The organism is Mycobacterium sp. pR1184, assembly GCF_041287235.1.
In the GTDB taxonomy this organism is placed as follows: Bacteria; Actinomycetota; Actinomycetes; order Mycobacteriales; family Mycobacteriaceae; genus Mycobacterium.
In genome coordinates, this window is record NZ_JBGGKR010000022.1 from 1 (window position 1) to 57671 (window position 57671).

General features: G+C 66.7%; 47 protein-coding genes (1 of these 47 running past the window's edge). 29 read left to right on the forward strand and 18 right to left on the reverse strand.

Annotated features, from left to right (window positions below):
* Window positions 1–116, forward strand: a 116-nt coding sequence (locus tag ACAG21_RS27200) for a hypothetical protein (RefSeq protein ID WP_370499416.1), incomplete at its 5' end; no start/stop codon positions are given.
* A gap of 32 nt (window positions 117–148) precedes the next feature.
* Window positions 149–625: a histidine phosphatase family protein gene (locus ACAG21_RS27205; protein ID WP_370499417.1), complete on the forward strand. Its 477-nt coding sequence runs from the start codon at window positions 149–151 to the stop codon at window positions 623–625.
* 4 nt (window positions 626–629) lie between these two features.
* On the opposite strand, the gene ACAG21_RS27210 is transcribed toward ACAG21_RS27205, so the two are convergent.
* Together ACAG21_RS27210 and ACAG21_RS27215 are read right to left on the reverse strand one after the other, a co-directional pair.
* Window positions 630–1175 (reverse strand): DUF3558 domain-containing protein, encoded by a 546-nt coding sequence (locus tag ACAG21_RS27210; protein ID WP_370499360.1) that lies wholly within the window; start codon window positions 1173–1175, stop codon window positions 630–632.
* Complete coding sequence (locus tag ACAG21_RS27215) at window positions 1175–1726, reverse strand: DUF3558 domain-containing protein (RefSeq protein WP_370499361.1); 552 nt, start codon at window positions 1724–1726, stop codon at window positions 1175–1177. The genes ACAG21_RS27210 and ACAG21_RS27215 overlap by 1 nt, the downstream gene beginning before the upstream one ends.
* Before the next feature lie 185 nt (window positions 1727–1911).
* Here ACAG21_RS27215 and ACAG21_RS27220 point away from each other — a divergent pair, with 185 nt between their 5' ends.
* From ACAG21_RS27220 to ACAG21_RS27270, 11 genes are all read left to right on the forward strand, one after another.
* Window positions 1912–3657 (forward strand): ABC transporter ATP-binding protein, encoded by a 1746-nt coding sequence (locus ACAG21_RS27220; protein ID WP_370499362.1) that lies wholly within the window; start codon window positions 1912–1914, stop codon window positions 3655–3657.
* Window positions 3654–5549 (forward strand): ABC transporter ATP-binding protein, encoded by a 1896-nt coding sequence (locus ACAG21_RS27225; RefSeq protein ID WP_370499363.1) that lies wholly within the window; start codon window positions 3654–3656, stop codon window positions 5547–5549. The genes ACAG21_RS27220 and ACAG21_RS27225 overlap by 4 nt, the downstream gene beginning before the upstream one ends.
* A 131-nt stretch (window positions 5550–5680) precedes the next feature.
* Window positions 5681–6016: a DUF732 domain-containing protein gene (locus ACAG21_RS27230; RefSeq protein ID WP_370499364.1), complete on the forward strand. Its 336-nt coding sequence runs from the start codon at window positions 5681–5683 to the stop codon at window positions 6014–6016.
* A gap of 164 nt (window positions 6017–6180) precedes the next feature.
* Window positions 6181–6516 carry a DUF732 domain-containing protein gene (locus ACAG21_RS27235; RefSeq protein ID WP_370499365.1) on the forward strand — a complete coding sequence of 112 codons (336 nt, stop codon included), beginning with the start codon at window positions 6181–6183 and terminating at the stop codon, window positions 6514–6516.
* Between the two features lie 342 nt (window positions 6517–6858).
* Complete coding sequence (locus ACAG21_RS27240; RefSeq protein ID WP_370499366.1) at window positions 6859–7593, forward strand: LppX_LprAFG lipoprotein; 735 nt, start codon at window positions 6859–6861, stop codon at window positions 7591–7593.
* Between the two features lie 87 nt (window positions 7594–7680).
* Entirely contained in the window at window positions 7681–8037 is a 357-nt protein-coding gene (locus tag ACAG21_RS27245) for a DUF4189 domain-containing protein (RefSeq protein ID WP_370499418.1), read from the forward strand.
* A 149-nt stretch (window positions 8038–8186) separates the two neighbouring features.
* Window positions 8187–8885 (forward strand): C39 family peptidase, encoded by a 699-nt coding sequence (locus tag ACAG21_RS27250; RefSeq protein ID WP_370499367.1) that lies wholly within the window; start codon window positions 8187–8189, stop codon window positions 8883–8885.
* 280 nt (window positions 8886–9165) lie between these two features.
* On the forward strand, window positions 9166–10320 hold the full coding sequence (locus ACAG21_RS27255) for a BTAD domain-containing putative transcriptional regulator (RefSeq protein WP_370499368.1): 1155 nt from the start codon (window positions 9166–9168) through the stop codon (window positions 10318–10320).
* 242 nt (window positions 10321–10562) lie between these two features.
* Window positions 10563–12371: a serine/threonine-protein kinase gene (locus ACAG21_RS27260; RefSeq protein ID WP_370499369.1), complete on the forward strand. Its 1809-nt coding sequence runs from the start codon at window positions 10563–10565 to the stop codon at window positions 12369–12371.
* Between the two features lie 154 nt (window positions 12372–12525).
* On the forward strand, window positions 12526–14895 hold the full coding sequence (locus ACAG21_RS27265) for an FHA domain-containing protein (protein WP_370499370.1): 2370 nt from the start codon (window positions 12526–12528) through the stop codon (window positions 14893–14895).
* A gap of 178 nt (window positions 14896–15073) precedes the next feature.
* Window positions 15074–16975 (forward strand): serine/threonine-protein kinase PknH/PknJ, encoded by a 1902-nt coding sequence (locus ACAG21_RS27270; protein WP_370499371.1) that lies wholly within the window; start codon window positions 15074–15076, stop codon window positions 16973–16975.
* Between the two features lie 35 nt (window positions 16976–17010).
* Here the strand turns inward: ACAG21_RS27270 and ACAG21_RS27275 are convergent, their stop codons facing one another.
* A complete protein-coding gene (locus ACAG21_RS27275) occupies window positions 17011–17571 on the reverse strand; it encodes a hypothetical protein (RefSeq protein ID WP_370499372.1) in 561 nt (186 codons plus the stop codon).
* Window positions 17572–17813: 242 nt separating this feature from the next.
* A complete protein-coding gene (locus ACAG21_RS27280) occupies window positions 17814–18941 on the reverse strand; it encodes an adenylate/guanylate cyclase domain-containing protein (RefSeq protein ID WP_370499373.1) in 1128 nt (375 codons plus the stop codon).
* A 39-nt stretch (window positions 18942–18980) separates the two neighbouring features.
* On the opposite strand from ACAG21_RS27280, the gene ACAG21_RS27285 reads away from it, so the two are divergent.
* Window positions 18981–19475, forward strand: a complete 495-nt coding sequence (locus tag ACAG21_RS27285) for a DNA-deoxyinosine glycosylase (RefSeq protein WP_370499374.1) — start codon at window positions 18981–18983, stop codon at window positions 19473–19475.
* 5 nt (window positions 19476–19480) lie between these two features.
* Here ACAG21_RS27285 and ACAG21_RS27290 read toward each other — a convergent pair whose 3' ends face one another.
* A complete protein-coding gene (locus tag ACAG21_RS27290) occupies window positions 19481–20869 on the reverse strand; it encodes an amidase (RefSeq protein ID WP_370499375.1) in 1389 nt (462 codons plus the stop codon).
* 46 nt (window positions 20870–20915) lie between these two features.
* Between ACAG21_RS27290 and ACAG21_RS27295 the strand changes: the two genes are divergently transcribed.
* From ACAG21_RS27295 to ACAG21_RS27305, 3 genes are all read left to right on the forward strand, one after another.
* Window positions 20916–21344 (forward strand): HIT family protein, encoded by a 429-nt coding sequence (locus ACAG21_RS27295; RefSeq protein ID WP_370499376.1) that lies wholly within the window; start codon window positions 20916–20918, stop codon window positions 21342–21344.
* Window positions 21345–21354: 10 nt separating this feature from the next.
* Window positions 21355–21807: a nitroreductase family deazaflavin-dependent oxidoreductase gene (locus ACAG21_RS27300; protein WP_370499377.1), complete on the forward strand. Its 453-nt coding sequence runs from the start codon at window positions 21355–21357 to the stop codon at window positions 21805–21807.
* Window positions 21808–21919: 112 nt separating this feature from the next.
* A complete protein-coding gene (locus tag ACAG21_RS27305) occupies window positions 21920–25888 on the forward strand; it encodes a diguanylate cyclase domain-containing protein (protein ID WP_370499378.1) in 3969 nt (1322 codons plus the stop codon).
* Here ACAG21_RS27305 and ACAG21_RS27310 read toward each other — a convergent pair.
* Genes ACAG21_RS27310 through ACAG21_RS27320 form a run of 3 tightly spaced genes read right to left on the reverse strand, consistent with a single transcriptional unit; the run spans window position 25885 to window position 28940 of the window.
* Window positions 25885–26928 (reverse strand): LLM class flavin-dependent oxidoreductase, encoded by a 1044-nt coding sequence (locus ACAG21_RS27310; protein WP_370499379.1) that lies wholly within the window; start codon window positions 26926–26928, stop codon window positions 25885–25887. The two genes, ACAG21_RS27305 and ACAG21_RS27310, sit on opposite strands and share 4 nt — an antisense overlap.
* Before the next feature lie 38 nt (window positions 26929–26966).
* The gene (locus ACAG21_RS27315; protein ID WP_370499380.1) at window positions 26967–28097 is read right to left on the reverse strand and encodes an FAD-binding protein; all 1131 of its coding nucleotides are present in this window, start codon (window positions 28095–28097) and stop codon (window positions 26967–26969) included.
* Between the two features lie 6 nt (window positions 28098–28103).
* Window positions 28104–28940, reverse strand: coding sequence for a uracil-DNA glycosylase (locus ACAG21_RS27320; RefSeq protein ID WP_370499381.1), 837 nt, complete (start codon window positions 28938–28940; stop codon window positions 28104–28106).
* Window positions 28941–29012: 72 nt separating this feature from the next.
* Here ACAG21_RS27320 and ACAG21_RS27325 point away from each other — a divergent pair, with 72 nt between their 5' ends.
* The 5 genes from ACAG21_RS27325 to ACAG21_RS27345 all read left to right on the forward strand — a co-directional run bounded on the left by ACAG21_RS27325 (window position 29013) and on the right by ACAG21_RS27345 (window position 34029).
* Window positions 29013–30260, forward strand: coding sequence for an MFS transporter (locus ACAG21_RS27325; RefSeq protein WP_370499382.1), 1248 nt, complete (start codon window positions 29013–29015; stop codon window positions 30258–30260).
* A gap of 33 nt (window positions 30261–30293) precedes the next feature.
* Complete coding sequence (locus ACAG21_RS27330; RefSeq protein ID WP_370499419.1) at window positions 30294–31649, forward strand: FAD-binding oxidoreductase; 1356 nt, start codon at window positions 30294–30296, stop codon at window positions 31647–31649.
* Between the two features lie 204 nt (window positions 31650–31853).
* Window positions 31854–32120, forward strand: coding sequence for a hypothetical protein (locus ACAG21_RS27335; protein WP_370499383.1), 267 nt, complete (start codon window positions 31854–31856; stop codon window positions 32118–32120).
* An 89-nt stretch (window positions 32121–32209) separates the two neighbouring features.
* The gene (locus tag ACAG21_RS27340; protein WP_370499384.1) at window positions 32210–33451 is read left to right on the forward strand and encodes a cytochrome P450; all 1242 of its coding nucleotides are present in this window, start codon (window positions 32210–32212) and stop codon (window positions 33449–33451) included.
* Entirely contained in the window at window positions 33451–34029 is a 579-nt protein-coding gene (locus ACAG21_RS27345; protein WP_370499385.1) for a TetR/AcrR family transcriptional regulator, read from the forward strand. Before ACAG21_RS27340 ends, ACAG21_RS27345 begins: the two co-directional genes overlap by 1 nt.
* Here ACAG21_RS27345 and ACAG21_RS27350 read toward each other — a convergent pair.
* The gene (locus tag ACAG21_RS27350; RefSeq protein WP_370499386.1) at window positions 34026–35165 is read right to left on the reverse strand and encodes an acyltransferase family protein; all 1140 of its coding nucleotides are present in this window, start codon (window positions 35163–35165) and stop codon (window positions 34026–34028) included. The two genes, ACAG21_RS27345 and ACAG21_RS27350, sit on opposite strands and share 4 nt — an antisense overlap.
* Window positions 35162–36880, reverse strand: a complete 1719-nt coding sequence (locus tag ACAG21_RS27355; RefSeq protein WP_370499387.1) for a DEAD/DEAH box helicase — start codon at window positions 36878–36880, stop codon at window positions 35162–35164. The genes ACAG21_RS27350 and ACAG21_RS27355 overlap by 4 nt, the downstream gene beginning before the upstream one ends.
* Before the next feature lie 122 nt (window positions 36881–37002).
* Here ACAG21_RS27355 and ACAG21_RS27360 point away from each other — a divergent pair, with 122 nt between their 5' ends.
* Both ACAG21_RS27360 and ACAG21_RS27365 read left to right on the forward strand, forming a co-directional pair.
* Window positions 37003–37587, forward strand: a complete 585-nt coding sequence (locus ACAG21_RS27360) for an LppP/LprE family lipoprotein (protein ID WP_370499420.1) — start codon at window positions 37003–37005, stop codon at window positions 37585–37587.
* Window positions 37588–37645: 58 nt separating this feature from the next.
* The gene (locus tag ACAG21_RS27365) at window positions 37646–41056 is read left to right on the forward strand and encodes a TM0106 family RecB-like putative nuclease (protein WP_370499388.1); all 3411 of its coding nucleotides are present in this window, start codon (window positions 37646–37648) and stop codon (window positions 41054–41056) included.
* A gap of 3 nt (window positions 41057–41059) precedes the next feature.
* Here the strand turns inward: ACAG21_RS27365 and ACAG21_RS27370 are convergent, their stop codons facing one another.
* Window positions 41060–43012: a DHA2 family efflux MFS transporter permease subunit gene (locus ACAG21_RS27370; RefSeq protein WP_370499421.1), complete on the reverse strand. Its 1953-nt coding sequence runs from the start codon at window positions 43010–43012 to the stop codon at window positions 41060–41062.
* A 330-nt stretch (window positions 43013–43342) separates the two neighbouring features.
* On the opposite strand from ACAG21_RS27370, the gene ACAG21_RS27375 reads away from it, so the two are divergent.
* The 4 genes from ACAG21_RS27375 to ACAG21_RS27390 all read left to right on the forward strand — a co-directional run bounded on the left by ACAG21_RS27375 (window position 43343) and on the right by ACAG21_RS27390 (window position 49880).
* Complete coding sequence (locus ACAG21_RS27375) at window positions 43343–44131, forward strand: hypothetical protein (protein ID WP_370499389.1); 789 nt, start codon at window positions 43343–43345, stop codon at window positions 44129–44131.
* 182 nt (window positions 44132–44313) lie between these two features.
* A complete protein-coding gene (locus ACAG21_RS27380) occupies window positions 44314–48033 on the forward strand; it encodes a multifunctional oxoglutarate decarboxylase/oxoglutarate dehydrogenase thiamine pyrophosphate-binding subunit/dihydrolipoyllysine-residue succinyltransferase subunit (RefSeq protein WP_370499390.1) in 3720 nt (1239 codons plus the stop codon).
* Window positions 48034–48111: 78 nt separating this feature from the next.
* Entirely contained in the window at window positions 48112–48978 is an 867-nt protein-coding gene (locus ACAG21_RS27385; RefSeq protein ID WP_370499422.1) for an SDR family NAD(P)-dependent oxidoreductase, read from the forward strand.
* Between the two features lie 68 nt (window positions 48979–49046).
* Window positions 49047–49880 carry an SDR family NAD(P)-dependent oxidoreductase gene (locus tag ACAG21_RS27390; protein ID WP_370499391.1) on the forward strand — a complete coding sequence of 278 codons (834 nt, stop codon included), beginning with the start codon at window positions 49047–49049 and terminating at the stop codon, window positions 49878–49880.
* Between the two features lie 4 nt (window positions 49881–49884).
* Here the strand turns inward: ACAG21_RS27390 and ACAG21_RS27395 are convergent, their stop codons facing one another.
* The 3 genes from ACAG21_RS27395 to ACAG21_RS27405 are packed head-to-tail and all read right to left on the reverse strand — an operon-like array spanning window position 49885 to window position 52977.
* Window positions 49885–50763, reverse strand: a complete 879-nt coding sequence (locus tag ACAG21_RS27395; RefSeq protein ID WP_370499392.1) for a glycine betaine ABC transporter substrate-binding protein — start codon at window positions 50761–50763, stop codon at window positions 49885–49887.
* Window positions 50760–51956 carry an NADP-dependent malic enzyme gene (locus ACAG21_RS27400; RefSeq protein WP_370499393.1) on the reverse strand — a complete coding sequence of 399 codons (1197 nt, stop codon included), beginning with the start codon at window positions 51954–51956 and terminating at the stop codon, window positions 50760–50762. Before ACAG21_RS27400 ends, ACAG21_RS27395 begins: the two co-directional genes overlap by 4 nt.
* Window positions 51957–51987: 31 nt before the next feature.
* Window positions 51988–52977 carry a malate dehydrogenase gene (locus tag ACAG21_RS27405; protein WP_370499394.1) on the reverse strand — a complete coding sequence of 330 codons (990 nt, stop codon included), beginning with the start codon at window positions 52975–52977 and terminating at the stop codon, window positions 51988–51990.
* Window positions 52978–53193: 216 nt separating this feature from the next.
* On the opposite strand from ACAG21_RS27405, the gene corA reads away from it, so the two are divergent.
* Window positions 53194–54294 carry a magnesium/cobalt transporter CorA gene (gene corA, locus ACAG21_RS27410; RefSeq protein ID WP_370499395.1) on the forward strand — a complete coding sequence of 367 codons (1101 nt, stop codon included), beginning with the start codon at window positions 53194–53196 and terminating at the stop codon, window positions 54292–54294.
* 20 nt (window positions 54295–54314) lie between these two features.
* On the opposite strand, the gene ACAG21_RS27415 is transcribed toward corA, so the two are convergent.
* The 4 genes in view from ACAG21_RS27415 to ACAG21_RS27430 are tightly spaced (at most 4 nt apart) and all read right to left on the reverse strand, a layout consistent with a single transcriptional unit that may run on beyond the window.
* Complete coding sequence (locus ACAG21_RS27415) at window positions 54315–54920, reverse strand: suppressor of fused domain protein (protein ID WP_370499396.1); 606 nt, start codon at window positions 54918–54920, stop codon at window positions 54315–54317.
* A complete protein-coding gene (locus ACAG21_RS27420) occupies window positions 54917–56086 on the reverse strand; it encodes an ABC transporter ATP-binding protein (RefSeq protein WP_370499397.1) in 1170 nt (389 codons plus the stop codon). The genes ACAG21_RS27415 and ACAG21_RS27420 overlap by 4 nt, the downstream gene beginning before the upstream one ends.
* 4 nt (window positions 56087–56090) lie before the next feature.
* Window positions 56091–56930, reverse strand: coding sequence for a carbohydrate ABC transporter permease (locus ACAG21_RS27425; protein ID WP_370499398.1), 840 nt, complete (start codon window positions 56928–56930; stop codon window positions 56091–56093).
* Window positions 56920–57671, reverse strand: the 3' portion of a protein-coding gene (locus ACAG21_RS27430; RefSeq protein WP_370499423.1) for a carbohydrate ABC transporter permease. 91 nt of this gene lie beyond the right edge of the window; the window shows 752 of its 843 coding nt (coding positions 92–843); its start codon lies beyond the right edge, outside the window — the gene reads right to left on this strand; it ends in the stop codon at window positions 56920–56922. The genes ACAG21_RS27425 and ACAG21_RS27430 overlap by 11 nt, the downstream gene beginning before the upstream one ends.

Here is a 57671-nt window from a genome sequence, read left to right on the forward strand (position 1 = left end):
ACCCCAACGGCCACACCCAATGGATCCCCCCACCCCACCTCGACCGCGGCCAACCCCGCACCAACACCTACCACCACCCCGAGCGACTGCTCTGCGGCGGAGACGACGTAGCGTGAGCCGCGTGAACGGCGCGCGCACCCTGCTCCTGATGCGGCATGCGAAATCTGGATACCCACCCGGCGTCGGGGACCACGAGCGGCCGTTGGCACCCCGGGGCATCCGGGAAGCGGCGCTGGGCGGTGACTGGCTGCGCGCCAATCAACCCGGAATCGGCGCCGTGCTGTGCTCGACGGCCACCCGGACCCGCCAGACCCTGGACCGCACTGGCATCGATGCGCCCGTGCAATTCCGCGAAAGCCTCTACGACACCACCACCGGGACGATGATCGACGAGATCAACAAGGTTCCCGACTCCGTCGACACCCTGCTCGTCGTCGGACACGAACCGACCATGTCGTCGCTGGCGCTCGGTCTGGCGAGCGACGAAGGCACCGATGTGGCTGCAGTGCAACGCATTTCAGAGAAGTTCCCGACATCGGCGATCGCGATCCTGAAGGTCGCCGGCGACTGGAAAGACCTGCAACTGGGCGGAGCGACGTTAATCGGCTTCCACATCCCGCGCTGACGAGCTAGGAGTTCGTCGAGAGCGTCAGCTCCATCAGCTTGAGGGCCTGAGCGCAGGCATCGATGCCGGGCGCCTGCGGGTTGACCCACCAGCCGACCACACCGGCGGCATCGCTGGCCACCCCGCAGGCACCGTTCGGGTCGTCCGGGCGCATCACGATCGAACTCACACCGGCGATCGTCCGGGTTTCCACCTTGTACTTGAGGAAGTCGGCGACCTTACGTTCTTCGCTCAGGCTGCCCTGCTCGAACCAGAACCGGGTGATGTCGATCAGGCCGGCCGGGTTGGCCGCCTGCCAGCGGCAGATCGCGCCGACGAACGTGCTCTGGATGTCGAGCGGGTCGGCGCCCACGGTCTTGGCCAGGATGTCGCTGGTCAGAACCTCACATTCCTTCAGCAGGTTCGGGTACTGCTGCTGGGAATTGTTGTTGCGCGGCACACCGCCGGCACCGGCCTTGACGGCGTTACCCCCGATCGACCTCGAACAGCCGGTCAGGATCACCAGCGCGGCGGTCAAGATGACCACCGCCGTCCGGACACGTCTTGTCATCATTTCGAGTTCGCAATCGATTGACGAGTCAGTTCTTTGGCGATGTCACACGGCGGCGGGAAGGGCTTTTGGCTGAAGCTGATCGACCACTCGATGAAGTCGTCCTGGAACTGGATGCCCACCTCGCACAGCGAGTCGCCCAGGTTCGGCTCATTGCCGACGGCGATGAAGCCGCTGTGACCGTTGATGTTGATGTCGTCGACGCTGGCGCGCGACAGCTCCTCGGTCTTGCGCTCACGCCCGATCGGGCTGCCGCGGTACCAGGAGAACGAGAAGTGCGGACCGAGGATGCCGCCGCCGGCCAACCACTGGCAACCCACGGAATTGCGCGCCGTGTTGATCAGCCCGCTGACCTTGGTCAGCTCGGCAACCTGCTGGTCGTTGATGCCTCCGCATTGCGGAAACATCGGTCCGTGGTGGCCCTCGGCGTTGCCCGGCGTGGACGAGGACGTCCCGCCCGGCTTGTTGTCACCGGAACCCGAGCAGCCCGCAACCGCCGGGGCGAAGATCGTGATGGCCGCAAGGGCTAGCGCCGTGAGGTTACTCCGCACCGCTACCCTGCTTCTGCTCAGCCTGCTGCTGGTCCACACGATGCACTGTAGCGGCAGCCCATCGGGTCAACCACCGACGCGCCACCTGAGCAGGCATTTCAATGTGTTTGCCAGAGGGGGCGCGCGCACCCAACCGCCCGGCGGTGCTGCGCCCCACGACGCGTGCCGTATGCGACAGTTACCAAATGCTTCTGGCACTGCTGCGCCAGTACATCCGGCCGTACCGCCGGCTGGTGGCGGTGCTGATGGTGCTGCAACTGATCAGCACGCTGGCGACGCTGTACCTGCCGACGGTCAACGCCGCGATCATCGATGACGGCGTCGCCAAGGGCGACACCGCGACGATCGTCCGGCTCGGCATGGTGATGCTGGCCGTCACCGGGCTGCAGGTGCTCTGCTCGGTCGGGGCCACCTACTTCGGCTCACGAACCGGGATGGGGTTCGGCCGCGACCTGCGACTGGCGATGTTCGAACACGTCACCACCTTCTCCGAGCCCGAGACCGCCCGATTCGGCGCGCCGACGCTGCTCACCCGCAGCACCAACGATGTCCGGCAGATCCAGTACCTGGTTCAGATGACGGGCACGGTACTGATCACCGCGCCGATCATGTGCATCGGCGGAGTCTTCATGGCCATCCACCAAGAGGCCGCACTGACCTGGCTGTTGCTGGTCAGCGTCCCGATCCTGGCCGTGGCCAACTACTGGATCATGTCGCACATGCTGCCGCTGTTCCGCAGCATGCAAGCCCTGATCGACGGCATCAACCGGGTGATGCGCGACCAGCTGTCCGGCGTACGGGTAGTCCGGGCCTTCACTCGCGAAAGCTTTGAGCGCGAAAGGTTTTCCCGCGCCAACACCGCGCTGTCGAACGCATCCCTGACCGCCGGCAACTGGCAAGCGCTGATGCTGCCGGTGACCACGCTGACGATCAACGTCTCCAGCGTCGCGCTGATCTGGTTCGGCGGGCTGCGCATCGATCGCGGCCAGATGCAGGTCGGCTCGCTGACCGCGTTTCTGGCCTACTTCACGCAGATCCTGATGGCCGTGTTGATGGCGACGATGACGCTGGTGGTGCTGCCACGCGCATCGGTATGCGCCGAGCGGATCACCGAGGTGCTGTCCACCCGTCCCGCCATCGTGAGCCCGCGACATCCCCGGCATCCGGACGCGGGCATCACCGGCGTTGTCCGCCTGGACGGTGCGACATTCACCTATCCGGGCGCCGATCGCCCTGTGCTGCAACATATCTCGTTGACCGCGCTACCCGGCACCACTACCGCGGTCGTCGGCAGCACCGGCTCTGGTAAGTCGACGCTGGTGTCGCTGATCTGTCGGCTCTACGACGCGACCGAGGGCGCGGTCCTGCTCGACGACCTCGACGTCCGCGACTACGACACCGAGCGGCTCTGGTCGGCGATCGGGCTGGTCCCGCAGCGCGGTTATCTGTTCTCCGGCACCGTCGCGGAGAATCTGCGCTTTGGAAAGGCCGACGCGACCGACGAGGAGATGTGGGATGCGTTGCGGGTCGCCGCGGCCGACGAATTCGTGCGCGCGCACCCCGACGGGCTGCGGATGCGCGTCGGCCAGGCCGGGATGAATTTCTCCGGCGGGCAACGGCAACGGCTGGCGATCGCCCGGGCCGTCATCCGCCGCCCGGCCATCTACTTGTTCGACGACGCGTTCTCCGCGCTTGATGTGCACACCGATGCGCGGGTCCGGTCCGCACTGCGGGAGATCTCCGGTGAAGCCACCATCATCGTTGTCACACAGCGTATTTCGACCGCATCGCAGGCCGACCAGATCGTCGTCGTCGACGACGGGAAAATAGTGGGCTCGGGCACCCATGAGTCGCTGTTGACCGATTGCGCCACCTACGCGGAATTCGCCGACTCACAGTCGGTCGGCGCCGGAGTAGGAGGAACGCGGTGACCACGGCGACCAACCGGGTCGCCCGCGAAACCGCTCCCCGCATACGATCACGCGACTTCTGGGGCACCGCGGCCCGGCTGGTGAAACAGCTTGCGCCCCAACGGACGCTGAGCATCGCGGTGGTCGTCTTGGGCCTCACCGGCACGATGATCGGCGTCGTTGTTCCCCGAATCCTCGGCCACGCTACCGATTTGCTCTTCAACGGCGTGATCGGGCGCGGGCTTCCGGCGGGAATCAGTAAGGCACAGGCCGTCGCCCAAGCGCGAGCACGCGGTGACAAGACGTTCGCCGACCTGCTGTCGGGAATGAACGTAGTGCCCGGCCAGGGCGTGGACTTCGGTGCGGTGGCGCGAACACTCGCCCTTGCCCTGGCCATGTATGCCGTTGCCGCGCTCCTGATTTGGGCACAAGCCCGGCTGCTCAACCTGACCCTGCAGCGCACCATGGTCGCGCTGCGCAGCGACGTCGAGGACAAGGTGCACCGACTGCCACTGTCCTACTTCGATGGACGGCTGCGCGGCGAGCTGCTGAGCCGGGTGACCAACGACATCGACAACGTCCAATCCTCACTGTCGATGACGATCAGCCAGCTGCTGACGTCGATCCTGACCGTCGTCACGGTGCTGGTCATGATGCTGTCGATTTCGCCGCTGTTGACGCTGATCACCGTGCTGACCGTGCCGCTGTCGCTGCTGGCATCACGCGCGATCGCGCGTCGCTCGCACCGCCTGTTCGTGGCGCAGTGGACCAGCATCGGAGCGCTGAACGCCCACATCGAGGAGACCTACAGCGGATTCACGGTGGTCAAGACCTTCGGCCACCGGGAGGCGGCACGCGCACAATTCCGCCGCCTCAACGACGACGTCTACCAGGCCAGCTTCGGCTCCCAGTTCTTCTCCGGTCTGGTGGCACCGGCCACGACGTTCATCGGCAATCTCGGCTACGTCGCGGTCGCGGTGATCGGCGGCCTGCAGGTAGCCACCGGACACATCACCCTCGGCAACATCCAGGCGTTCATCCAATACGTGCGGCAGTTCAACACGCCGCTGAGCCAGGTGGCCGGGATGTACAACACCCTGCAATCCGGGGTGGCCAGCGCCGAGCGGGTGTTCGAGCTGCTCGACGAGCCGGAGGAAGCGCCGGACGCCGCGCCGACGCCGCCCAACGGCCAGCCGCGCGGACGCGTCGAGTTCCAGCATGTGAGCTTCGCCTACCGCCCCGGCACGCCGGTGATCGAAGACCTCTCGATAACGGCCGAGCCGGGCAGCACCGTGGCGATCGTCGGACCGACCGGAGCGGGCAAAACCACGCTGGTGAACCTGCTGATGCGGTTCTACGACGCCGATTCCGGACGCATTTCCATCGACGGCGTCGACATCACCACGATGAGCAGGCAAGCCCTGCGATCACGAATCGGCATGGTGCTGCAAGACACCTGGCTGTTCGACGGGACCATCGCGGAGAACATCGCCTATGGACGCCCCGGCGCCGGCGCGGACGAGGTGGTCCAAGCCGCCCGGGCAGCCTATGTCGACCGGTTTGTCCAGACCTTGCCGGCCGGCTACCAGACCCGGGTCACCGGCGACGGCGCCAACATCAGCGCCGGCGAGAAGCAGCTGATCACGATCGCCCGCGCGTTTCTGGCCCGTCCGCAGCTGCTGATTCTGGACGAGGCAACCAGCTCGGTGGACACCCGCACCGAGGCGCTTATTCAGCGGGCCATGCACGAGCTACGCCGCGACCGCACGAGTTTCGTTATCGCACATCGACTTTCGACGATCCGTGGCGCCGACCGTATCGTGGTGGTCGAGTCCGGGCGCGTCGTCGAACAGGGCAACCACGCCGAATTGATGGCGCGCCGCGGCGCCTATTATGCGATGACAAAAGCCTGATTTTTCGGTCCGACCGCGACCTCGAGGCGTTACTGAAACGGCGCCAAGAAGTTATAGAGGATCCATTTAGAAGTGCGGCTGACGCTAGTCCCATCAGCACCCCAACCGCACACCTGAAAAGGATCACAACAATGTTCACTCGCCGGATCAACACCATCGCCAGCACCATCATCGGCGCCGCCGCCATCGGGATCGTCGCGGTCGGCACCGCCGGCACCGCCGGAGCCACCACCGCCGACGACGCGTTCCTCGCTCAGATGGACAAGCTCGGCATCTCCTTCCGCTCGCCGGCGGACGCCATCAAGGACGGCCACAAGGTCTGCCAGGAACTCGCCGCGGGCAAAACCGGGACCGACATCGCCACCGAGATCCTGCAGCAGACGGACCTGACCAACCACCAGGCGGCCTACTTCGTCGTCGACGCCACCCACGCCTACTGCCCGTCACTCGCACCGCAGCTCACCTAATCGCGCCCACCCACTGGATGGGGGGTCTCGGGTAACCGGGATCCCCCATCCGCCATTTACCGGCCGGCAAAGTCCGCCCGCCAAGTCATTGAGAATCCTTTTAGGGGTGGGCGCGACGCTGTGTTCATCGGCAGACAGACCGCATACCCGAAAGGACCACAGCAATGTTCGCTCACCGTATCCGCACAATTGCCAGCACAGCGATCGGCGCCACCGCCATCGGGATCGTCGCAGTCGCCGGCGCCGGCGTTGCGGGCGCCAGCACAGTCGACGACTCCTTCATCACGCAGATGGGCAAGGTGGGCGTCACCTTCACCTCACCAGCGGAGGCTGTCAACAATGGCCAGAAGGTATGCCAGGCGCTGGCCTCCGGGGAAAGTGGCGTCGACATCGCCAACGAGGTCGTCGGCCAGACGAACCTGACCAGCAGCCAGGCCGCCCACTTCGTCGTCAACGCGGCCACCGCGTACTGCCCGCAACTGGGCGGCCCGCTCAGCTGAACGCACCACCCGCCAAACGGGGGATCTCGGTAACCGGGATCCCCCTTTCGGCATATGCTAACGCCCCAGGCGCGCACTCACCCGCGCCGGCCACGCACCGCACGAGACGCAACCACCGCGTCCGCAACAGCGAAGCCGGATTGGAACGCATTGCCCATCAAGCTAATTCATCATCGGTTGCGGGTGGCCGGCTGCGGGCCGATTCATGCAGGGTGGCGTGATCCGATTCAGACGTACCAAATCCGGCATCGGCCTCACTAAGCTTTCAGGGCGGCGGTTGATTTGCTGCGCGGCGATTGATATGCAGGAAGCAGCTGTGGCCAACACTTCAAGGAGATGTCGATGAAGCTCTCGCCTCGCACCGTTAGCGCCGCCGCTGCCGCCGCGCTCGCCCTCGTCCTCACCATCGCCGGCTGCTCGAGCAACTCCAACACCGGCAAATCACCCGGGAGCACTTCCACCACCTCCAGCAGCGAGGCGGCCACCCTGCTCAAGCAGGCCGCCGACGCGATGACCAAGGTGACCGGGATGCATGTCAGCGTGGTGGTGCAGGGCGACGTGCCCAACCTGCGGGTGACCAAGCTCGACGGCGACATCTCCAACACCCCGCAGACGGTTGCCACCGGTACCGCGACGCTGCTCGTCGGCAAATCCCCGCAAGACGCGAAGTTCGTTTACGTCGACGGCCACCTCTACTCCGACCTTGGGCAGCCCGGCACCTACACCGACTTCGGCAACGGCGCCTCGATCTACAACGTGTCGGTGCTGCTGGACCCCGGCAAGGGGTTGGCCAACCTGCTGTCGAAACTTCAGGGTGGCGCGGTGGCCGGCACCGAGCAGGTCAACGGCGTCGCGACGACCAAGATCACCGGCAACTCGTCGGCTGACGACGTCGCCACGCTGGCCGGCTCCAAACTGACCGCCCAGAGCGTGACGACGGTGCCCACCACGGTCTGGATCGCCTCGGACGGCTCCTCACACCTGGTCCAGCTTCAGGTCCACCCCACGAATGACACCTCGGTGACGCTGACGATGTCCGACTGGGGCAAGACAGTCACCGCCACCAAGCCCGTTTAGGCGCGCTGGTCAACGGCACGGAACTGCAACCCTAGAAACGTGGAAACCGCCGGACCGCCGGCTTTCGGAAAGGAATCACCAATGAGGATGATTACTCGTCGCCGGCGGTTCACGGTGGCCGGCATGGCTGCTGCCGCCGCCATCAGCATCGCGCTGGCTCCCGCGGCCGGTGCCGCCGATCAATACGGCGCGATCGCCTACTCCAGCAACGGTTCCTGGGGCCGCAGCTGGGACTATCCGACCCGGCCGGCCGCGGAGGCCACCGCGGTCAAAAATTGCGCCTACACGGACTGCAAGGTGCTGACCAGCTTCACCGATTGCGGCGCAGTCGCGACCAATGGCAGGGCATTCCAGGGCGGGGTCGGCTCCACCCTGGCCGCCGCGATGAGGGACGCGCTGACCAAACTCGGCGGCGGCTCCATCGACACCTGGGCGTGCAACTAGCGGCCCTGAGCACCGTCTTCATCCGCGCGCGGACGCCGTTAGGTGCCGCGCGAGGTCACTCCAAGAATTCGTGGAGATAACAAATAGGCCACGATCGGAGCCTTTTCTCAACCACCCCGCACGACCGCGGGACGAGAAAAGGGGACACGATGAATACCACGAAGATCGCCACGATCGCCAAGACCGCCGCCCTGGCACTCATCGCCGTTGCCGTCACGCTGGGATTGGCCGCACCGGCCGGCGCGGCCGCCGGCACCATGTACGGCGACCCGGTGGCAGCCGCCAAGTACTGGCGCTACCAGAAATACGACGACTGCGTCCTGATGTCGAGCGCCGACGTGATCGGCCAGATCACCGGCAAGGAGCCCTCAGAGCGGGCCATCATCAAGGCGGCGCAAGCCACGCCGAGCGTCGTGCACCCCGGTTCGATCTACACCACGCCGGCCAACACCAAGAACCCGAATTCCGGTATGGGCACCAGCTTTGCGGACATCCCGACATTGCTGGCGCTGTACAAGATCAACGGCACGATCACCAACGAGGAGCACGCCGCCAAAGACGGCATCCTCGGCGGCATCGAAGGGCTCGAGGAGCAACTCGGCGAGGGCCACAAGGTCATCGTCAGCGTCAACGCAGAACTCATCTGGGGCCAGCCCGTCGAGAACAAGGACGACAAGGGCCACCCCCGCGGCGACCACGCGGTGGTGGTCACCGGTATCGACACCGCCAACAATGTGGTGCACCTCAACGACAGCGGCACCAAGGACGGTCGCGACGAGCAGATCCCGACGGCGCTGTTCATGAAAGCCTGGGAGGCCAGCAAGCAGCTGATGGTATTCACGAGCTAGCCGGTCACGCACGTCAACGGCGGGCAGCCACCCCGAAGCACACGCACCGGGCCGGCTGCCCGCCTCATGCGTTTTCGATGAACCCCAACCGGATTCGAGCGAGCAGTCGATGATCACGCTGGCAGGGAACGCATTTCAGTCGAGAGCAATACCGAAGCCGCGGCACACCAATCCCCACCGGTATTACCGAATTCGGTGGGTTCGTATCACAATGTCAAGGAATGACACCGTATGGGCAGATGACGCCGCACAGAGAACCCGGAAGGGCTGGTTAGCGACGATGGTAGACAAAAGTCTCGAATTCGGCCTGCTCGGGCCGTTGGAGATGACTGTTGACGGCACCATGGTGCCGTTGGGCACGCCCAAACAGCGGGCGGTGCTGGCCATGCTGCTGATGAACCGGAACAGCCCGGTCGGCGTCGAAAGGCTGATCACCGCCCTGTGGGAGGACGAGCCCCCGTCCGGGGCACGAGCCAGCATCCACTCGTACGTGTCCAATCTGCGCAAGCTGCTGTCCGGCGCGGGCATCGACCCACGGGTGGTACTGGCCGCGGCGCCACCGGGTTACCGGCTCACCGTCGACGAAAACAGTTGCGATCTGGGACGGTTCATCACCGAGAAGGCCGCGGGCGTGCAAGCGGCCGCGCTCAGCAGGTTCGAGCAAGCGAGTCAGCACCTGTCGACGGCGCTGGCGCAATGGCGGGGTCCGGTGCTCGAGGACCTGCGCGACTTTCAGTTCGTCGACACCTTTGGCACCTCGCTCGTGGAGGAGAAAATTCTCGTCCACACCGCGAAGGCAGAGGCCGAAATCGCTTGCGGACGTGGCGCCTCCGTGGTCAGCGACCTCGAAGTCCTGATCGCCGAGCACCCCTATCGCGAGCCGCTGTGGGCCCAGCTGATCACGGCCTACTATCTGACCGACCGCCAGTCCGACGCGCTGGCCGCGTACCGCCGGGTGAAGACGACACTGGCCAACGAGCTCGGGATCGACCCCGGCCCGACGTTGCGGGACCTGAACGAAAAGATCCTGCGCCAGGAGCCGCTGGACGCCAAGAAATCGGCCAGGACCACGGCGGTCGGCACCATCACCTTGCTGGACCAGCGCACTAAGGTCCCCGCCGGCAAGCCCGCCGCCTACCTGCATGAAGCGTCGGGTCGCAGTTACCCGCTGCGCATGGCAGAGACCCGGATCGGGCGTCTCAGTGACAACGACATCGTCCTGGCCAGCGCCAATGTGAGCCGTCATCACGCCGTCATCGTCGACACCGGCACCAGCTACATCATCAACGACCTGCGGTCGTCCAACGGCGTACACGTGCAACACCAACGCATCCGCTCGGCGGCCACGCTGAAGGACGGCGATCACGTCCGAATCTGCGACCACGAATTCACCTTCGAGATCCCCCGGGGCTACAACAGCGACGCGTCGAACTGAATATGGTTGTTGCACAATATTTTTCGTAGCAAAAGCTGGCATGGCCAATCACCACAAGGCTTTTCGTCGGGTCGCACCGGTGCCGGTAGGCGACTCGCCCGCACAGGGATCTCGCGATTTGTCACGCGTTCTAGTGCGCGACGGCCTACCGTGATGGTTGCTAGTCGCGGTGGTTACGGGCGAGGATCTGCCCGTAATTGTTGATATCGTCGGCGGTCTGCGGTCGGTTTGGAGGATCAGCGATGAGCGAGGAGCAGAACTCGCGGGTCGGGACGATGTTCGGGCCCTACCGCCTAAAGCGGCTGCTGGGCCGGGGTGGGATGGGCGAGGTCTACGAAGCCGAGCACACCGTCAAAGAGTGGACGGTCGCGGTCAAGGTGATGACCGCGGAGTTCAGCCGGGACCCCGTCTTTCGTGAGCGGATGCGGCGCGAGGCGCGCACCGCGGGCCGTTTGCAGGAACCGCACGTCGTACCCATCCACGACTACGGCGAAATCGACGGCCAGATGTTCATGGAGATGCACCTCATCGAGGGCATCGACCTCGACGACGTGCTCAAGCGATTCGGACCATTGACCCCACCGCGCGCGGTCGCGATCATCACCCAAATCGCCTCGGCCCTCGACGCGGCCCACGCCGCCGGCGTCATGCACCGCGACATCAAGCCGCCCAACATCCTGATCACCCGCGACGACTTCGCCTACCTGGTCGACTTCGGCATCGCCAGTGCCACCACCGACGAGAAGCTCACCCAGCTAGGCACCGCGGTGGGCACCTGGAAATACATGGCGCCCGAACGGTTTTCCAATGGCGAGGTAACTTACCGCGCCGACATTTATGCGTTGGCCTGCGTGCTGTACGAGTGCCTGACGGGCACCCCGCCGTACCGGGCGGGCACCGCGGGTGAGCTGGTCCGGGCTCACACGACCGACGCCATCCCGCAGGCCAGCGCGGTGCGCTCGGGCATCCCCAAGGCTTTCGACGCGGTGATCGCACGCGGCATGGCCAAAAAGCCCGAGGACCGCTACGCCAGCGCCGGTGATCTGGCACTGGCCGCCCACGAGGCGCTCAGCAACCCCGATCAAGACCACGCCGATGACATCCTGCGCCGCAGCGTCGAGGCCACCATGGCCGCCGAGATCAAGAGCCCCCCGCCCCCGACCACTCCCGCCACGGCACCGCCGCCGCCCAGTACGCCGCCGGCGCAGTATCCGGGACCGAGTTCCGGGCCGGTGCCGCCGCCCACGCCGACCGCCCGGCCCTGGGCACCCGAGAGCGGCCCGGTCCCGACTCCGAGCCAGCACGCCTCCGGCGCGCAGTATTACCAAGGCAGCAGCGGCAACTGGGGTGGCACGCCGCCTGGCACACCCCCGCCGGCCGGGCCCACGGCCTGGACGCTGGGACAGCACCCCCCGTCCAAGCCCAAGCGCAGCCCCTGGCCGATCGTCATCGGAGCGGTTGCCCTGGTCGTGGTCCTGGTGCTCGCGGCGATCGGCGTCTACCTCGCCACGACGGAGGACGACAACCCCGGGCCGCATCCCACGCCGACCACCACGACCACCCCGCGTAAGACCACGACCACGACGACCCCCACCACCACGACGCCCGCACCGGGCGACCTGGAAGGCCAGCTGCTCAGCATGGTGCCCCCGGGCTACCCGAGCGGCGTGTGCACAGCGGCAACGGCAAAACCCAACACCGTGTGGTCGGACGCGCTGGCGGTGGTCGACTGCGACCAGAACACCAACCCGGGCGGCCCGTCGAAAGCGCGCTACGGGCTGTTCCCCAATCCGGGTGTCCTCAAAGATGCGACGGATGCCGACATCAAGCTCCTGACGCTGGCGACCTGTCCCGGAGAAACCAACAACCCGGAAACCTGGCAGCACCCGAATGACCCGAAGGTCGACGTCGGCGTGGTCGCCTGCGGCACCTACAACAATCACCCCAACATGGTGTGGAGCAACCAGGTCAAGCTGCTGCTGTGCGACGTCTTCGGCGACCCCCCGACCATCGAGGAGCTGCACACCTGGTGGACCAAATACGGTGGCTGACCCGCGGCAGCTAAAGGTCAACCAGCCCAAGGGCATTGCCAGCAAACCGCGCCCGAGGGCGGAACAACGCGAGGACCACCCCTGGATCAGCTATACAAGTGGTGGACGTGCTGACCGTTCTCGAGGCGGCTAGCTAACACAGCGGAGGCGATGCGTGGACGACAGGACCGACATGGTCACCACCGTTCCCGGCTTGGAGCTGCGGGCGGGTGGGCGTACCTGGCAGGCCACCGCTGGCCGGTCCTGGAGCGTTGGCCGCGCGCACGAGGCCGACATCCAGCTGGAGAACCCGAGGGTGTCGCGCCAGCACGCGGTGTTGCAGCCGACCCGCGCGGGTTGGGTTCTGGTCAATCGCAGCAACAACGGGATGTTCGTCAACGGTCGGCGGGTGGAGAGCCTGCCGATAACCCAGCCGATCACCGTCGTGCTGGGGTCGCCGTCCTCCGGGCAGGCGCTCGAGCTCTGCCCGATCGCGCCGCCTCCCAGCCCGGCTCGGACACAGACCGTCGCGCCGACGATGGGGTCGGTCGGCGAAACCACGGTGGCCCGGCCGCCGACCGCGGTCTACACGATGGACCAGATCACCATCGGGATTGGCCGCGGAACCGACAACGACGTCGTGCTCGACGACTTGCTGGTCTCTCGCCACCATGCGGTGTTGCGCCGCTCCGGAAATCAGTGGGAGCTGGTCGACAGCAACAGCGCCAACGGAACCTACGTCAACGGCCACCGGATCGCGCGCGCGATCATCGGCCCTAACGACATCGTCGGTATCGGCCATCAGCTGCTGCACCTGTCCGGTGACCAACTCGTCGAATACACCGACACCGGCGACGTGTCTTACCAGGCCTCGAACCTGCGGGTGGTCTCCAACAAGGGCAAGGTGTTGTTGGCCAACGTCAGTTTCGCCCTACCGCAACGCTGCTTCATGGCGGTGGTAGGGCCAAGTGGCGCAGGCAAATCCACGTTGCTGAGCGCGTTGACCGGATTCCGCCCGGCCAGCAGCGGCGAGGTCCGCTACGACAATCGCGACCTCTACCAGAACTACGCCGAACTGCGGCACCGGATCGGCTTCGTGCCGCAGGACGACATCCTGCACACTCAGTTGACGGTGCGACGAGCGCTGAATTACGCTGCGCAGCTTCGTTTTCCGCAGGACGTCTCGGCCCGGGAACGAAAGCAGCGCATCGACGAGGTGCTGAGCGAACTCGGGCTGGCCGCACACGCCAATCAACGGATCGACAGCTTGTCCGGCGGTCAGCGCAAGCGCACCAGCGTCGCGCTGGAACTGCTGACCAAACCGTCCCTGCTGTTCCTCGACGAGCCCACCTCGGGCCTCGATCCGGGCTACGAGAAGTCCGTCATGCAGACGCTGCGCGCCCTGGCCGACGACGGCCGATCCGTCGTGGTGGTCACCCACAACACGGCGCAACTGAATCTGTGTGACCGGCTGCTCATCCTGGCGCCGGGGGGCCGGCTGGCGTACTTCGGTCCCCCGCAACAGGCTCTGAATTACTTCGGTTGCAACGACTTCGCCGACCTGTTCAACCTCCTCGAACACGACACCACGACCGACTGGACCGGCCGCTACGTCGCATCGCCGATTCACGGCGCCCTGACCGGACCGCACGCCACGCTGAAGGCCCCGGCACCGGCCAGCCGTCCGGCGAAGGCGGTCGCCCAGCAGAGCTCCGTCGCCCAATTCGCCACACTGTGCCGCAGATATCTGGCGGTCATCGCCGCCGATCGCCAGTACGCGGTGACGCTGCTGGTCCTGCCACTGCTGCTGAGTCTGTTCGCGCACGCCGTGCCCGGAGAGGCCGGGCTGTCACTGACCAAGGCCATCGAGACGAAGTCCACCCAACCCTCGCAACTGTTGGTGTTGCTGATCATCGGGGGCGCGCTGATGGGTTGCGCCGCATCGATCCGCGAGATCGTCAAGGAACGGGCCATCTATCAACGCGAGCACGGCATCGGGTTGTCGCGGATGGCCTATCTGGCCTCCAAGGTGGTGGTCCTGACCGCGTTGACCACAGTGCAAGGGCTGATTCTGGGCTTCCTCGGGGTGGTCGGCCTGCCTCCCCCGGACCAGGCCGTCGTCCTGCCTTGGCCCCGAGTCGAAGTGGCGGTGGCGGTCGTCGCCGTCACCGTGGTCTCGATGCTGATCGGTCTGCTGATTTCAGCGATGATCGGCAACGCCGACCGCGGCATGCCGCTGCTGGTCCTCGTCGTCATGGCCGAACTCGTGCTGTGCGGCGGCATGTTTGGGGTGAAGGGCCGCATCCCGCTGGAACAACTGGCGTGGCTATCGCCGTCACGCTGGGCCTACGCGATGGCCGCCTCGACCATCGATCTCGACGATCTGCGCCGCACCGCGGGCGGCGACGAAGACCCGCTGTGGGAGTACCACCCCGGCAATTGGTGGATGGCCGTGGCTGCCTGCGCGATCCAAGCGATCGTCTTGATCGTCCTGATCGCGCTGCGACTCAGACAGCTTGACCCCCAACGCAAAGCGGCCAAGTGACACGCGCCCTTTGAGGGCCGGGATCGAGGCGAGTGCGCTCCGTCCGCGTTTGCCGTCGTCGAGCGGCGGGCCGGCCGCGCCTACCGTCATGGGCGCTTGCCGGGCGTTGCGGCCGACGAGTCTACGGGGATTTTGTTGATATGGTCGGCGGGTCTGCGGTTGGTTTGGAGGATCAGCGATGAGCGAGGGGCAGGCCTCACGGGAGGGCTCGACGTTTGGGCCCTACCACCTGAAACGGCTGCTGGGCCGGGGTGGGATGGGCGAGGTCTACGAGGCCGAGCACACCGTCAAAGAGTGGACGGTCGCGGTCAAGCTGATGTCGGACCAGTTCAGCTCGGACCCCGTCTTTCGTGAGCGGATGAAGCGCGAAGCGCGCACCGCGGGCCGTTTGCAGGAACCACACGTCGTGCCGATCCATGACTACGGCGAGATCGACGGAAAAATGTTCATGGAGATGCGCCTCGTCGAGGGCACCGACCTGGACAGCTTGCTCAAACGGTACGGTCCGCTCACGCCGCCACGCGCGGTCGCGATCATCACCCAGATCGCGTCGGCCCTGGATGCCGCCCACGCCGCCGGCGTTATGCACCGCGACGTGAAGCCGCCCAACATCCTGGTCACCCGAGATGATTTCGCCTACCTGGTCGACTTCGGCATCGCCAGCGCCACCACCGACGAGAAGCTCACCCAGCTCGGCACCGCGGTCGGCACCTGGAAATACATGGCCCCGGAACGATTCACCAACGACGAGGTGACCTACCGCGCCGACATCTACGCGTTGGCGTGTGTGCTGCACGAATGCCTGACCGGAGCCCCGCCGTACCGCGCCGACAGCGCCGGTGTGCTGGTCAAGGCCCACATGAGCGATCCGGTCCCGCTGCCCAGCGCGGTGCGCGCGGGCATTCCCAAGGCTTTCGACGCGGTGATCGCACGCGGGATGGCCAAAAAGCCCGGCGACCGCTACGCCAGCGCCGGTGATCTGGCGCTGGCCGCCCACGAGGCTCTGAGCACTCCCGATCAAGACCACGCGTCGGACATCCTGCGCCGCAGCCAGGAAGCGACCTTGCCCGGTAAGGACAAGCTCGAGCAGCCACCGACGATCGCGGGCACCGCGGCCGCGCCGCCCGTGCAGCGGCCGGCCACACCCCCGCCACCGCCGACGCCGACGCCGTACCCGCGTCCGAGCTCCCCGCCGGCGCCGCCGCACCACGCGCCGAGTCCGCGGCCCTGGGCGCCCGAGAGCGGGCCCGTCCCCACCCCGGGTCCGCCCGTCTCGGGCCCGCAGTATTACCAGGGCAGCAGCGGCAACTGGGGCGGCCCGCCATCGGGCGCCCACCCGCACGCACAGCCCGTCGGCCCCACCCAGTGGAACCTAGGCCCGCAGCCGCCCAAACCCAAGCGCAATCCGTGGCCGATCATCGCCGCGGCCGCCGTGGTGCTCGTGGTCGTGGTCAGCGCGGTGGCTATTTGGCTGATCATTCCCGATCCCAAGCCGCCACCGGAACCGATTGCGTCCACGCGGCTCAACTCGCTGCTGCTCAGCGCCTCGGACATCAACACCATCATGGGCGCGACGAACATCCAGCCCGGCAAGCCCATTACGACGATGGGCACTTCCTCGATGACGGTGTCGATACCGGACTGCGAGGGCGCGCTGTACACGACTCAGGACCCGGTGTACGCCGGCAGTGGCTGGACGGGCATCTACGGTCTGGTGTCCGCCGAGCCGGGCGACAACAACGACCACTGGGTCAACCAAGCGGTGGTCGCGTTTCCGACCGCCGACAAGGCCAAGGCGTTCCTGCAGGGCTCGCTGGACAAGTGGAAGAAGTGTGTCGGCCAGACGGTGACGGTGGACAATTCGGGCAAGACCTATCGGTGGACTTTCGCCCCCGTCCAAGGCAGTTCGCCGAAGATATCGGTGCTGCAGACCCAGGAGGGAGCGGACGGCTGGCAGTGCGAGCACGCGATGAGCGTGGCGAACAACGTGATCGTCGACGTCAACGCCTGCGGCTACCACATCAACGATCAGTCCAGCCAGATCGCCGAAAAAATCGTCGATAAGGTGAACAACGCCTAACCGCGCCAATGCCTAAGCGGCACTGCGGTATTGGCCTACGCGGGTAGGTCTGGCCCCTGGGCGCGCAGATCGTCGACCGCCGACATCGCGTCGCGTAACTTGGCGAGCCATTCCTCGGTGTGTTCGCCGACGAGCTTGACCGACCACGCCAGCGCATCAGCACGAGACCTGGCGACACCGGCGTCCACCAACGTGTCGAGCACCTGGCGTTCCGGTTGCTTCAAGCGCGTCATCACCGGAACTGCGATGTGCGTGAACAGGATTCGCTCGCCACCGATCTCGAGACCCCAGGAAACCTTGCGGCCGTAGCGATCCTGCGCCTCGTCGGCGATGCGCATCCGCTCCGAGCGGGTCTCCTCGCGGAACCGTGACGCCCGGCCCTCGGCGCGCGCCTCGCTGCCTTCCGCCGCGTCCGCGAGCTTGCCGATGACAGTGATCTCCTCGCGGTCCACGACGACCGTCGGGTCGCCGTCGAACCAGCCTTCGGGCAGGCGTCCGGCGAACCATTCCGCGGCGCCGGTGGCATCGGGTTGCTGGGCTTGCTGCCAGCCCCCGGGGCGGCCGTACCGCCTAGAACTGTGATGGTGTGATTTCATGCTTACATGATTACACCGTTACACACGTAATGGCCTTCGGTTCGCTCGCGGCGAACGGCGCCCGGTCCTGGCTGTGGACCGCAAAACCGTTGATATGGCCCGCTGACCGGCGTATTTTTGAGGACGAAGCAGGCCCGGAAGCGGCCGAGTCAAAGCGCCGGCAGAGGGGAAGGAGCCGGCCGCGTCGGACCGTGTCAGACGCCCCCCAGCGCCGCCCGGGCCTGCCTAAACGTCAAGCCAATTCAGTCGTTGTCGCCGTCGCCGCGGCGCACCCGGAACAGCTTGACCTCGTTCTTGATCCCCTTGAGACGGCGCGCGCCCGCGAAAGACGCGGAGAACTCCAGGGTTTCGCCGACGGACTGCCAGACCGAATCGGCGACCAGAACGGTGCCGGGGCGGGCCACGCCGGTGACCCGGCTCGCGACGTTGACCGGGCGGCCGAACCAGTCGCCGGCCCGGCTCACCGCCATCCCGGCGGCCACCCCCGCGCGCAGCCGGGGAAAGTCGTCGTCGGTATCGACCATTTCGACCAGCTTCAGCACGACGTCGAGCAACGGCGCGGGCTCGGGACAGACGAACATCACCGCGTCGCCGATCGTCTTGATGAACCGGACCGGTGGGACCGTCACGTCGCGGGCCAGCCCGGCCAGCCGACTGGCCAGTTGCCCCAGCTCCTCGGGCGAGACCACCTCGCCCAGCTTGGTGAAACCGACCAGGTCGGCGAACGCGACGGTGACCTCGCGCGCGCCCGGCAACGGTTCGCCCGCGGCGCGCTCGGCGGCGTTGACCGCTTCGGTCTCCATCATGTGCCGAAGCTGCATGAACAGCATCTGCTCGATCATCGGTCCGAGCTGCGGCGCGATCTGGCCCACCAGCGCCTGGGATGCCTTGGCGATCTGCAGCTCGGTGGCTCCCGGGCGCATGATCGCCTCCAGTGCGGCATACCGCATCACCTCGGCGGTGTGCGACAGGCCTTCGGCGAGCACCCGCACCACCAGCACCACCTGGTCGGGGTTGAGCCCCAGTTCCACGAAACGCTGTGCGTAGGCGGCCGCTTCGCCGTCGGCGCGCATGTGGATCGCCGCGTCCGCATCGTCCACCCGGGCCAGCCCGATCGCCCGCTGCACGCGCTGCAGCAGCGTCAGGTCGATGTTGTGTTGCTCGCTGATCTCGCGCGCGGACACATAGGTGCCGTCGTCTCCGATCAGGCGACGGCTGGCCAGCAGCAGCGGCGGATTGGTGGCTCGAATCTCCGCGGGGGTGACGCCCTGGTCCAGCAGCCAGGCGACCAGCTCGGCGCGTTCGGTGCGCGCGTCGCCGTCGAGTCCGTCGAGCAGATCGTCAATGTTCGCGTCGACCTCGTCGTCCACGTGGTCAACCTACAACGCCGACGGGCGATGATGGCAGTGATGACCCCGCCGCTGCTGCATGGTTTCGCGCCCGTCGTCGACGAGCGCGCCCGGATGCTGATCCTGGGCTCGTTTCCCAGTGCCCAGTCGCTGGTGGCCCAGCAGTACTATGCCAATCCGCGAAATGCGTTCTGGCCCATCGCCGGTGAGCTTTTCGGATTCGACCCCGACGCGCCCTACGAGTCCCGGCTGACCGCGTTGCGATCCCGCGGGGTGGCGCTGTGGGACGTGCTGCGCAGCTGCCGCCGAGCCGGTAGCGCCGACTCCGCGATCGGTCCGGAAAGCTTGGTGGTCAACGACTTTGCCGGGTTGTTCGCCAACTACCCGGGGATCAGCCGGGTTTACTTCAACGGCGCCAAGGCGGCCGAGATGTACCGCAGGCTGGCGCAGCCCGACGAGCGGCTTGAGTTCCAGCGGCTGCCGTCCAGCAGCCCGGCCCATGCCACGCGCCCGGGCGTCAAGCTGGCGGCCTGGCGGGAGGCGCTGGGGCTATGACCCCGTCATGACACCGGCGGCCGGCGGTGCGCCCACGGTCGCGCCGCTTCGATCTGCGCGGACAGCGACAGCAGCGTCGCCTCGTCGAACGGCCGGCCCACCAGCTGTACCGACAACGGCAGGCCGTCGCCGTCGAAGTCCCACGGCACCACCGCGGCGGGCTGACCGGTCGCGTTCCACGGCGCGAAGTACGGCACCTGCTGGGCGACCAGCAGCAGCGTCGAGACCGCGCCGCGACGCCGATACGCACCGATGCGCGACGGCCCTTCCGCGGTGCCCGGCGTGATCACGACGTCGACATCGTCAAAGATCGACTGAATCTTGGCGTTCATGCCTTCCTCGGCGGCCCGCACGGCTGCCATCCTGCGGTCCGAGAAGAACGACCCCATCCGCGCCAGCGTGCGGGTGCGGGACTCGAGCCGTTCCGGGTGAGCCTGCGCGTCGGCGTCGTCGCAGATGCCGCGCAGATAGCGCGGCAGGAAGTTCGTATAGAGCTGCGCCAGTGGATAGTCGGGATCAGCGGTGATGACCTCGTGCCCGAGATCGCGCAGCAGAGCACCGGCCGCCTCAACCGCCGCCAGCTCTTCGCGCCCGACCCGTTGCGGGATCGTAGGAATTCTGGTGCTCAACGCAATTCGCAGCTTGCCCGGATCACGCGACGCGGCGGCGACGAACTCGCCCTCCGGTCCCGGGATGGTGGAGGTGATATCGAGAAACAGCGCCGCATCGGCCACCGAGCGTGCGATCGGGCCGTTGACGGAGAGGCCGTACCAGGCGTTGTCGTGCGGTTCCAGCGAGACGCGATCGCGTTGCGGCTTCAGACCGTACAAGCCACACCAGGACGACGGGACACGGATCGAGCCGCCGCCATCGGATCCCAACGCCATCGGAGCCAGCCCGGCGGCGACCGCGGCGCCGCTACCCCCGCTGCTGCCGCCCGGGCTGCGCCCGAGGTTCCAAGGATTGCGGGTCGCACCGAACGTCAGCGACTCGGTGAACGGAAAGATCATCAGCTCGGGCACATTGGTCTTGCCGATGATGACCGCGCCGGCCGCGCGCAACCGGCGGACTACTTCCGCGTCGGTGGTCACCGGCGGTCCGTGGCCCCCGCTGCCGCACGCCGTCACCTCGCCCGCGACGTCGACATCGTCCTTGATCGCGATCGGTACGCCCAGCAGCGGCAGCCGCTCACCCGCATCGAGCAGTTCCTGGGCGGCGTAGGCGTCCTCACGTGCGCTGTCGGCCAACACCACGCGGTAGCAGCGCAGGTCGCTGTCCAGCCGAGCGATCCGTTCCAGGTAGACCTCGAGCAGGTCGACAGCGCTGATTTCACCGTCGGCGAGCATCCGTGCCAGTGCGCCCGCACCGGCGAATGCGACATCGCGTGCGTCCACTGCGGCAGCGTAACCCTCGGGTCTGCCCTACCAGTACGGTGGCGACATGTCCTGCGTGTTCTGTGCGATCGTCGCCGGCGAGGCTCCGGCCATCCGGATTTACGAAGACGACGACTACCTGGCGATCCTCGACATCCGCCCCTTCACGCGCGGGCACACGCTGGTGATCCCCAAACAGCACACCGTCGATCTGACCGACACCGCGCCGTCGACGCTGGCCGGGATGATCGCCGTCGGCCAGCGGATCGCGCGCGCCGCCCGGGCGACGGAATTGGCCGACGCGACCAACATCGGGATCAACGACGGCAGTGCGGCCTTCCAGACGGTGTTCCACATCCACCTGCACGTGCTGCCCCGCCGCAACGGCGACAAGCTCTCGGTGGCCAAGGGGATGTTGCTGCGTCGCGACCCCGACCGCGAAGCCACCGGGCAGATCCTGCGTGACGCGCTGGCACGCATCGACGCCAGTCAGTAGAACTGAATTCATGAGCAACCTCACTACGCTGGAGCGGATCTTTCTGGCTCCACTGCTGCGCGTGCACGACTCGCTCTACCGGAAAACCGACGGCCGGATCGGCCACCACATACCCGGCATGCCGGACAGCCTGCTGCTGCACACGATCGGCGCCAAGACCGGCCAGCAACGCTCCTCCACCCTGTCCTACGCCAAGGACGGTGACTCCTACCTGGTCGTCGCGTCCTACGGAGGCAGCGACAGCGCCCCCGGCTGGTACCACAACCTGCGCAAGCGCCCGGAGTGCGAAATCAACGTCGGCTCGAAGCGCTTCGCGGTCACCGCACGCAGCATCGGTCCGGATGACCCCGACTATGCGCGGCTGTGGCAGATCGTGAACAAGAACAACGCCAACCGGTACGAGGGCTATCAGAGCCGGACGTCGCGGCCGATCCCGATCGTCGCGTTAACGCCTACCAAATAGCACTAACCTGCACAAAAGCACCAGCTAACCCACCTGGGACGTTTATTCTGCCCTAGCACTGGTGAAGCCTCCATGCGTTCACCCCGGGGGGGACTGATCGGCTGGAGCGGCAATGAAGCGCTGGACGGGGATTCCGTGGCAGCGATTCGGGCTGTCCGCGCGGCTCGGTTGGCTCGTCGTCGCGGGATACGGCTGCGCCGGCCTGCTGATCGTCATCGCAGATGTCCGGAACTGGGAAGGCGCCTACGCGACCCGCCCGGTCGACGAAATCGCGTTGGCGGGGAGTCTGCTGTTCGGTTCGGCATGTTGTCTGCGGGCGGCGCGCTTCGCCGACGGGCGCCGCAGACTCGGCTGGCTGGCCATGGTGACGGCCCAGCTCGGTTGGGCGATCGGCGAACTCATCTGGGCGTTCTACGACGTGCGCTCACAGCTCGATCACGCATCGCACCCGGCCGCCGCGGAGATCGTGCTGCTGTTGTGGCCGTTCGGCGCGATGACGTCCTTGGTGGCGCTGTCCAACGTGTCTCGGCACAGTTCGCGGCGGCTGGTGCTCGACGGCCTGATCCTGGTCACCTCGCTGCTCGTGGTGTCGTGGGTTCTCGTGCTGGAAAAGCAGCTGCGCGACACCACCGGCTCGCGGACCGCGACGGTCGCACAGGTGGTCAACGACGGCATCCTGCTGACGACGGCGATCCTGATGCTGTCCCGGGGCCGCCCCGGTGAGCGACCGAGCCGCAGCCTGGTGGCCGCCGGCATCGCGGTGATCAGCATTGCCGACATCACGATGGTGTTCGACACCGGGATAGGCAGCTATCACGTCAGCGACCTGGGCGACCTGGGTCGGGTAGCCGGACTGTGCATGATCACGCTGGGCGCCTTGGCCAGCGTGAATGAGACCACCCAAGTCTCGGCGTCGCGCAGCGAGGTGTTGTCGCGCGCCCTACTGTGGTTGCCCTACCTGCCGCTGGCGCTGGCCGCGGTCGTCGGATTCGGCTCCATAGTCCGCGCCCAGCACGGGGTGCTGACCGCTCTGCTGGGCATTCTCGTCGGCGCGGTGCTGGTGCGGCAATTCATCGCGCTCACCGAAAACCAGGACCTGCTGTCGGCGGTCGCGCGGGAAGCGTTTCGGGACAGTTTGACCGGCCTGGCGAATCGGCCGCATTTCCTGCATCGGCTGGAAGACGCCGTCGCCGCTCGAAATGAAGACGGCGCACCGATAGCGGTGCTGTGCCTCGACCTGGACAACTTCAAGGCGGTCAACGACGGCCTGGGGCACCCGGCCGGTGACGAGCTGCTCATCCGGGTAGCCGGGCGGCTTACCGCTGCCCTGCACGAAAACGGTCTGATCGCCCGCCTTGGCGGTGACGAATTCGCGGTGCTGCTCGAAGGTTCCGTCGAAGAGGCCGAGGCCGCCGCGCATGACGTGCTCGAGGCGTTCAGCGCGCCGATCGTGATCGACGGCGTGCCCGTCGCGGTGCGACCCAGCATCGGCTTCACCGTGGCCACGGCCACCTCGGCGTGCACCGTCGACCAACTTCTCCGGCACGCCGACCTGGCCATGTACACCGCGAAACGGGAAGGCGGACAGTGCGTCCGCAGCTTTGTGCCCGACATTCCGTTTTCCTATACGTTCCCGCGGTCCACCGAGTCGGCGGTCTCGGCTGCCTCGGCCTTGCCGGCCAAACTGGCGGACTGGGTGCCCGTTTCGGCCGCCGTCTCGAGCACCTCCGGCTCATCGCGCACCGCGCGGGCAGACCCGAACGCAGCGAAGCCTGCCGTGGCGCCGGATCCGTCCGACGGCCCACAATGGGGACCGTTGCCAGTCCGAATTGCTATGTCGATCTTGGCAATTGGTGTGATTACCTTCACCGCGACCAGCCTGGCCGGACTCAATGCCAAAGACACCGCCTTCACCAATATCCTGTATGCGGCGTTGAATCTGTTGGCCGCCATCCTCATTGGAGCGCGCGCCTATCGCGTCGCCGCCGATCGACTGGCCTGGTGGCTGATTGCGCTCGGTATGGCAAGCTCGGCCGTCGGCGACCTTGTCTACCTCATGCAGGTGCCCGACGGGCAGTCCCCATCGGTGGCCGACGCCGAGTATCTGGCGTTCTACCCCTTCGTCTATCTCGGGCTGCTGCTGCTCGTCCGGGCACGGCTGGCCGCCGTACCGATCCCGATTCGCCTCGATCCGCTGGTATGCGGTTTGGCCATGGCCGCACTGGGAGCGGCACTGCGGGCCGGACCCTTCCACGCGGCGGCAACCCGGGCGCCGGACACCGTTTTGGTAGGGCTGCTGTACCCGTGGGGAGATCTGGTGTTGGCGGCCCTGGCCGCCGGCATGCTGCCAGTGGTGGGTTGGCGCAACGAATTCCGCTGGCTCTTGCTGGTAGCCGGGCTGGTGGGGTTTGCGCTCGCGGACACGGTTTATCTTTTCGAGACGGCCGCGGGTACCTACCGGGTCGGTACCACGCTGGATGCCGCCTGGCCCGCGGCGTCACTGCTGGTGGCTATGGCCAGTTGGGCGCCCGGCTCGTCGGTACCGCCGGCACTCAAGCGAGGATTCGGCTCCTACGCCGTGCCGGTAGCCTGTACGGCGGTCGCGCTCACGGTGATCATCTTGGACGAAAACTCGCGACTCGCAACGGCTTTGGCGGCGTTGAGCCTGATTACTGCCGCAGTGCGGTTTTCGCTGACATTGCGTGACGTCAGCATGATGGCCGAAAGCTACAAGCACGCCATGACCGACGAGTTGACGACGTTGCCCAACCGGCGGTCATTGGCCACCGCGCTGACGTCGATGTCCGACTCCCCGGCGACAGAGCTCGACCCGGCACTCAAGACGCCGTCCCGCAAGGCGTTGCTGTTGGTGAAGCTGTACGAGATCGACGAGATCAGCGACTCGCTCGGCCGCCATTTCGGTGCTGAGCTGCTGCGCCATATCGCCGACCGGCTTGCGACCACCGTACGCCGCGAGGATCTTCTGGCCCGGGTGACCGATGACGAATTCGCGATCCTGCTGACCGAGGGATCCGACCTGACCGGCGCCCGTGCCCAGGCGGGCCGCTTGCTCGAATCCCTAAGCGAGCCATTCGCATTGGACGCCATCACCGTACGAGTCGATGCGCGCATCGCTATTGCGCTGTGCCCGGATCATTGCGAGCATCCGCAGGACCTGCTGAGTCGCGCCGAGGCTGCGATGCCGCACGCCAAATCCGCGCTAGGCAAGATCGCGGTCTACGACTCGGCGTTCGAGTTGTACCGCGACACCGACCCCAACCTCATCGAGGAATTGCGCGCGGCGCTGTTCGAGGGTGAGGAGCCGACGCTGTACTACCAGCCCAAGATCAACACCAGCGACGGAAGCGTGCACAGCGTCGAGGCACTGCTGCGGTGGGACCACCCGACCCGCGGGGTGCTGCTGCCCGAAGAATTCCTGCCCGCTGCCGAACGAGCCGGGCTGATGCGCAAGATCGCCGATCGCACACTCAAACTCGCTCTCTCACAGATCCAGTACTGGCGCGAAAAGAGTGTCACGTCGTCGGTCGCGGTGAACCTGGCGACGACCAACCTGCTCGACCTCGAACTCGTCGGCTCGATCGAAAGGCTGCTGTGGGCACGCGGTTTGCCCGCCGACGCCCTGATCGTCGAGATCACCGAAAGCGCCCTGGTCGACTCGGCGCGGTCGCGCAACACCGTGGCCGAGTTGCAGCGCCTGGGGGTGCGCATCTCGCTGGACGACTACGGCACCGGCTGGTCGTCGTTGGCGCGCTTGCAGGATGTCTCGGTCGACGAATTGAAGCTCGACCGCATTTTCGTGGCGCGCCTGGCTCAAGACGCGCGCTCGGTCGCCATCGTGCGGTCGACGGTGGCGCTGGCGGACAGCTTGGGCGCGGACCTGGTGGCCGAGGGAGTCGAAGACGAGGTCACGTTGAGCGCACTGCAGCGATTCGGCTGCACGATCACCCAGGGGTTCGTGCACACCCCGCCGTTGCCGCCGGCCGAGCTCGAGGAATGGATCAGTCACAATGTGCCCCAACAGAATCCGAAACCATCGGAGCAGGCGGGCGTAGCCGACTAGAACAATTCCTTGGCCAACAGCTCCAGCGTTGCCACCCGGCCGGGCGCCCTGGCCGCGTCGCTGCCGCGATGAGCCGACGCGACGGGGTTCACCATCACCTCGTCGACCCCGAACTGCCCGGCCAGCGCTCGCACCTGCTCGGCGGCCTGGGCCGGAGTACCGAGGACGGCACGGGCCAACCCGCTGTCCACGATGTGCTGTTGAGCCGGCGTCAGTTCGGCCACTTGCGCCTCCTCGACCAGCGGGATCGGGCCCAGCGGCTGTCCGGTCTGCAGCCGAGCCATCATCTGCAAGTTGGGCAACATCAATGCCGTTGCCTCTTCCCGTGTTTCGGCTACAACGGCGTTCACAGTCAAGAACGTCACCGGCTCGGCCGTCAGTGCGCTGGGCTGGAACCGCGTGCGGTAGATTTCGAGCGCCTCTTCGGTTCCGTTGCCGGAGAAGTGATGTGCGAAGACATACGGCAACCCCTTGGCCGCCGCCAGATGCGCCGAGTACATCGACGAGCCCAACAGCCACAACCGCGGTTCACTCGCCGCGGCCGGAGTGGCCTTGAGCCGGTAGTCGCCGGAGCGCAACGGCACCACCACGCCGCGCGCACTCATCAACGCCGCAACGTCGTCGAGGTATTCGGGAAAGTTCTCGATGTCGCGATCTTGCTCGGCTGCTGAGCGGGCACCGCGCAACGCATACGACGTCACCGGGTCGGACCCGGGCGCGCGTCCGATGCCCAGGTCGATTCTTCCCGGCGCGGCGGCTTCCAGCAGGGCGAACTGCTCGGCGACGGCCAGCGGCGCGTGGTTGGGCAGCATGACTCCGCCGGATCCCAGCCGCACCCGCGAGGTCTGGGCCGCCAGGTAGGCCAGCAGCACCGGCGGGCTGGTCGCGCCGACCGATGGCATGTTGTGGTGCTCGGCGACCCAGTAGCGGGTGAAACCCAACTGGTCGGCGCTCTGCGCCAGCGCCACGGTGGCGGCCAGCGCGTCGCCGGTCGACTGGTCGGTGCGTACCGGGACGAGATCGAGGACGGAAAGGCGCACGATGGCCTCAACGCATTCGGCGCGGGGTTCGTTCCCGGCTAGTAGTTGCTCGGCGTAATCGAATTCACGACGGCCTCGAACTGCTCCTGCGAGATCGGGGCCCCGCCGGGGATGTTGTCGGTGGCCAGGAACTGGGTGCGCTCGGTATAGCCGTGGAAGCGCTTGAAGTAGTTGGTGAAGCCGACCCCGTGGTCGACCCAGTCGCCCTGGGTGACGCGCTTGAGCTCGCCGGCCAGGATGTAGGCGCCCAGCAGCGCGACACTGGTCCCCTGGCCCGACAGCGGCGAGCAGCAGTACGCCGCGTCGCCCACCAGCGCCACCCGGCCGATCGACCAGTGATCCATCACGATCTGCGCCATCTCGTCGAAGTAGAAGTCCGGTGCGTCGCGCATGTACTTCAGCAGCTGCGGGCGTACCCAGCCGTCGCCGGCCATCCGCTGCTCGACCTCGGCGAGTTGGGCTTCGATGTCGCGGTAGTCCAGACGCAGTTCGGTGTCCATGAAGCCCAGCATGGCGCGCGCCTCGGTGTTGTTGCGGGCGCTGTAGACCCCGGCCATCGTGGTGTCGCCGTAGTGCCACATCTGCCAGAAGTCCAGATTCAGGAAATTGGGCACGGTGAAGATCGCGGCGTGCGTGCCCAGCCGTTTGATGAATCGCTCCTCGGGACCGAAAACCAGTCGGCGCACATTGGAATGCAGGCCGTCGGCGCCGATCACCAGGTCGAAGCTGCGCGCGGGCGCACGTTCGAACGTCACATCGACGGCCAGGCCGCGGTTCTGCAGACCGGTGATGCTGTCGTCGAAGAGGTATTCGGTCGCGGGCTGCGTTGCCTCGTAAAGCAACTCGACCAGATCGTCGCGCAGCAGCTCAATGTCCGGGTTGTCGATGGGGCCACCGGTCGGGGTCGATTCGGTGTCGCGGGACAGCTCGTTGCCGTCGCGGTCGACGACCGACGAGCCGCGAATGCCGGTCTTGCGATCGGCGGCGGCGGCCAGCAGACCCATGCGGTCCAGCACCGTCAGCGCCGGACCGCGCACATCGATGGCCTGCCCGCCCGGGCGCAGGCCTGGGTGACGCTCCACAACGGTCACCGAATAGCCATGCCGCCCAAGCCAATACGCCAACGTTGTACCGGCGACGCTGGCCCCGGAAATCAGTACTTCAACCATAGAGGGTCACTTAATTCCTGCCAGCTTCTTGGCTTCAATGAAAATATCGTCCAGCATTGCCGGAGTCAGCCTACCGGTGAACATGTTTTGCTGGCTCGGATGGTAGCAACCCAACAAGCGCACGCCCGACGGTAACTCGGCGACGGCGCCGTGGCCGAAGCGCGGCTTGGGCGTGGCCCGCATCGCGGTGAGGCCCGGCAGCCGCAGCGCGATCTGCCAGCCGAACCCGCCGAGGGCGACGATGGTGCGCACATGCTCGGACACCAACCGCCATTCGGCTTCCAGCCAGGGCCAACACGTGTCACGCTCGGCCGGGGTCGGGGCGTTGGCCGGCGGCGCACATCGCACCGGTGCGGAAATGCGAATCTGCTTGGTTGCCAACCCGTCTGCGGCGTCCACGCTGATCGGTTGGTTGACCAGCCCGGCCCGATACAGGGCGGCGTACAGCTGGTCGCCGGACCGGTCGCCGGTGAACATCCGCCCGGTTCGGTTGGCGCCGTGAGCGGCCGGCGCCAGCCCGACGATGAAGATTCGCGGCCGCAACGATCCCCATCCCGGCACCGGCCGGCCCCAATACGGCTGGTCGGCGAACGCGCGCCGTTTGGCCACGGCGACCTCCTCACGCCAGGCGACCAAACGCGGGCAGGCGCGACAGACGCTGACCAAGGCGTCCAGTTCCGCAACCGCGCCGGCGGCACCGGCCAGCGCCCGAACCTGCGCCGCGTCGGCGGCCTTCGGGGTGCCGGGTTCGGCCGGATCGCCGGGCCATCCGGTGCCGGGCAGCACCGGCGAATCGAAAGCCAATCCGGTATTCGGATGAACAAGCACATGAACATCCTGCATTCAGCCGACAGTGAGCACGAAATTCGGTGGCTGCCGCGATCGCTTTGGGGTTAGATTCTCCCGGCGATATTTATGACACATTCCAGCCGCGGTCCGGCGCTTCTGATTCTGTTCGCCACGCTGGTGGCGACCGCGGGTACCGGCATTTCGCTGGTCGCTTTCCCCTGGCTGGCGCTGCAGCATCGGGAGAGCGCGCGCGACGCGTCGATCGTGGCCGCGGCGATGACGGTGCCGCTGGTGCTCTCCACGCTGGTCGCCGGTACCGCGGTCGACTTTTTCGGACGCCGGCGCATTTCGCTGGTCTCCGATTGGTTGTCCGGCATGGCGGTGGCCGCGGTTCCGGTGATTGCCTGGCTGTTCGGGGCGAATGCGCTCAATGTCGCCGAGCTGGCCGTATTGGCGTTCCTTTCGGCCGGATTCGACCCGGCCGGGACGACGGCGCGTCAGTCGATGCTGCCCGAGGCCGCCGCGCGGGCCAACTGGTCGCTGGACCGCACCAACAGCGTGTACGAAGCGATTCTCAACCTGGCTTACATCGTGGGTCCGGGTATCGGCGGTTTGATGATCGCCACGGTCGGCGGCGTCAACACGATGTGGATCACGGCAGGCTGTTTTGGGTTGTCGTTCCTCGCAATTGGGGCGCTGCGGCTCGAGGGCATCGGCAAGCCGCACCACGCCACCCGGCCCGACGGGTTGGTGTCCGGCGTCGCCGAGGGTTTGCGGTTCGTCTGGAACATGCGCGTGCTGCGCACGCTCGCGTTGGTCGATCTGGTTGTCACGGCGCTGTATCTGCCGATGGAAAGCGTGCTGTTTCCCAAGTACTTCAGCGATCGTCACGAACCCGCGGAGTTGGGCTGGGCGCTGATGGCGCTCGGGGCCGGCGGCGTGGCGGGTGCGCTCGGCTATGCCGTGCTGTCGAAGTATCTGCGGCGGCGTACTGCCGTGCTGACCGCGACGCTGACGTTCGGTGCCGCATCGGTCGGGATCGCGTTCCTGCCGCCGCTGCCGGTGATCCTGGTGCTGTGCGCGCTGACCGGCTTGGTCTACGGGCCGATCCAGCCGATCTACAACTACGTGATGCAGACTCGGGCTCCGCACCATCTGCGCGGTCGGGTGGTCGGGGTGATGACGGGGCTGACCTTCGCCGCGGGACCGCTGGGCTTGTTGGTGGCCGGTCCGCTGGCCGATGCCGCCGGGCTGCGGGTCACGTTCCTGGCGTTGGCGGTGCCCATCATCGTGGTCGGCCTGATCGCCTGCGCGCTGCCGTCGCTGCGCGAACTCGATCGCGCGCCGGAGTTTGCTGAGGATTCCGCGCCGTAAAATCGGCACGTGAGCACCACAGTCAACGAAGACATGCTGGCCGGCCTGATCGCCGATCTACCGGACGGGATGGTGGTCACCGACCCGACCATCACCGACGGCTATCGCCACGACCGCGCCTTCGATCCGTCGGCCGGCACGCCGCTGGCCGTGGTCCGGGTGCGCTGCACCGAAGACGTGCAGAAAGTGTTGCGCTGGGCCACCGCCCACCGGGTGCCGGTCGTGCCGCGCGGGGCCGGCACCGGCTTGTCGGGCGGGGCGACGGCGCTGGCCAACGGGATCGTGCTGTCGACGGAGAAGATGCGCGACATCACCATCGACCCGGTCACCCGGACCGCGGTATGCCAGCCCGGGCTGCTCAACGCCGAGGTGAAGAAGGCCGTCGCCGAGCACGGACTGTGGTATCCGCCGGACCCGTCGTCGTACGAAATCTGCAGCATCGGCGGCAATATCGCCACCAACGCCGGCGGCCTGTGCTGCGTGAAATACGGCGTCACCACCGACTACGTGCTGGGCATGCAGGTGGTGCTGGCCGACGGCACCGCGGTGCGGCTGGGTGGTCCGCGGTTGAAGGACGTCGCGGGGCTGTCGCTGACCAAGCTCTTCGTCGGCAGTGAAGGCACGCTGGGCGTTGTCACCGAGGTGACGCTGCGGCTGCTGCCGGCGCAGAACACCTCGAGCGTCGTGGTGGCCAGCTTCGCCTCGGTGGAATCGGCCGTCGACGCGGTGCTGGGCGTCACGTCGCGGCTGCGGCCCGCGATGCTCGAGTTCATGGATTCGGCGGCGATCAACGCCGTCGAGGACATCTTGCGCATGGACCTGGACCGTGGGGCCGCCGCGATGTTGGTGGCCGGCTCCGACGAGCGCGGCGGCGCCGGCGGCCAGGACGCCGAACTGATCGCCTCGATATTCGCCGAGAACAAGGCAACGGACGTTTTCACTACCGACGATCCGGCCGAGGGCGAGGCGTTTGTCGCCGCGCGCCGGTTCTGCATCCCGGCCGTCGAGGCCAAGGGTTCGCTGCTGCTCGAAGACGTCGGGGTGCCGCTTCCGGCCCTGGGGAAGCTGGTGACCGGGATTGCCCGCATCGCCGAGGAGCACGACCTGATGATCTCGGTGATCGCCCACGCCGGTGACGGCAACACCCACCCGCTGATCGTGTTCGACCCCGCCGACGCCGCGATGGCCGCGCGTGCCCAGCTCGCGTTCGGCGAAATCATGGACCTGGCAGTCGGTTTGGGCGGCACCATCACCGGCGAGCACGGGGTGGGCCGACTGAAGCGGCCCTGGCTGGACGGCTACCTCGGACCCGAGGTGATGGCGCTCAACCAGCGCATCAAGCAGGCCCTGGACCCGCTGGGCATCCTCAACCCCGGCGCGGCGATCTAGTTCTGCCGGTCGGCGTGCTCGTTGAGTGTGCGTCCTGGGCGGTGAGTGTGCATTGACGTCGACATGAACGCACACTCGCGGCCGGGGTGCTGCTCGCCTTCACCGTCTCGACGACGTCGGTAAACTGCCTTCCCTACTGCCCCAACAAGGGCGCCCCGGCCTCACGATCAATGCCCGAGACGACGTCGATAAGGAATCGTAACGATGCATAACAGCTGGTTGGCCGAGTATTGGTGGATTCTGGTAATCCTGCTGTACGTCATCCTGCTGGCGCTACTGATGTGGGTTTTAGGTCGCCGTGGAACGTTGAAAACAGCGTGGCCGAAGATTTGTCTGGTGATCAACTGCGTGATCATCATGGTGATTCCGGCCATGCATTCACCCGGAAGCTACTTCAACGCCGCAATCGTGGTGTTTAACCTTTTGACTTTGCTGTCGAGCCTGCCCAAATCCGAGAAGGCGTCAAGGTAACGCGGCAGGGCGGTTCTAAGGTCGCGCAAATGACCGTCGCCATGCTCATCAGGGTTGACATCTAGCACCCATTGTCGTACGAATGAGACATGGCAGCAGTTATGTCTCATAACGCACCGGTCATGTTCGCGCTCGCCACCGCCGATACCTGGCCGAACCCATGGCCGATGTACCGGGCACTGCGCGACCACAACCCCGTCCATCACGTGGTGCCCCCCAAACATCCGGAGCAGGACTACTACGTGCTGTCCCGGCACGCCGACGTGTGGGCGGCGGCGCGCGACCACGAGACGTTCTCCTCGGCCCAAGGCCTGACGGTCAACTACGGCGACCTGGAAATGATTGGGCTGCAAGATAACCCGCCATTCGTGATGCAGGACCCGCCGGTCCACACCGAGTTTCGCAAGCTGGTGTCGCGCGGGTTCACACCTCGCCAGGTGGAGGCGGTCGAGCCCAAGGTTCGGCAATTCGTCGTGGAGCGCATCGAGGGGTTGCGCGCCCAGGGCGGCGGCGACATCGTCGCCGAGCTGTTCAAACCGCTGCCCTCAATGGTGGTCGCGCATTATCTCGGTGTGCCCGAGGAAGATTGGGCCCAATTCGACGGCTGGACCCAGGCAATCGTCGCGGCCAACACCGCCGACGGCGGCGTCGCGGGCGCATTGGAGACCGTAGGCGACGCGGTCGGATCGATGATGGCCTACTTCACCGGGCTGATCGAGCGCCGCCGGGTCGAGCCGCAGGACGACACCATCTCCCACCTCGTCGCCGCGGGAGTCGGCGCCGAGGGCGACATCTCGGGCACCCTGTCGATTCTGGCGTTCACCTTCACGATGGTCACCGGCGGCAACGACACCGTGACCGGCATGCTCGGCGGTTCGATGCCGCTGCTGCACCAGCGGCCCGATCAGCGAAAGCTGTTGGTGGACAACCCCGAACTCATCACCGACGCCGTCGAGGAGCTGTTGCGGCTGACCTCGCCGGTGCAGGGGTTGGCCCGCACCACCACACGCGACGTGGCGATCGGCGACACCACCATCTCGGCGGGTCGCCGGGTGCTGCTGCTGTACGGCTCGGCCAACCGCGACGAACGTCAATACGGGCCGGACGCCGGTGAACTCGACGTCACGCGCCGCCCGCGCAATATCCTGACCTTCAGCCACGGCGCCCACCACTGCCTGGGCGCGTCGGCGGCGCGGATGCAATCGCGGGTCACCCTGACCGAACTGCTGGCCCGCTGCCCGGATTTCGACGTCGATGAGAATTCGATCGGGTGGGCGGGCGGCAGCTACGTGCGCCGTCCGGTGTCGGTGCCGATCACCGTGAAGTCCTGATGCCGGGTAACGACTGGCTTGCCTCGAGCCGCAGCGAGGCGGCGGTGGACCGCATCCTCGACGCGGCCGGGCAGCTCTACACCCAACGCGATTCGAACTCGATCGGCATGAACGAAATCGCCAGGGCCGCAGGCTGTTCCCGCGCGACGCTGTATCGGTACTTCGACAACCGCGAGGCGCTGCGCACCGCCTACATCCACCGCGAGACGCACCGGCTGGGCCGCGACATCATTGAGCGCACCGGCGGCATCGAGGACCCCCGCGAAAAGCTGGTGGTGAGCATTCTCGTCACGCTGGGCATGGTTCGCGAGAGCCCGGCATTGGCGTCGTGGTTTGCCACCACCCGTCCGCCGATCGGTGGCGAGCTGGCCGGACAATCCGACGTGATCGCGGCCCTGGCATCGGCGTTCCTGAGTTCGCTGGGACCTGACGATCCCGCCGCCATCGAACGCCGAGCCCGTTGGACGGTGCGGGTGATCGTCTCGCTGCTGACCTATCCGGGACGCGATGCGCACGACGAGCGGGCGATGATCGAGGAATTCGTCGTCCCGATCATCACGCCGGTCGGCACCCACTAGGCGCGTACCCGGGTGAGGCGGTGCAGCAGCCACGCCAGCGGGATCGTCACCACCAGCGTCGCGACGAACAGATACAGCATCGGCCCGGTGTACACGTGGGCGCGCACGATGTAGACCATCGTGAATTCCATGGTCACCAGGTGGATCAGGAAGATCTCGTAGGAGATCTCGCCGAGCCACACCATCGGCCGGCTGGCCAGCAGCTGCCAATACCAGCCGTGGCCCTCGAGGGCCAGCGGGGCCACCGCCAGGGTGGCGATCACCGCGTAGAACACCGTCTTGACGACCGCCTCCGGCGTCGAGGCCGGCGACGTGGTGGGCGCACCGCCGATCGGGGTCGCGACGATGAAATAGCAGATGGCCGCCAACGGGATGGCCGCGAACGCGTAGCAGCGCACCCCCATTGCCTGCAGCACTGCCAGCAACATGCCGCCCAGAAACCACGCCAGATAGGTCGGTAGCCACAGCCGGGCGCCGTCGGCGAACCAATGATCGGTGTGCACCAACACCACCCATATCGGACTGATCAACGACAGCGCCAACAGCGTGCCCACCAACAACCGGGGTCGCCAGCGCCGCCGGCAGATCACCACCAACAACAGGTAAGACAGAAACGGCAGGATGACGTAGAAGGATGCCTCGACCGCCAGGCTCCACATCTGGGTCAGGCCCTGATGCAGATACTTGCCGAGGTAGCCGTCGGTGTAGATCTGCGTCAACGTGAGGTTGCGGACCAGTCCGAGCCAGGAATGCCCGGGGTTGGGTCCGGCGTCTCGGAAGTGGTACAGCACATAGGCGAACAGCACGGTGATGACGTAGGCCGGCATGATGCGCCGAACCCGATGCCACGCATAGCGACTCACCGACGGCGGCGCCCCTCCGTCCACGGCCGAGCGCACCCAGGGACGGAACAGCAGAAAGCCGGACAGCACGAAGAAGATCGGCACGCCGATCTCCATCCGGGCGCCGACCAGGCCCCAATAGCCGTGTGTGTACTTACCGGTGGTGTAGGCGGCGTGGGTGCCGACGACCAGGATCGCGGCGACGGCGCGGATGCCGGTCAGGGAGGCGACCCGGTCGACATGCGCGACCTGCTCGAGTCCGCCTTGGGCGTCCCGTTCGTCGGACAGGGTCATCCGGCGTCGTTTCTGCGCGGCTTGGGCCCACCGCGCCGGGGCTTATCCGAGGACTTGCCGGACGACCGGTCCGGCTTGAGATCGATCAACACGCCCGAGATACGGGTTTTCTCAAGCTTTTTCAGCGTCGCCGCCGGCAGCTTGACAGGCAACTCCACCAGCGAGAAGTCCGGCCCGATGGCGATGTGGCCGAAATCGCTACGGTGCAGGCCGCCTTCGTTGGCGATGGCGCCGACGATCGCCCCCGGCCCGATCTTGTGGCGCTTGCCAACCGCAATCCGATAGGTCTGGAACGATCTTGTGCCCCTTGGCTTTTCCGGACGCTCCCGACGCTCGCCGTCACGCTCGGGCCGCTCGCGGCGCTGTCGCGGCGGTTCCGGCACCATCAAGAACTCTTCGCCGTCCCGGGACTGCACCGCCAACGCCGCGGCGATGTCGGCCATCGGGACATCGTGCTCACGCTCGTAGTCCTGCACCAGCTTGCGGAACAGGTCAAGTCCCGGATTGGCCAGCGCGGCGGTGATGGAGTCGGCGAATTTCGACACCCGCTGCGCGTTGACGTCTTCGACGGTGGGCAGTTCGGACTCGGTCAGCGACTGACGCGTGGCCTTCTCAATCGACTTGAGCAGATGGCGTTCCCGCGGGGAGACGAACAACAGTGCGGTGCCCGAACGTCCGGCCCGGCCGGTGCGTCCGATGCGGTGGACGTAGGACTCGGTGTCGTGCGGGATGTCGTAGTTGAGCACGTGTGAGATGCGCTCCACGTCCAGGCCTCTGGCCGCCACATCGGTGGCGACCAGGATGTCGATGCTGCCGTCCTTCAGCGCGGCGACGGTCCGCTCGCGCTGAGCCTGGGCGATATCACCGTTGATGGCGGCCGCGGAAAAGCCTCGGGCCCGCAGCTTTTCGGCCACCTCTTCGGTCGCCTGCTTGGTGCGCACGAAGACGATCATCGCCTCGAACGGCTCGACTTCCAGAATTCGCGTCAGCGCGTCCATCTTGCGGGGCCCGGCGACCTGAATGTAGCGCTGCGAAATGTTTTCGGCGGTAGCGGTTTTCGCTTTCGAGGTGACTTCGAACGGGTCGTGCAGGTACTTGTTGGTGATCTTGCGGATCGCCGGTGGCATGGTCGCCGAGAAGAGAGCGACCTGCTTGTATTCCGGAGTTTCGCTCAGGATGCGGTCGACTTCCTCGGCGAAACCCATCGTGAGCATCTCGTCGGCCTCGTCGAGCACCAGGTAGTCCACCCGGGACAGGTCCAGCGTCCCGCGTTCGAGGTGGTCGATCACGCGGCCCGGCGTGCCGACCACCACCTGGGCGCCCCGGCGCAACCCGGCCAGCTGCACGCCGTAGGACGCCCCGCCGTAAATCGGGAGCACGTTGAGCTGCCGCAGGTGGGCGCCGTAGCGGCTGAACGCCTCGGCCACCTGCAGGGCCAGTTCGCGGGTGGGCGCCAGGACGAGGGCCTGGGTTGCTTTGCTGGTGACGTCGATTTTGGACAGGATCGGGGTCGCGAAGGCCGCCGTCTTGCCGGTGCCGGTCTGCGCCAGGCCGACCACGTCCGAACCCGCCATCAGTGCCGGAATGGTCGCCGCCTGGATTCCGGTCGGCGACTCGTAGCCGACATCGGCGAGCGCCCGCACGACGTCGGGATGAATCTGCAGGTCGGCGAACGAAGTAGCGGCCGCGTCAGGCGTGCCGTCGGGGACTGTCATCGTGGGAAGAAGTTTAGTGGTGGCCGCGAGCACAGCGCAGCTGGGCGCGTGGGACGTGACATCGACCGGGCGCCACGGCGCGCGGCATGCCTGTCACACCGGCGCGCGCGATGCCGGTACGGTTGCGCGATGTGTGGTGCCTACCGTGCCGTGTCGAGCCACTGACCGTCGGCGTCCTGCTCGCCGTGACGTTGTCCGGCTGCGGTTCGGGAGATTCGACGGTGGCCAAGACGCCGCAGGCCACCACGTCGACCGCGTCGATCACCGCACCCGCCACACCCAAGCCGACCGAAATCGCGTCGCCGGGTTCCAGCGCGCCGGCCGACCCCTGCGCGGTCGACCTGACCTCGCCCACGATCGCGAAGGTGGTCTCCGAGTTGCCCCGCGATCCGCGCAGTCAGCAGGCGTGGAACCCGGAGCCGCTGGCCGGTAATTACAACCAGTGCGCACAGCTTTCCGCGGTGATCATCAAGGCCAACACGAACGCGGTCAACGCGACCACCCGGGCGGTGCTGTTCCATCTCGGCCAGTTCATCCCGCAGGGAGTGCCCGACACCTACGGGTTCAACGGCATCGACGCGGCGCAAACCACCGGCGACACGGTTGCGTTGACCTATCCCAGCGGTATCAACGGCCTGAACACCAACGTCCGATTCCATTGGAACGGCAACACCGTCGAGCTGATCGGCAACGGCCCCGGGCACTGACCCGGCGCGCCTTCGCGCAACCGCGTCGCTGTCGGCCACCTCACCTACAGTGGCTGCTGTGTTCGTCACCGACGACAGCATTGTGTACAGCGCGTCGGACCTGGCCGCGGCCGCCCGATGCGAGTACGCGCTGCTCCGGAATTTCGACGCGAAGCTGGGCCGGGGGCCCGCCGTCGACGTCGAGGACGAGTTGCTGGCGCGCACCGCCGCCCTTGGTGACGACCACGAGCGACGCGAACTCGACCGGCTGCGCGACGAGTTCGCGGACGGCGTCGCGGTCATCGGGCGTCCGGCCTACACGCTGGCCGGTCTGACCGCCGCCGCCGCGGCGACCCGGCGCGCGATCGCCAACCACGCTCCGGTGGTGTATCAAGCCGCGATGTTCGACGGTCGCTTCGTCGGGTTCGCCGACTTCCTGGTCGCCGACGGCGGGCAGTATCGGCTCGTCGACACCAAGCTGGCCCGCTCCCCCAAGGTCACCGCGCTACTGCAGCTGGCGGCCTATGCCGACGCACTGACCCGGATGGGCGTGGCGGTCGCGGACGAGGCCGAACTGCGGCTGGGCGACGGCTCGGTCGTGCGCTATCGGGTCTGCGATCTGATCCCAGTCTTTCGTTCCCAGCGCGTGCAGTTGCAGCGGCTGCTCGACGAGCACCACGCCGGGGCAGCCGCCGTGCGCTGGGAGGACGAGGGGGTGCGGGCGTGTTTTCGGTGTCCGCTGTGCGTCGAGCAGGTGCAGGCCACCGATGATCTGCTGCGGGTGGCCGGCATGCGCGTCAGCCAGCGGGACAGGCTGATTGCTGCCGGGATCAACACGGTCGCCGACCTGGCCCGGCACTGCGGGCCGGTGCCCGATTTGGCTCCCAGCGCGGTGGCCAAGCTGACCGCCCAAGCGAAACTACAAGTACGGCAACGGGATACCGGTATCGCGCAGTTCGAGGTGGTCGATCCGCAGCCGCTGACGCTGTTGCCGGAGCCCGACCCCGGTGATCTGTTCTTCGACTTCGAGGGCGATCCGCTGTGGACCGCCGACGGCCAGGATTGGGGGCTAGAGTACCTGTTCGGCGTGCTCGATGCCGCGGGGAAATTCAGCCCGTTGTGGGCGCACAATCGGGTCGACGAGCGCAAGGCCCTGATCGATTTCCTGGCGATGGTGAAAAAGCGCCGCAAACGCCGGCCCAACATGCACATCTACCATTACGCGCCGTACGAGAAGACCGCGCTGTTGCGGCTGGCCGGACGCTACGGCGTCGGCGAGGACGAAGTCGACGACCTATTGCGCAGCGGGACGCTGGTGGACCTGTATCCGTTGGTGCGCAAGAGCATTCGATGCGGCGCCGAATCGTTCAGCCTCAAGGCCCTTGAGCCGCTGTACATGGGAGCACAACTGCGCTCGGGCGACGTGACCACCGCCGCCGACTCGATCACCTCCTACGCCAAGTCCTGCGAACTGCGCGACACCGGCCGCGCCGACGAGGCCGAGACCGTGCTCAAGGAGATCGAGGACTACAACCACTACGACTGCCGGTCGACCCAAGAGCTGCGCAACTGGCTGCTGGTGCGTGCGTGGGAATCCGGCGTCACTCCCGTTGGTGCCCAACCGGTTTCCGGCGGCAGCACCGTCGAGGACCACGACGAGCTGGCGGCCACACTGGCGGCGTTCACCGGGGACGCCGCCGTCGGCGACCGCACGCCGGAACAGGTCGCCGTCGCACTGGTGGGCGCGGCGCGCGGCTACCACCGGCGCGAGGACAAACCGTTCTGGTGGGCGCATTTCGACCGGCTGAATTTCCCGGTCGACGAATGGGCGGACAACACCGACGTATTCGTCGCCGACCCGGCACCGGGCAGCGTATCGGTCAGCGTGGACTGGCATACCCCGCCGAAGGCCCGCAAGCCGCAGCGACGGGTGAGGATGCGCGGCGAGCTGGCCCGCGGTGACCTGGTGCGTGACGTCTTCGCACTCTACGAGGCGCCGGCGCCGGCGAGCATGACCGACAGTCCCGACCGGCGCGCGGCGGGACGGGCCACCGTCGTCGAGGTCGACGATCCGGCTGTGCCCACCGAAGTCGTCATCCTCGAACGAATAGGAAGCGACGGCAACACTTTTCACCAACTGCCCTTTGCACTGACGCCCGGTCCGCCGCTGCCCACGACCGCGCTGCGCGAGTCGATCGAGTCCACCGCGATCGCGGTCGCCGCCGGCCTGCCACAACTGCCCCGCACCGCGATGATCGACGTCTTGCTGCGCTGCGCGCCCCGCACGAAAAGCCCGCTGCCGCGCGGCACCGACACGATCGCCGATATCACCGCGGCGGCACTGGATCTCGAGTCGTCCTACCTTGCGGTGCACGGGCCGCCGGGGACCGGAAAGACCTACACCGCCGCCGCGGTGATCACCCGCCTGGTCACCGAGCACGGCTGGCGCGTGGGTGTAGTGGCGCAATCGCACGCCACGGTGGAGAACCTGCTGGACGCCGTGATCGACGCCGGGCTGGAACCTAGCCGGGTCGCGAAAAAGAAGTACGATCACCACGCGCCGCGCTGGCAGGAGATCGACGGCAGCGAATACGGCGCCTTCATCTCGGCTCACGCCGGATGCGTGATCGGCGGCACGGCTTGGGATTTCGCCAACGCCCATCGAGTGCTGCCGGGCAGCTTGGATCTACTCGTGATCGACGAGGCGGGCCAGTTCTGCCTGGCCAACACGATCGCCGTGGCGCCGTCTGCGCGTAATCTGCTGTTGCTCGGGGACCCTCAGCAGCTACCGCAGGTCAGCCAGGGCACCCATCCCGAACCCGTCGACACCTCCGCCCTGGATTGGCTGGTCGACGGTCACCGCACATTGCCCGATGAGCGCGGCTACTTCCTGGATCTGTCCTACCGGATGCACCCCGCCGTCTGCGCCGCGGTGTCCACGCTGTCCTACGAAGGCAGGCTGCAGTCGGTGACCGAGCGCACCGCCGCCCGCCGCCTCGACGGCTGTGCCCCCGGTGTGCGCGTGATTTCCGTTCGCCACCAAGGTAATTCGATCGAAAGCCGCGAGGAGGCCGAGGCCATCGTCGACGAGATCGGCCGCCTACTCGGGTCGTCGTGGAGCGACGAGCACGGCAGCCGGCCGTTGGCCGCCTCGGACGTGCTGGTGTTGGCACCGTACAACGCTCAGGTGTCACTGATGCGCCAGCGGCTGGCCGCCGTGGGTCTGGATGCGGTACGGGTCGGGACCGTCGACAAGTTCCAGGGCGGACAGGCACCGGTGGTCTTCATCTCGATGACAGCATCGTCGGCCGATGAAGTGCCACGCGGAATCTCGTTCCTGCTCAACAGGAATCGGCTCAACGTCGCGGTCAGTCGGGCGCAGTACGCAGCGGTGATCGTGCGTTCGGAGCTGCTGACCGAATACCTGCCGCCTACACCGGCCGGCCTGCTGGAGTTGGGCGGCTTTCTGGCGCTGACGGCGAGCGGCTGAAGGCTAACTGCCCGAGGAATGCCGGCCCCGGCCGGTGGGATCGTCGTCCGGGCCATAGCGCTGCCCCCGCGGCGGCCGCAAGGAGCCGTTCACCCGCCGACCCGGCGACGGGGCGCTGCGATCGCTGCGGGTGGCCGGGCCGTGCCAGTGCGGCGGCAGCTCGACGATGGGCCGATGCCGCTTGTCGCGATCGATGTGAGATCCGTTGTGGGCGAAGCCAATCGGCTCAGGCCGCGACGGTGAATCGTCGCGACGGTGGCGGCGCGGCCCGGCGGGATCGGTGTGCAGCTCCTCAGCAGGTGCTACCGAGGCCTTGGGCGGTGCTACAGCGGACCGGGGCGGTGCTACAGCGGACCGGGGCGGTCCGCTCGCGGCGCGGGGCGCGGGCTCGCTGCTCTGCTCGCGGCGCAGGATGACTTCGACATAGTCGTCGTCATCATCGTGATCGTCGTACGGCGCGGCGCCCATGCGCGTGCGCGACATCATCGAGGACGCGAAGCCGACCAGGAACAGCGCGGCGACGATCCCGAACAACGCGATAAACGCGGGCAGCAGCACCGACTGTGACATCGCCGCCGCGAACGGCTCGCGCACGAATTCGGGCAACTGCAACGGAATAGCACCATCGGCCGCATCGCGCTCGGACACCTCAGCCGGCATCTCGGCGCCGATACGCCACGCCATGAACGCGGCCATCGCGGCGCTGCCCAGTACCGCCCCGAGCTGGCGCACCGAGTTGTAGACGGCGGATCCGGTTCCGGCCAGTTCGGGTGGCAGATTGCGGGTGGCGGTGGCCGTCAGCGGCGACCACACAAACGCCATCCCGACACCGACCAGGAAGAACGCCGACAGCAGTCGCCAGATCGGCGTGTCGGGGGTCATCTCGAACGACAGCCAGGTCAGCGAGATCGCGAGCACGGAAAAGCCGAACCCCAGCACCGGCCGTGGGTGGTACCGATCGACGATCAGGCCGACAACCGGCGCGAGCGCGCCATTGGCAATCGCCATCGGGGCGATCACCAGGGCCGACATAGTCGGCGACAGCCCGCACACCATCTGCGTATAGAAGGTCAGCGGCAACATCATCGCGGTCGCCGAGAACGAGGTGATGCCGACCCCGAGGCTGCACAGACTGAAATCGCGGTCGGTGAACACGTCCAGCGGGATCAGCGGCTCCCGGGTGTTCACCGACTGCCAGTAGACGAAGGCCGAGACGAACCCGACGCCGGCCACGACCGTCGCCCAGATCCATGGCTGCCAATGAGCCGACTGGCCCTGCTGCAGACCGAACACGATCAAGAACATGCCCACCCCGGACAGAGCGACGCCGACCAGATCGAACCGATGCGCCCGGGTGGGCAGCTCGGGAACCAGCCCCACCGCCAGTGCCAGCCCGACCAGACCGATCGGGATGTTGACGAAGAAGATCCATTTCCAGCCCAGCCCGTCCACCAGCACGCCACCGGCCAGCGGGCCGACCAGGCTGGCGACGCCGGCGGTGGAGCCCCACAGGCTGACCGCGATCCCGCGCCGGTGCGGCGGGAAAATCCGGGTGATCGTGGACAACGTCTGCGGGGTGAGCACCCCGGCCCCGATCCCCTGCACCACCCGGGCGGCGATAAGCATGCCTGCGCTACCGGCCAGTCCGCACCACATCGAGGCGACGATGAACACCACCAGGCCGATCAGGTAGAGATTTTTCGGCCCGTACCGGTCCCCCAGCCGGCCGGCCACCAGCAACACCACCGCGTACCCGAGCAGGTAGGCGCTCGTCACCCAGATGACCGCGTCGTAGCCGATATGCAGGTCGGCCATGATGGTCGGGTTGGCGATCGCGACGATGGTCGAGTCGACCATGATCATGAAGAACCCGATCATCATCGCGAAGAGGGCAAGCCACGGGTTGTCGCGGCCGCGCGGCCCCGAGGGCGCGAGGAACTTGCGCTCCGGCGCCATGTCGGCACGGCTGGGCCCCGCGCGCCGGGCTCCCCCGGACGACCCGGACGTGACCCCGGAAGCGGCCCCGGTCATGCACTCACCTCGCTTTAAGCGCCCGACGACCGGCTTGCCGCCGTGAGCAGGTGTGATACCGCCCGCACGCCACGATTTCCCCAACTGCAGCCGACCAACGGCCGCATCGCCACCGAGCGGTGTCCCGCCTGCATTATTCCGGGTCGACCGGCCGTCCGCCGTCCGCGGTGGGGTTGACGCGCACGAATCGCGGCCGGCGCCACGTTCAGCAAACTCGCGTTAGCCTGAAGAGACGCCAATCGCAGGAGAGGCACTATGAGCGCGCGACGCAATAGGCCAGGGCCGTGGTCCCTGAGACGAACCGAGCCACCACCGGAGCACGTGCCGACCGGCCGCTCCGGCCGCCCGAAGGCTTCGACCCGCGCATTGGCGCAGGTCATCGAGCGTAGTTCGCGGGCCCAGGGCCCCGCCGCCGAAGCCCTGGTGGCCCGGCTACGGCGGGCCAACCCCGGCGCGAGCCCGGCCGAGATCGTTACCAAGCTGGAAAACCGCTATCTGACCGCGCTGATGGCCAGCGGTGCCGCGGTCGGTTCGGCGGCGACCTTCCCCGGGGTCGGCACGTTGACGGCCCTGTCGGCGGGCGCCGGTGAAACCGTGTTCTTCCTGGAAGCGACGGCCATCTTCGTGCTGTCGACCGCCCTGGTCTACGGCATCCCGGCCGATCATTACGAACGGCGCCGCGCGCTGGTGCTGTCGGTCCTGGTCGGTGACGACAGCAAGCGGGCCATCGGCGAGCTGATCGGTCCGGCGCGCACCAGTGGCGGCTGGCTGGCCGAAGGCATGGCCTCACTGCCGCTGTCGAGCTTGGGCCGGCTCAACACGCGCATGCTCGGGTACTTCGTCAAGCGGTACGCGTTGCGGCGCGGCGCGTTGATGTTCGGCAAAATGCTGCCGGTCGGCATCGGTGCCGTGGTCGGTGGCGGCGGCAATCGCATGATCGGCAAGAAAATCATCCACAATGCCCGCCAGGCGTTCGGCCCACCGCCGGTCCGCTGGCCGAACCCCTTGCACGTGTTGCCGCCGGTGTCCGAGGCGAGCCGGTAGCCCGCCGGCCCCCCGGTTCCCAAGGTCTCGCTGGCGAATCAACAGCGAAGGGTTAGCCTTTATGGGGCGGAAACGTACCAGTCCGCCGCGGGTGTGAGGTACCTCGTCGACCGAGGTGCGCAGAGTCGCAGGCGCCGGGGCAATGGGCTTGCAGAGCAAAGGAATTGAGGCGAACAGCGACCGTGAGCAATAGCAGTTCACCATTCGGGCAAAATGAATGGCTGGTCGAGGAGATGTACCGCAAGTTCCGCGACGACCCGACGTCGGTGGATCCGAGCTGGCACGAGTTCCTGGTGGACTACAACCCGGAGTCGCCGGCCGCAGCCACCCAGGACGCGCCGAGCCCGGCTGACGCGCAGCCCGCCGCAGCACCCAAGCCGGTCGCCGTCGCCGCGCCGCCGGCCGCCGCTGCGGCTCAGCCCGCCGCTACCCCGGCCGGCAACGGCGCCGCGACCCCGGCACCCGCCGCGCCCGCTCCCAAACCCGCCGCACCCCCACCGGCCGAAGGCGACGAGGTGCAGGTGCTGCGTGGGGCCGCCGCGGCCGTCGTCAAGAACATGTCCGCATCGCTGGACGTGCCGACGGCGACCAGCGTCCGTGCCGTCCCCGCGAAGCTGATGATCGACAACCGGATCGTCATCAACAACCAACTCAAGCGCACCCGCGGCGGCAAGATCTCCTTCACCCATCTGCTCGGCTACGCGCTGGTGCAGGCGGTCAAGCAATTCCCCAACATGAACCGGCATTACGCCGAGGTTGACGGCAAGCCCACCGCGGTCACCCCGGCGCACACCAACCTCGGTCTGGCCATCGACCTGCAGGGCAAGGACGGCAAGCGTTCGCTGGTGGTCGCCGGCATCAGGGGCTGCGAGACGATGCGCTTCGCGGAGTTCGTCTCCGCCTACGAAGACATCGTGCGTCGCGCCCGTGACGGCAAGCTGACCGCCGAAGACTTTGCCGGAGTGACGATTTCGCTGACCAACCCGGGCACCATCGGCACCGTGCACTCGGTCCCGCGACTGATGGCCGGCCAGGGCGCCATCATCGGTGTGGGCGCGATGGAATACCCCGCCGAATTCCAGGGCGCCAGCGAGGAACGCATCGCCGAACTCGGTATCGGAAAGCTGATCACGCTGACCTCGACCTACGACCACCGCATCATCCAGGGTGCGGAATCGGGCGACTTCCTGCGCACCATCCACGAGATGCTGCTTTCGGATGCGTTCTGGGACGACATCTTCCGTGAGCTGGGCAACCCGTACCTGCCGGTGCGATGGAGCACCGACAACCCGGACTCGATCGTCGACAAGAACGCCCGGGTGATGGAATTGATTGCGGCATATCGCAATCGCGGGCATCTGATGGCCGACATCGACCCACTGCGGTTGGACACCAGTCGATTCCGCAGCCACCCCGACCTGGAAATCCTCAATCACGGCCTGACGCTCTGGGATCTGGACCGGGTGTTCAAGGTCAACGGCTTCGCCGGCTGTCAGTACAAGAAGCTGCGCGACGTGCTGGGCCTGCTGCGCGATGCCTACTGCCGCCACATCGGCGTGGAATACACCCACATCCTCGAGCCCGAGCAGCAGCGCTGGCTCGAAGAGCGGGTCGAGACCAAGCACGTCAAACCGACGGTGGGCGAACAGAAGTACATTCTGAGCAAGCTCAACGCGGCCGAGGCCTTCGAAACCTTCCTGCAGACCAAATACGTTGGGCAGAAACGATTCTCGCTGGAAGGCGCCGAAAGCCAGATCCCGCTGATGGACGCGGTGATCGACCAGTGCGCCGAACACGGCCTGGACGAAGTGGTCATCGCAATGCCGCACCGGGGCCGGCTCAACGTGCTGGCCAACATCGTCGGCAAGCCCTACTCGCAGATCTTCAGCGAGTTCGAGGGCAACCTCAACCCGTCGCAGGCGCACGGTTCCGGTGACGTGAAATACCACCTCGGTGCGACCGGCGTGTACCTGCAGATGTTCGGCGACAACGATATTCAGGTGTCGCTGACCGCCAACCCGTCACACCTGGAGGCCGTCGACCCGGTCCTCGAGGGTCTGGTGCGGGCCAAGCAGGACCTGCTGGAACTGGGGCACGTCGACGGCGAAGAAGAACGGGCCTTCTCGGTGATGCCGCTGATGCTGCACGGCGACGCCGCCTTCGCCGGCCAGGGCGTGGTCGCCGAGACGCTGAACCTGGCGCTGCTGCCCGGCTATCGCGTCGGTGGCACCATCCACGTCATCGTCAACAACCAGATCGGCTTCACCACCGCACCCGAGTTCTCCAGGTCCAGCGAGTACTGCACCGACGTGGCGAAAATGATTGGCGCGCCGATCTTCCACGTCAACGGCGACGACCCGGAAGCGTGCGTGTGGGTGGCGCGGCTGGCCGTGGACTTCCGCCAGCAGTTCCACAAGGACGTCGTCATCGACATGTTGTGCTACCGCCGTCGCGGCCACAACGAGGGTGACGACCCGTCGATGACCAACCCCTACATGTACGACGTCGTCGACACCAAGCGCGGCGCCCGCAAGAGCTACACCGAAGCGTTGATCGGCCGCGGCGACATCTCGATGAAGGAAGCCGAGGACGCGCTGCGCGACTACCAGGGCCAACTGGAGCAGGTGTTCAACGAGGTCCGTGAGGTGGAAAAGCACGGCGTGCAGCCGAGCGCATCGGTGGAAGCCGACCAGCCGGTGCCCGCGGGGCTGGCCACCGCGGTGGACAAGGCGCTGCTGGCCCGCATCGGCGACGCGTTTCTGGCCGCGCCGGAGGGATTCTCGGTGCACCCGCGCGTGCAGCCGGTGCTGGAGAAGCGCCGGGAGATGGCCTACGAGGGCAAGATCGACTGGGCCTTCGGCGAGCTGCTGGCACTGGGATCCCTTGTCGCAGAAGGCAAGCTGATCCGGCTGTCCGGCCAGGACACTCGCCGTGGCACCTTCTCGCAGCGCCATTCGGTGATCATCGATCGCCACAACTGCGCGGAGTTCACGCCGCTGCAGCTACTGGCGACCAACCCCGACGGCACGCCGACCGGGGGCAAGTTCCTGGTCTACGACTCGCCGCTGTCCGAATACGCCGCCGTGGGTTTCGAGTACGGCTACACCGTGGGCAACCCGGACGCACTGGTGCTGTGGGAGGGGCAGTTCGGCGACTTCGTCAACGGCGCGCAGTCGATCATCGACGAGTTCATCAGCTCGGGCGAGGCCAAGTGGGGCCAATTGTCCAACGTGGTGCTGCTGCTGCCGCACGGCCACGAAGGCCAGGGTCCCGACCACACCTCCGGCCGGATCGAGCGCTTCCTGCAGCTGTGGGCCGAGGGTTCGATGACGATCGCGATGCCGTCGACGCCGTCGAACTACTTCCACCTGCTGCGCCGGCACGCGCTGGACGGAATTCAGCGCCCGCTGATCGTATTCACCCCGAAGTCGATGCTGCGCAACAAAGCGGCCGTCAGCGACATCCGGGACTTCACCGAGATCAAGTTCCGCTCGGTGCTCGAGGAACCCACCTACGAAGAGGGCATCGGCGATCGCGGCAAGGTTCGCCGGATCCTGCTGACCAGCGGCAAGATCTACTACGAGCTGGCGGCACACAAGGCCAAGGACAACCGCGACGACATCGCGATTGTGCGGATCGAGCAGCTCGCGCCGCTGCCCAAGCGGCGGCTGAGCGAAACGCTGGATCGCTACCCCGACGCCAGCGAGTACTTCTGGGTGCAGGAAGAGCCGGCCAACCAGGGTGCATGGCCCCGGTTCGGCCTGGAGCTGCCCGAGCTACTGCCGGACAAACTGACCGGCATCAAGCGCATCTCGCGCCGGGCGATGTCGGCGCCGTCGTCGGGATCGTCGAAGGTGCACGCGGTCGAACAGCAGGAGATACTCGACACCGCGTTCGGCTGAGATTCCGCAGTCACCGGGTGAACCTCCGCAGCCACCAGTTAGCCTCGACGCATGGGGCGGACTTGGGAAAGGGTGTATATGCAGAAGTTCGCCGGCAAGGTCGCCGTTGTGACCGGGGCGGGTTCGGGCATCGGTCAGGCACTGGCCGTCGAGCTCGGCCGCGCGGGTGCCAGCCTTGCGATCAGTGACGTCAACACCGAAGGACTGGCGCAGACCGAGGAGCAGCTGAAGGCGATCGGCGCGCCGGTCAAGGCCGACCAGCTCGACGTCACAGAGCGAGAGGCCTTCCTGGCCTACGCCGACTCCGTCAACGAGCACTTCGGCAAGGTCAACCAGATCTACAACAACGCGGGGCTGACCCACATCGGCACCCTCGAGTTCAGCGACTTCAAGGACATCGAACGGGTGATGGACGTCGACTTCTGGGGCGTCGTCAATGGCACCAAAGCCTTTCTCCCCCATGTGATCGCGTCCGGCGACGGCCACATCGTCAACATCTCCAGCGTGCTCGGGGTGATGGCGCTGCCCGGTCAGGTCGCTTACGTCTCGGCCAAGTTCGCCGTCCGCGGATTCACCGAGGCGCTGCGCCAGGAGATGGCGGTGGCCGGTCACCCGGTGGGGGTGACCGTGGTGCACCCGGGCGGTGTCAAGACCTCGTTCGGCACCAACGCCGTCGTCGCCGAGGGTATGGGCATCGACCATGACCAGATGCTGGAGAACTTCGATCAGCAGGTGGCCAAGACCACACCGCAACAGGCCGCTCAAACCATCATGGCCGCGGTGGGCAAGAACAAGGCCCGGGTGCTGATCGGCGCCGACGCGAAATCCGCGGACCTGCTGGTGCGCATTGCCGGTACGCGATACCACGAACTGCTGTTCGGTGGGCCGGGCCTGCTGGGCCGGGTGACGACCTTCGTGCGCGGGTTGCTGGCGCGCAGGAGCTGACCCGTTACTACCCGGGACCGCTGGTACCGGTAATCTCGAGGCAACTGTGGACACGAGGGAGAGTGCACATGCAGGGGTTCGCCGGCAAGGTCGCGGTGGTCACGGGCGCGGGTTCGGGCATCGGCCAGGCGCTGGCCGTCGAGCTGGCGCGCTCGGGCGCCAGCGTGGCGATCAGTGACGTCAACACCGAAGGACTGGCCCAGACCGAGGAACGGCTCAAGGCCATCGGCGCGCCGGTGCGCTCCGATCGGCTCGACGTGAGCGAACGCGAGGCTTTCCTGGCCTATGCCGACGCCGTCAACGAGCACTTCGGCAAGGTCAACCAGATCTACAACAACGCCGGCATCGCGTTCACCGGCGACATCGAGGTCAGCCAGTTCAAGGACATCGAACGGGTGATGGACGTCGATTTCTGGGGAGTTGTCAACGGCACCAAGGCTTTTCTGCCCCACCTGATCGCGTCCGGGGACGGCCACGTCGTCAACGTCTCCAGCGTGTTCGGATTGTTCTCGGTGCCGGGCCAGGCCGCCTACAACGCAGCCAAGTTCGCGGTGCGGGGCTTCACCGAGGCCCTGCGCCAGGAGATGTGGGTGGCCGGGCATCCGGTGAAGGTGACCACGGTGCACCCGGGCGGCATCAAGACCGGGATCGCGCGCAACGCCACCGCCGCCGAGGGAATCGACGCGGCCCAACTGGCCAAGGTCTTCGACAAGCGGATGGCCAGGACCAGCCCCGAGACGGCCGCGCGGGTGATCCTGGACGCGGTCCGCAAGAACAAGCCCCGGGTACTGGTCGGCACGGACGCCAAAGTGCTCGATGCCCTGGTGCGCCTCACCGGCCCGGGATACCAGCGGCTGTTCGGTACCGCCACGCGCCGCATTCTGCCCAGCGGCAAGCGGTAGATCCTCAACGCCCCAACGGGTGTTCGGCGAGCCAGGCGCCCGCCACCGCCAACGCGTCGGCACCGGCGGCGACCTGGCGGCGCATGTCGGCCAGGGCCGCGGTGTCCAGCACACCCGCCACTTCGTTGAGTGCCAGCACCTGCCGATCGGTCAGCGCGTTGCGGCGGTAGAGCGGCACCACGTTCTCCGCTCGGATCAGCGCCGGTTTGCCGTCGGCCAGTGAAACCAGGTCGCCCGGAATGGCGGGGTCGGCGGTGGTGGTCCATCCCGTGGTCACCTGCCCGGCCAGGATCGCCGCGAACATCGTTGTGCCGTCTGGGAATTCACGAGGAGCCGGTAGCCGGCAGCCGCCGATCGCCGACGGCGCCTGATGACCGGCGACGATCCCGACAACCAACCCGTCACAGTGCTTGGGCAGCACGGAAAGATCGGCACTGCGGTCCTGTCCACCCCAGGCCTTGGCGGTCGGTTGGGTCACCAGCAGCACCGGCTTGTCCTCGGCGGCGGTGGTGTAGTCACCCGCGGCGATGCCCTCGGGCAGCGCCGACACCAAGGCGCGGTAGACCTGCGCGTCGGAGATCGCCGTGGCCCCGGGCTGCAAGCTCTGCAGCATCTGACCGGTGAAGGCGGGCGTGACGGTGAAGGCGCCGGAGTCCAGTCGCGCCATCGGATCGTCGGCGGTCTGAACCTCCGCGGCGAAACCGTAGGACCGCAGGGCCGCGAGGTAGACGCCGGCCAGCAGCCTCGACGTCGGATCGTTGCGGGAACCGACCACCAGAGCGGGCGCATCGCGGTGATCGCGGGTACCGGCCGAACAGCCGGCGCAGAGCGAGGCGACGAGCACGGCGGCGATCAGCAGCGCCGCCAGCTTGCCGATTCTCACGCCGAGGAGTCTGCCGCCTGCGCCACGGCTTGCGCCACCGCCTCGCCGATACCCGGCTCCAGTGGGCTCGGCACGATCCGGTCGGCCGAGAGGTCGTCGCTGACGACGGCGAAGATCGCCTCGGCCGCGGCCACCATCATCTTTTGCGTGATCCGCCGCGCCCCGGCGTCCAACGCGCCGCGGAACACCCCGGGGAACGCCAGCACATTGTTGATCTGGTTCGGGAAGTCGCTGCGACCGGTAGCCACCACGGCGGCGTACTTGGCTGCGATGTCGGGACGGATCTCCGGGTCGGGATTCGACAGCGCGAACACGACGCAGTCCGGGGCCATCGTGGCGATGAGCTCCTCGGGCACCACGCCGGCCGACACCCCCAGGAACACGTCGGCTTCCTTGAGTGCTTCCACCATGCCGCCGGCCAGACCGCGGGGGTTACTGCTGCGTGCCAGGTCGGTCTTGACGACGTTCATGTCGTCGCGGCCAATGTGCAGGATGCCGCGCGAGTCGAGCACGGTAACATCCGAAACCCCCATGGCGAGAAGGAGTTTCGAACACGCGACGCCTGCCGCCCCGGCACCCGAGACCACCACCCGCATCGAGCCCATGTCGCGGCCGAGCAGCTTGGCTGCACCCATCAGCGCGGCCAGCACGACGATCGCGGTGCCGTGCTGGTCGTCGTGCATCACCGGGCAGTCCAGCGCCTCGATGGCCCGTCGTTCGATCTCGAAGCAGCGCGGTGCCGAGATGTCCTCGAGATTGACCGCACCGAACGTCGGCCGCAGCCGCACCAGGGTTTCGACGATCTCGTCGGGATCCTTGGTGTCCAGCACGATCGGGATCGCGTCCAGGCCGGCGAACTGTTTGAACAGCGCGCTCTTGCCCTCCATCACCGGCAGCGCCGCCGCCGGTCCGATGTCGCCGAGACCGAGCACCGCACTGCCGTCGCTGACGACGGCCACCAGCCGGTTCGCCCACGTGTAGCGATCGGCCAGGGTGTGGTCGGCGGCGATGGCCCGACTGACCTGTGCGACGCCCGGCGTATAGGCGATCGACAACGCGCGCTGCGTGTCCAGCGGGACCTTCATCTCGACCGAAAGCTTCCCACCTACGTGGGCGTCGAAGATCTCGTCGTCGCCGATGTCGATCTGTGACGGCACGATTTCGGACACGCGCCCAGGGTACTGACTACTCATTAGTAGCCCTAATCGACTGTGTCCGAGCCTTTCAGATCAGCTTCAGCTCGGTGACCGCCGCGCGCTCGTCGACCAGCTCGGCGGTGGTCTTGTCGATGCGGCCGCGGGAGAACTCGTCGATCTCCAGCCCCTGCACGATGGACCAGTTGCCGTCCTTGGTGGTCACCGGGAACGACGACACAATGCCCTCGGGCACGCCGTAGGAGCCGTCGGAGTACACCGCCATCGACACCCAGTCACCGTCCGGGCTGCCCAGCAGCCAGGAGCGGGCGGCATCGACGGTGGCCGAGGCGGCCGAGGCGGCCGAGGACGCGCCGCGCGCGTCGATGATCGCCGCACCACGCTTGGCCACGGTCGGGATGAAGTCGTTCTCGATCCAGTCCTGGTCGCCCACCACCTCGGCGGCGTTCTTGCCGCCGACCTCGGCGTGGAAGATGTCCGGGTACTGGGTGGCCGAGTGGTTGCCCCAGATGGTCACCTTCTTGATGTCGGTGACCGCGGCGCCGGTCTTCTTGGCCAGCTGCGAGATCGCCCGGTTGTGGTCCAGTCGGGTCAGCGCGGAGAACCGCTCCTTGGGAATGTCGGGAGCGTTGCTGAGCGCGATCAGTGCGTTGGTGTTGGCCGGGTTACCGGTCACGCCGATGCGGATGTCGTCGGCGGCGACCGAGTTCAGCGCCTTGCCCTGCGCGGTGAAGATCGCGCCGTTGGCTTCCAGCAGGTCGCTGCGCTCCATGCCCGGGCCGCGCGGCCGCGCGCCGACCAGCAGCGCCAGGTTCACGCCGTCGAAGATCTTGTTGGCGTCCGCGCCGATCTCGACGCCAGACAGCAACGGGAACGCGCAGTCGTCGAGTTCCATCACGACGCCCTCGAGTGCCTTGAGCGCGGGCTCGATCTCGAGCAGCCGCAGTTCGATCGGGCGGTCGGGTCCCAGCAGGGAGCCGCTGGCCAGGCGGAACAACAGGCTGTAGCCGATCTGGCCGGCGGCACCGGTGACGGCGACCTTCAGAGGAGTTGCGCTCACGTCGTTGGCTCCTTATGGAGAAAGTTCGGTCGTTTAGCTTCCGGTCGAAACTAGCGCACCCCCGCTGGCCGGAAATCTCCGGTCCGACGCCGCGCAGAATTCATCGCGGCCGCTCGGGCAACCGATCCCCCGGCGTGCCTTTTCATTCGGCGTTTTACCAGTACGCGTAGCATGGAGCACCGCTCTGCCAGACCTGCGCTGCGTGAGGAGGTTACGGTGTTCGAGGGTTTCGACGCACTGCCGGAAGCGCTTCGCACGATCGCGCACGAGCCGCGTCCCGAACCCGAGGCGGCGCCACCCGCCCGACGCGATGCCCTGGTCGACTGCGCCGTCTACGTCGCAGGCCAACGACTGCCCGGCAAGTTCAGCTACACGGCCGCCCGCAGCAAGGTGCACCAGATCGAGATGCTGGGGCATGAGGCCTTCGTCTGGGTCGGCTTGTACGAGCCGGACCAGACCCAGATGAAGGAAGTGGCCGACGTTTTCGGGTTGCACGCCCTGGCCGTCGAAGACGCGGTCTGCGCCCATCAGCGACCCAAACTGGAGCGCTACGACGACACGCTGGTGCTGGTGCTCAAGACGGTCCAGTACGTCCCGCACGAGTCGGTGGCGCTGGCGCGCGAGATCGTGCAGAGCGGCGAGGTGATGGTCTTTGTCGGCAAGGATTTCGTGGTCACGGTCCGCCACGGCGAGCACAGTGGACTGGCCGACGTGCGCAAAGGCTTGGAAGCCGACGGCGAACAGCTGCGGCTGGGCCCGTTCGCGGTGATGCACGCGATCGCCGACCACGTCGTGGATCACTACCTCGAGGTGACCCAGTTGATGGAAAGCGACATCGACAGCATCGAGGAAGTGGCCTTCGCCCCGGGCCGCAAGCTGGACATCGAACCGATCTACATGCTCAAGCGCGAGGTCGTCGAGCTTCGCCGTTGCGTCAACCCGCTGTCGGCGGCGTTTCACCGGATCCAGGTGGAGAACAAGGACCTGATCTCCAAAGAGGTCCGGCGCTATCTGCGCGACGTCGGTGATCACCACTCCGAGGCCGCCGACCAGATCGCCAGCTACGACGACATGCTCAACTCGCTGGTGCAGGCCGCGCTGGCCCGGGTCGGCATGCAGCAGAACAACGACATGCGCAAGATGGCGGCCTGGGCCGGTATCTTGGCGGTGCCCACCATGGTCGCCGCCATCTACGGCATGAACTTCCATTTCATGCCCGAGCTGGACTGGACGTATGGCTACCCGGGGATCATGGCGTTGATGACGTTGGCCTGCCTGGTCCTGTACTTCCAATTCCGGCGCAACAACTGGCTTTAACCCCGGTGTCGGGTACTGACTCAGTGTGGTTGTGCCGCAAGCCGATTCGGGTCCAGCACGTCGACACCGTCGCTCTGCCACGCCTGCCGCATGGCCTCGGCGCCTTTGAGCCGCACCCACGCCGCCTCGGTCGCGGTGATCGGCGTCGCCGCCAGAAACGTCACCGGATCGCGCGGCGGCTGAAGCGGCAGATCTGCAATGTCGCTGCGGCCCAACAGAACAGCGGTGAAGGGGACCCGACGTGACGGCCATGCCCACAGCGGCGAACCGAGATCGATCAGCGCATCGGCGACGAGCACCACACCGTCGACGGCCGGTGCGGCCGCCAGTATCGCCAGGCTGCGTGCAATTCCGGTGGCCGGCCCCGGATCTCGCAAGCAGAGCACGATCTCTGCGCGCGGGCCGCGCTGCGGATCGACGACGATTTCGGCAGGATCGCCCATCGGGTGGCGCGAGCATCCCAGCGACACGTACTGCACCAAGCCGTCTTTCGCGCGGAACCGCAGCACTTCGGTCGGCTCGGCACCCAGAAAGGTCACCCTCGCCGAGTCGGGCTCACCCCACTGACCCGCCTTCGCGAAGTGGTCGCGCAGGTGGGCACGGACCTGGTCCAGAATCTGCGTCACGCGCTCGGCACGGTCAGGTTCGCACCTGAATCGGCGTCGAACACGGCGAGTTTCGCGGTGTCAAAGGCCAATTCGAGCGTCTGGCCGATGACGGCCTTGGACTCGGCGGGAACCCTTGCCACGAACTGGTTTTCGACGACCTTCGACTCGGCGGCCAGGTCGTCGAGCTGCGCCGAATGCACGTCGCATCCGGCGGTGGTGAAGTACACATACTTGTCGGCCCCCAGCGATTCGACCAGGTCGACCGTCACCTCGAAGGTCGTCGCCGTGATGCGCTGGTAGCCGTCGATCAACGCGGCGTCCAGCAGGTGCTCGGGCCGCACCCCGACGATGACGTTGTCTGCTTTCGGGTGCCCGGCGATCACATCCTGCACGTCCGGAGCCAGCATCACCTCACCGAAGGGCAGCGTCAGCCCCGACGATGTCAGCGTGGCGGGGAAGAAGTTCATCGGTGGTGAGCCGATGAAGCCCGCGACGAACAGATTCGCGGGGCGCTCGTAGAGCTCCGCGGGCGTGCCGACCTGCTGGGCGACACCGCCGTGCATCACCACCACGCGATCCCCCAGCGTCATCGCCTCGGTCTGGTCGTGGGTGACGTAAACGGTGGTGGTGCCCAGCCGGCGCTGCAGCCGGGCGATCTCGCCGCGCATCTGCACGCGCAGCTTGGCGTCGAGGTTGGACAACGGCTCGTCCATCAAGAAGGCCTTCGGCTGGCGCACGATGGCCCGGCCCATCGCGACACGCTGCCGTTGCCCACCCGACAATTGGGAGGGCTTGCGATCCAGAAGTTCGCTCAGGTCAAGGATTTTCGCTGCTTCTTCGACCTTCTGCGCGATGTCGGCCTTTTTCATCTTCGCCAGGGTCAGCGGGAAGGCGATGTTTTGGCGAACCGTCATGTGCGGATACAGCGCGTAGGACTGGAACACCATCGCGATGTCGCGGTCCTTGGGCGCCTTCTCGTTGACGCGTTCGCCTCCGATGCGCAGCTCGCCCGAGGAGATATCCTCAAGGCCGGCAATCATATTCAGCGTGGTGGTCTTGCCACAGCCGGACGGGCCGACCAGGATCAGGAATTCGCCGTCGGCAATGGTGAGGTTTAGGTCGGCCACCGCGGTGTGCCCATCGGGGTAACTCTTGTTGACGTGCTCCAGCACAATCTCGGCCATCGCGTTATCCCTTCACGGCGCCTGAGGTCAACCCGGCGACAATCCGTCGTTGGAAGATTAGAACAAACACGATGATCGGCACCGTAATCACGATCGCACCGGCCGCGATTGATCCGGTTGGTTCCTCGAATTGGGAGCTGCCGGGAAAATTCGCGATCGCCACCGGCGCGGTGATCGCCGCCTTGGTGGCGGTCAGCGACAGCGCCAGCAGCAGGTCGTTCCAGGCGAAGATGAACACCAGAATCGCCGCGGTCACCAACCCGGGCGCGGTCAGCGGGACGATGATCCTGCGGAAGGCCTGCCCCGGCGTGGCACCGTCCATCTTGGCCGCCTTCTCCAGATCCCAGGGGATCTCGCGGAAGAAGGCCGACAAGGTGTAGATGGAAAGCGGCAACGCGAAGGTGATGTAGGGCAGAATCAGCCCCGGCCAGGTGTCGAAAAGCCCTACCCAGCGTTCGATTTCGAACAGCGGCGTGACCAGCGAGATAGCCGGGAACATGGTGATCAGCAAGGTCGAGCCGATCAGCAACCGCTTGCCGGGAAAGTTCAGCCGGGCGATCGCGTAGGCAGCCATCGCGCCGAGGGCCACCGCGACCGCGGTGGCGATCAGTGCGATTCCGATCGAGTTGACCAGCGCCGAGGTGAAGACGTCGCCGCGGAAGATACCGCGATAGTTTTCCAGCGTCACCGACGACGGAATCAGCTTGCCGTCCCGGACAGTTGACGTCGGCTTCAGCGACAGGCTGAGAATCCAGAGCACCGGCACCAGCGCGTACACCACGACAACCGTGTTGATCACGACCCACATCGCGGTGCGCCGCGCGCCCGCCGACTCAACGCCCATCGACGTCACCACCCGGAGCGGCGGCGCCGAACACGTTGATGAAAATCAGCGCGATGATGCCCACACAGACGAAGATCAGCACGCTGATCGCCGAGCCCAGGCCGACGTCGAAGCCTTCAAAAAGGTTGTCGTAGCCCAGGATCGACACCGAACCGGTGTTGTTGTTGCCCTCGGTCAGAACGTAGATGTTGTCGAAGATACGAAACGCGTCCAGGGTCCGGAACAACAGCGCGACCACGACCGCGGGCTTGATGATCGGCAGCATGATCCTGGTCAGCCGCAGCCAGGCGCCGGCGCCGTCGACCTGACCGGCCTTCAGCAGATCCTCTGGCACCAGCGCCAGCCCGGCCAGCAACAGCAGCGACATGAACGGCGTCGTCTTCCAGACCTCGGCGATCACGACGATGCCCAGCGATGGGATCTGCTGGGTGAGCGGCGCGCTGCCGTGCGGCAGCAGGTCGGCCAGATAACCGGTGCCCGGCGTCCACGCGTAGTACCAGCTGTAGGCGGCGACCACGGTCACAATGCCGTAGGGCACCAGCACTGCGGTGCGAACCACACCCCGACCGATCAGGGTGTGATGCATCACCAGCGCAAGCGCCAGGCCGAGCACGAACTCGAGCGACACCGACACCACCGTGATGGCCAGCGTCACCGCCAGCGCCGTCCACCAATACCGGTCGGTCAGGATCGTCTGGTAATTGCTCAATCCGATGAACCTGGTGTCGTTCGGGGTGGCCA

What these genes read in the sequence shown, in the direction of transcription:
- ACAG21_RS27205 (WP_370499417.1), top strand. Translation starts at nt 149, where the DNA reads ATGCGGCATGCGAAATCTGGATACCCACCCGGCGTCGGGGACCACGAG.
- ACAG21_RS27210 (WP_370499360.1), bottom strand. Translation starts at nt 1,175, where the DNA reads ATGACAAGACGTGTCCGGACGGCGGTGGTCATCTTGACCGCCGCGCTG.
- ACAG21_RS27220 (WP_370499362.1), top strand. Translation starts at nt 1,912, where the DNA reads ATGCTTCTGGCACTGCTGCGCCAGTACATCCGGCCGTACCGCCGGCTG.
- ACAG21_RS27230 (WP_370499364.1), top strand. Translation starts at nt 5,681, where the DNA reads ATGTTCACTCGCCGGATCAACACCATCGCCAGCACCATCATCGGCGCC.
- ACAG21_RS27235 (WP_370499365.1), top strand. Translation starts at nt 6,181, where the DNA reads ATGTTCGCTCACCGTATCCGCACAATTGCCAGCACAGCGATCGGCGCC.
- ACAG21_RS27240 (WP_370499366.1), top strand. Translation starts at nt 6,859, where the DNA reads ATGAAGCTCTCGCCTCGCACCGTTAGCGCCGCCGCTGCCGCCGCGCTC.
- ACAG21_RS27245 (WP_370499418.1), top strand. Translation starts at nt 7,681, where the DNA reads ATGATTACTCGTCGCCGGCGGTTCACGGTGGCCGGCATGGCTGCTGCC.
- ACAG21_RS27250 (WP_370499367.1), top strand. Translation starts at nt 8,187, where the DNA reads ATGAATACCACGAAGATCGCCACGATCGCCAAGACCGCCGCCCTGGCA.
- ACAG21_RS27255 (WP_370499368.1), top strand. Translation starts at nt 9,166, where the DNA reads ATGGTAGACAAAAGTCTCGAATTCGGCCTGCTCGGGCCGTTGGAGATG.
- ACAG21_RS27260 (WP_370499369.1), top strand. Translation starts at nt 10,563, where the DNA reads ATGAGCGAGGAGCAGAACTCGCGGGTCGGGACGATGTTCGGGCCCTAC.
- ACAG21_RS27270 (WP_370499371.1), top strand. Translation starts at nt 15,074, where the DNA reads ATGAGCGAGGGGCAGGCCTCACGGGAGGGCTCGACGTTTGGGCCCTAC.
- ACAG21_RS27275 (WP_370499372.1), bottom strand. Translation starts at nt 17,571, where the DNA reads ATGAAATCACACCATCACAGTTCTAGGCGGTACGGCCGCCCCGGGGGC.
- ACAG21_RS27285 (WP_370499374.1), top strand. Translation starts at nt 18,981, where the DNA reads ATGACCCCGCCGCTGCTGCATGGTTTCGCGCCCGTCGTCGACGAGCGC.
- ACAG21_RS27295 (WP_370499376.1), top strand. Translation starts at nt 20,916, where the DNA reads ATGTCCTGCGTGTTCTGTGCGATCGTCGCCGGCGAGGCTCCGGCCATC.
- ACAG21_RS27300 (WP_370499377.1), top strand. Translation starts at nt 21,355, where the DNA reads ATGAGCAACCTCACTACGCTGGAGCGGATCTTTCTGGCTCCACTGCTG.
- ACAG21_RS27305 (WP_370499378.1), top strand. Translation starts at nt 21,920, where the DNA reads ATGAAGCGCTGGACGGGGATTCCGTGGCAGCGATTCGGGCTGTCCGCG.
- ACAG21_RS27315 (WP_370499380.1), bottom strand. Translation starts at nt 28,097, where the DNA reads ATGGTTGAAGTACTGATTTCCGGGGCCAGCGTCGCCGGTACAACGTTG.
- ACAG21_RS27320 (WP_370499381.1), bottom strand. Translation starts at nt 28,940, where the DNA reads ATGCAGGATGTTCATGTGCTTGTTCATCCGAATACCGGATTGGCTTTC.
- ACAG21_RS27325 (WP_370499382.1), top strand. Translation starts at nt 29,013, where the DNA reads ATGACACATTCCAGCCGCGGTCCGGCGCTTCTGATTCTGTTCGCCACG.
- ACAG21_RS27330 (WP_370499419.1), top strand. Translation starts at nt 30,294, where the DNA reads ATGCTGGCCGGCCTGATCGCCGATCTACCGGACGGGATGGTGGTCACC.
- ACAG21_RS27335 (WP_370499383.1), top strand. Translation starts at nt 31,854, where the DNA reads ATGCATAACAGCTGGTTGGCCGAGTATTGGTGGATTCTGGTAATCCTG.
- ACAG21_RS27340 (WP_370499384.1), top strand. Translation starts at nt 32,210, where the DNA reads ATGGCAGCAGTTATGTCTCATAACGCACCGGTCATGTTCGCGCTCGCC.
- ACAG21_RS27345 (WP_370499385.1), top strand. Translation starts at nt 33,451, where the DNA reads ATGCCGGGTAACGACTGGCTTGCCTCGAGCCGCAGCGAGGCGGCGGTG.
- ACAG21_RS27350 (WP_370499386.1), bottom strand. Translation starts at nt 35,165, where the DNA reads ATGACCCTGTCCGACGAACGGGACGCCCAAGGCGGACTCGAGCAGGTC.
- ACAG21_RS27355 (WP_370499387.1), bottom strand. Translation starts at nt 36,880, where the DNA reads ATGACAGTCCCCGACGGCACGCCTGACGCGGCCGCTACTTCGTTCGCC.
- ACAG21_RS27370 (WP_370499421.1), bottom strand. Translation starts at nt 43,012, where the DNA reads ATGGCGCCGGAGCGCAAGTTCCTCGCGCCCTCGGGGCCGCGCGGCCGC.
- ACAG21_RS27375 (WP_370499389.1), top strand. Translation starts at nt 43,343, where the DNA reads ATGAGCGCGCGACGCAATAGGCCAGGGCCGTGGTCCCTGAGACGAACC.
- ACAG21_RS27385 (WP_370499422.1), top strand. Translation starts at nt 48,112, where the DNA reads ATGCAGAAGTTCGCCGGCAAGGTCGCCGTTGTGACCGGGGCGGGTTCG.
- ACAG21_RS27390 (WP_370499391.1), top strand. Translation starts at nt 49,047, where the DNA reads ATGCAGGGGTTCGCCGGCAAGGTCGCGGTGGTCACGGGCGCGGGTTCG.
- ACAG21_RS27400 (WP_370499393.1), bottom strand. Translation starts at nt 51,956, where the DNA reads ATGAGTAGTCAGTACCCTGGGCGCGTGTCCGAAATCGTGCCGTCACAG.
- ACAG21_RS27420 (WP_370499397.1), bottom strand. Translation starts at nt 56,086, where the DNA reads ATGGCCGAGATTGTGCTGGAGCACGTCAACAAGAGTTACCCCGATGGG.
- ACAG21_RS27425 (WP_370499398.1), bottom strand. Translation starts at nt 56,930, where the DNA reads ATGGGCGTTGAGTCGGCGGGCGCGCGGCGCACCGCGATGTGGGTCGTG.